The organism is Shewanella sp. SM29 (genome assembly GCF_025654245.1).
In the GTDB taxonomy this organism is placed as follows: domain Bacteria; phylum Pseudomonadota; class Gammaproteobacteria; order Enterobacterales; family Shewanellaceae; genus Shewanella; species Shewanella oncorhynchi.
On record NZ_JAKKRN010000001.1, the window covers coordinates 1 to 57,671 of the forward strand.

Consider the following 57,671-nt stretch of genomic DNA (forward strand, 5'->3'; position numbering starts at 1 on the left):
ATTCCAAGGCGCCGCTATAAGAATACACCTCAAGAAAGAGTCGATTGGTGCTTATATCGGTATCGACATTTAGTGGAGAATGCTTTTGGAAGAATTAAGCACTATCGAGCAATATCAACAAGATATGACAAGCTAGCAAGAAATTACGCCAGTATGGTGTCACTGGCGTTTATGTTAATGTGGCTGCCGATATATTGCTGAACAACATTTGTACAGCAAAGATCAACAGACCCTAATAAGCTATATCTGGTGGATGATATTTATTTAAGTGATGACGCGCCATTACATTTATTAACAAGAACAAACTAAGTGATTGGTAAAATAACCATTTTTACTTAGCCTGAATAAAGCGCACTTAAATTAGGCTTATATCGGTCAATTTAATCAAGGGCATCTGCATTACCCTATATCCCAATTTTAAACTTTACCTTTTTGCTGGTAATTGTCTTCAAGGTCTTGAGTTAACTATTAGGATAAAAGGATAAGCAGTGCCTGATGTTCGATATTAATGTTTACCTTTCTGTAATCGCATAACTTCCATCTGTGTTATAGCGGATGGTAAACCCCTTTTTCTCACCATCGTGGTAATACTTCAGGGACAGTAATCGCTCCTTGTTATCGATCTCATATGTCCAGCCACGTTGCTCATTGTCGCTGTAATTGGACAGTGAATAACCGCCATCCTTCTTGTAGCGGATGCTGATTTGACTGTCTTGCCCCTGTTCATTATTTTGCAACTTTTGGACATGCCCCTCTTCATCGAATTCATATTCTTTGATGAGGTTGCCATGATGGTAGTCAGAAAATTTGTATAATTTTCCTTTACTATCATAATAATATTGTTCCCCATGCTTAATCGATGGCGTATTTCTAAAGGGGGGATTCAGTATGTCCTTACAGTCATTGCTATAGGGATTTTCTCGCATTATGCATTCGTCTTGGGAGGGCTTGACGGGCAGGGTTTCGTCATATTCATAATGACTTAACTCCATAAGCCGGTGATTATGGTTAGGATCAAAAATCGCCTGCATGCCATGGTACTCACCTTTGCGATAGTGCCTAATGCCACTGGCAACATCCTGTGCTGAGTACCAAATACTCTGACCATCGAGCAGGCCCTGCTTATAATGCTTATTGGCAAAGAGCACATTTTCATCGCTGATTAGTTTTTCTTCACCTTCGCGTAATCCATTGAGATAAGTCACTTCGATCCGTGATTTCTTGTCAGTTTTAAATACCCAAGGGCCAGTGCGCTTGCCATCAAGGTAAGCCCCGTTACCCACATAGTTGCGGTATTCGCCAAGCGAGACTTTATCTACCCAAGGGCCTTGTTTAATGCCGTTTTGATAGTGACCTTTATTGCCATTGCTCTCAAGCCATTCACCGTCTTTGACGCCGTTGCGATAAATGCCTTTTTCAGACAATCGCTTATCTCCTGTGTCTGCGCCATATTCGGGCTCATAGATTTCATAGGGGCCATCAAGCACTCCTTGATTGTAATGGGCAAAACCGTAGTTATCTGCCTCATCGAACATGGACTGTGCAATCCATTTACCTTGCTTTTTACCGTCAAGATATTCACCTTCCCAATAGCTTGCTTGGCCGTCAGCCTCCATCCATTTACCGACTTTTTTGCCTTGTTTGTACTGACCATTCAACATGATATTGGCATTACGGTTATCGTAGGCGATATAGGGGCCATCGAGCACACCTTGGGCATAATGACTTTCAAGCGCAAGTCCAGCCCAAGAACCACCGAGATTCATATAATCATAAGCTGGGCCCGTTTTTGGGATCTCACCCTCACTACTGTTTAGCCAGTCCACATCATCGGCTTCAAAGACAACACTCACCAACACAAAACTGCCCTGTTGTTCGCGATAATCATTGCGATAAAAGTGGGTCACTAAACTGTATTGATGCTCGCGGCCTTGGGCATCTTTATCTTTGCGGGTGAGGGGGTAACGTAATTTATATTCGTCCGCGGTTTTCACATCGGCGGGTAAACCTTTAGCATTGCGATAGCCGATTAAGGTTGGTTTGAGCTTGGTTGATCCATCGATAATCGCTTTAATGGCAGGATCTTTAATCGCCTCAACATCATAGGTCATGCGATATTGCTGCGGCGGAATTTGGTTTAACACTTTGCGGGTGTCGCTGACGGTAAATGACGATAACGTCGGGGCGACTTCATCCAGCACAACTTGAAGGCGTGGCAGCTTAGTGAGTTTTGAATCCTCAAAACCATAACCCCGTAAATGCTGGCCATCAGCATCTTTAAGCATGACCACGACTTCTTTGTCGCCACCCTTATCAAAGTCATAGTAAAAAACGGCCACAATTTCAGCCGCACCATAATCATCAAGATGTACGCCGGGCGCATCGCCGTCGGACATTTCGCTCCACACTTGATTGTCTTTTTGGTGAAAATTAAGCCATTGGCCATTCGGTAAATCGACAGTGGGATGGACTGTTTTGACCGCAGCGTTTGCCGCAGGAATAACCGTTAAAGAGGATAACAACACCATGCCCGCTGCAGTGAATAAACTGCGAATCGAAAGTTCCATTTAACTACACCTTTTACACCGATAACTTGCGCCTCATGCGCACCAGTAAACGGGCCGAATTTTATGCGATGACAAGCACTTCAGGAAGTAGCTGATACAAAAAAGGCCGCAATAGCAGCCTGTTAAAAACCAATATTTAACAATCAGCGATGGTATGTAGCATATATTTCGTGGGTGTCTTTTAGGGTAATCATTGAGATTTCTTTGAAAACGGGTTTTAAAAGAAAATGAGCTAAAAATATTACAATAACAGCTGCTTAAATTTAATAGAGCACTGAAGCAGTGCTTCAATTTTGCTTTGTTTCGCTTGTTCTGAATCTACATTCCCAGTGGTGTAAAACGTTATTTCTGGATCGAGTATCGGGCTACACGTTTGGTGTTCGATTTTTAATAATGAGTGCGTTCGATTAGCAATGGCTAATCCAGAATCAATGACGGTAAAGTGGTGGGGAAGGGCATTTTTGATTTCTGCATTGATAAGTGGAAAGTGAGTACAAGCCAGCACTAATACATCGGTATTAAACGCATCGGGTTTGCTAAAAATACGCTGAATTTCCTGGGTTACAATGTCGGGATCAAACCCATTGCCGAGAAGTTTTTGCTCTGAGGCGAGAACCAGCACTTCAGAGTCTTCTACTAAAACCTTACATTCTGTGGCGAAATTAGTGATCAGCATCTTCACATAAGCTGAGTTCACTGTGGTGTGAGTGCCAAGTACCACCACTACCTTTGATTTTGATAACGAAGCGGCAGGTTTTATCGCAGGGACAACGCCGACAATAGGTATATTGAGTTCAGCACGAAGTAAGTCTAGCGCAATGGTACTCGCTGTATTGCAGGCGATAACGATGATATCGGGTTGAGTCAGTGAGCTTGCTTTGGATATAACGTCTAAAATTCGCTTTTTAAGTATATCGTGCGGCTTTTTTCCGTACGGGAAAAAGCCAGCGTCAGAGACGTAACTCAGCCGTATGTTGGGGATTCTCTTTTTTATTTCGGCCGCGACAGTCAGTCCACCTGAACCTGAATCAAAAACTAATATTGAGCTATCCATTGCACCTACCTTCACATAATCAACACATTTAATTTTGCCATAGACACAGGAGCGTTAGTCGAATTGGCATACAGCTTCAAGAGGCGCATTTTGCTCTTTCAGCCTATTTTGAACAATGAGGATATGTTTGGTTAAGACTTTTTCGTAAACAAAAAATCTTTTGGTGAGTTAATGCTATCTACCGCAGCGTGAGATCATGAATACTCAGTTTTGTCCGCAGTTTAGTTTGGATGCCAACTTAATCCTTTGTGTGTTTGTAAATATTGCTGGAGCTTTAATTCCCATATCCATTAAGCACTATCATTCCAGTGACACGCAGCAAGCCCGTCCCTGGATGCTCGAACGTGGCATCTGCTATATAGGACATACTAATCTCGCGATCACATGTATGTGAATAAGCGACCATGCCACGGACTGTCACTTCCATGATGGTGCTTAATTTGGGTTAATCCCTTTGTATGTCAGATGGTTGATTCTTAAAAAATTCATGGCTGTCCGCTTTTTTTACTGCCATGCGTGGTAATACGCAGTTCAAGGCCGATCTGAGTTGGGCAATAGAATTTATTACCACCAAATGTTATCGCAGCAAGCAGTCAAAAACAAAGCACGACAATAGCTTAGAGGTGATATGGGCACATTTAGATGCTTAAGGTACAGGCTATGAACAATGGATGTCTTGATAATATTGATAATAAAGCAGAAAAGAGTTATGGGAGTCCTGACTTTCGCTTATATGCTCAATGCATAGCCGAGCAAGTCGAGTCTAGTGACCAAAAGAAATCGAGCTTGGATGAAAACCGCATTTCTTGAAAAGATATTAATGGCTGGGCTTGCCAAGGCGGACAAAATATGAACATTTACGCGATTACCCTGGGAACCAGACGAGATAAGTCTGGTTCAGTGAATTGCAGATTTAAATTTTATTTATTTTTTACCATGATTAATTGACCATCTTTATAAATCTCTTCAGATGCTAATTGCCCATCGTCACAATAGCTTTTAAGGACTCCTTCTAATAAGTCATTTTTATAAGTCCCTTCCTCCATCAATTGACCACTTTCATAATATCGCTTATATGGACCTTCTTTTAGATTATTTTCAATAATTGCATCACAATTGACCTTTCCATTTTCATAATAATGTATAGAGTGGCCATTTTCCAAACCACTTTTATACGTCATCTCCCACCACAACTGACCACTTTCATAATAATATCTAGAAAGGCCTTCCTGCTTACCATCCTTACAGAAAACCACTCCCCACAATTGACCATTTTCATAATATGATTCACAAATTCCTTCTGGAAGTCCATTTTTCTTAGTTCCTTTTCTCAATATCCTCCCACTTTCATAATATCTATTATAAGGACCATCTTCTAATCCATTATTATAATTCCCTACAAGCCTTACAGCGCCATTTTTATAAAATATCTTGTAAGGGCCTTCTTCTAATCCATTTCTATAACTTCCTTCCTTCTCCACTCCGCCATTTTCATAATATTTTTTGTAAGGGCCTTCTTCCAACCCATTTTTATAAGATCCTTCGAACAATAGCAAACCATCTTCATCATATGTTTTAAAAGAACCGTCTTCTAGACCATTTCTATAAGTTATTTCCCTATATCCGTCACAATCATCACTTTTATAATACCTTTTACTTTTCCCAGTAAAAGGTATTTGTGTATCTATTTCATAATAGATCCCATTTATATTTTGCAATTGATTAAAATCTATTTCCTTCATCGATAACTCCTTTTTTATCTATAATTCTCAATGCTCTCACACCTACCATCGGTGTTTTTCAAGGTAGTAGGCACTCCTTGCTCAAATATTATGCTTCAAGCTGAGCTTGCACTAAGGCTTCGGGTGTCGCTATTTTTGCGGTTAAATTGCTCAAAGATGATTCCTTACTGAAATGAATTATCTCGAAATGCATTGCTGTGTAGGGAGGGAAAGAGCGCTTGTCGTCGCGCTACTATCATCGCACTACTATCATCGCCATGACTGCTTTCTTTCCCTCTAATATTTTCTCAGTTAAGTACACTATTCCAATATCTTAAGCTGTGTTTTTCCCCATTGGGTGGCATAGGGCATGGCTTCTTGCGGGCTGAGGATAAACTCATTTTCACAGCCATCGCCGCGGGGCGTTTCCCAGAATTTGATGCCCTTTGGCTCAAGGGTGAGCTGGTAATATCCCGAGCCGTCTGATGTGGGGCATTCTGCGTCCGGTGCTTTGCCAGTAAACAATTTGTCTCTTAATGCTGGGGGTAAAGGATGACTCATACCCACGAGCATACTTCGTGGTTGCGTATCGGCGAGAAACCACTGCCACGGGTGGAAAGGTTTGCCGTCGGTAAGGGAGAAACTCACAAATTCTTGGCTGATACCATTGGCGCCATAACCTGCAGCCCAGCGATATAGGCGCACACTGAGCCAATGCTGATTAATAAAAATCGGTTCGGCAAAGGTTTCGTCAGTTACAAAACTGCCCATTTGTGCCAGCATTCTGCGGCGAGTGTCAAAGGTTTGTGCTAGTTGGACTTCATCGGTGAGCTTATGTTCAAGCCATTGATTAATTGCCAATATACCCGTTTGTGGGCCTTTAAATTCGATACCTACATCTGTGCCAAAAGTCAGCGGGCGATACTCAATATTTTCGTAGCTTTGCCATTTACCTCGGCTGAGTTTTGGCGTGGTTTCTAGCGGTAGATTGTAAGCATCGGCACCACAATCCTCGACCTTATCTGGGCTGATTTCTCGCTCAAGTTGCACTGGTAACGATTTACTCGCGGTATCTTTAAACCAATGGCCGCTCAGTTTTTGTGGCGTGACACTATCAAACTGCCAATTTCCTGTATTGCCTTCTTCTTTCCACAGTTCATCTTGCTGCTCGAGTCTTATCGGCGTTAAGTAGCGTTGATAGTAATAACTGCCGGTTCCATATTGATTAAAACAAATTCTGACCTTGCTTTTACCTAACTGTCCCTGCCAGATCCCTGTGAGTTCATTGGCCGCAAAGGTCGGCAAAGAGATCGTGGCGGTCAGCAACAGGCTTGAAGATAAAACGGAGAATAACATCCTTGTGGGCATACTGATTTTCTCTTAAAAGGTGATAAGTAAGGGCCGTATTCTAAGCGCAGGATACTGACCGATTGTTGATTAAAAATCAAAATCTGATAAAAAAGTCGCCCGTAGGCGACTTGATGTTAAAGACTTAAGGCTTACTCAACTTGCCAATCAATGGCTTCTCCAGCACGAATAGGCACTACGTTAGTATCGCCAAGCGGGTAAGTGGCGGGGACATCCCATGACTTTTTGACCAGCGTGATGGTATCGGTATTACGTGGTAGATGGTAAAAGTCTGGGCCGTTAAAGCTTGCGAACGCTTCGAGTTTATCCAGCGCATTGACCGACTCGAAGGCTTCGGCATACAGCTCTATGGCAGCATGAGCCGTGTACGAACCCGCGCAGCCACAGGCCGCTTCTTTCTTATCCTTGGCGTGTGGCGCTGAATCTGTACCGAGGAAAAACTTCTTGCTGCCGCTTGCCGCTGCACCTAACAACGCCTGCTGGTGGGTGTTGCGTTTTAAAATTGGCAGGCAGTAAAAATGCGGACGAATACCGCCAGCCAGCATGTGGTTACGGTTATACAGCAAATGGTGGGCCGTGATAGTCGCGGCCACATTGTCTGAGGCTTGAGTGACAAAATCGACTGCATCTTTGGTGGTGATATGCTCAAGCACGATTTTAAGCGCTGGGAAATCGGCGACAATTTTACTGAGGATATTTTCAATAAAGACACGCTCGCGGTCGAAAATATCAATAGCTGAATCTGTGACTTCACCGTGGACTAAAAACAGCATACCGACTTCTTGCATGGCTTGGAGTACGGGATAGATGTTTTTAACATCGGTTACGCCGGAATCTGAGTTAGTCGTCGCGCCCGCTGGGTAGAGTTTAGCGGCAACAATTTTACCCGAAGCTTTAGCCTTGCGGATTTCATCTGGGCTGGTTTTGTCGGTTAAATACAACACCATCAAAGGTTCGAATTGTGAGCCCGCGGGCACCTGCGCTTTAATGCGATCGTAATAGGCCAGTGCGGTTTCAGTATCGATAGCGGGGGGCACTAAGTTTGGCATGACGATGGCGCGGCCCATATAGCGGCTGATATCGCGCACTGTATCTTTAAGCTGGGCGCCGTCTCTTAAATGAATATGCCAGTCGTCTGGGCGAGTGATTGTTATTGTAGTCATAGGGTTTGGTCTTTTGATCGTTTTTGCTGCGAGGGTGGCAGGATCTTATGTGGCAAGGATTTTACTGTAAAGGGAAACTCGGTAGTTTCGGCCAATAAATCTGTTAGGACATGTAATTGAAACGCTTAGCAGCATGGCTCGCGCTATATCGCTGTTTTTAGCATCGGACACTTTTGATTAATCTGCTGCGGACACTTTTCGATTTAAACCCCAGTGTCCGCGGACACTTCTATCAATAATTTTAATTTAAAGTTTTGAATAATAATGTGTTTAACTATTTGGCATAGGCTTTGCTATCTCTGTGGTATAGATTTCCAATAGTGTCCGTTGATTGCGTTCCGGCACTGATGATTCCAACAGGGAAGCGAGTAAAGCCATGATTAAAGATACTAGCGGCCAAGATACAGTACTTGTGCCATCTACCTCTAAACGTCTTAAGTTACCGCTGATCATTGGCGGTTGCGCCTTATTAGTCAGCGCCTTAGTTTGGGCGAGCTTGGGCACTGATAGCGTGAGCAAATCCTTAAGCCGCAGCGACATCACTACCGCAAAACTCTTCGTTGGAACGTTAACCCGCGATGTGGCGACCACAGGTAAAATCGTGGCGGCCAATGCGCCTATTTTGTATAGCACAGAGGAAGGTACTGTGACTCTGCTCAGCAATCCTGGCGATACTGTTAATAAGGGCGATGTGGTCGCCAAACTCGATAGTCCAAGACTCACTAATCAGCTAGCGCAAGCCAAGTCCGTATTAGCGGGCATGGAGAGTGCATTAGAGCGCGCTAAGTTGGATGCACGACGCGATCAATTACAAGCTTATCAAACCTTAGATATCGCAACGGTCGATCTTGAAGCGGCGGATAGGGAAAGCCGACGCGGAGAGGAGCTGATTCAAAGTCAGCTTATTGGCCAGATTGATTATGAAAAGGGCAAAGATGATTTACACAAAGCCAAGCTGAAGTTTAAGCATGCCGAGCAAGAAGTGGCGTTAACGAAAGATACGTTAACCTTTGAAATTAAAAACAAAGCCCTAGAAGTTGAGCGTCAAACTCTCGCGGTGCGTGAATTAGAACGTCAAGTCGATGCCTTGAATATTATTGCACCTGTTAACGGCATTATCGGTAACTGGATTACCGAGCAGAAAACCCGTCTTAGCGCTAACCAACCGATTTTAACTGTTGTGGATTTAAGCGCCTATGAGGCTGAGTTAGCCGTGCCTGAATCCTATGCGGATGATCTGGGTTTAGGCATGGAAGTCGAGTTGAGTTTTGGCAGTATTAAGTTAATGGGCAAGTTATCGTCAATTTCCCCAGAAGTGCGTAACCGTGAAGTGACCGCAAGAGTGCAATTTGACCAAAGCGACAGCCTAACACTGCGCCAGAATCAACGCATCTCGGCCCGAGTGTTATTAGAGCACAGACCTAATGTTCTTATGGTAAAACGCGGCGCCTTTATGACCAGCGGTGGGGGTAATGTGGCTTATCAAATCGAGGGCGATTTAGCCAGTCGTCGTGAGGTTAAGCTCGGCAGTACTAGCCTGAGCCAAGTCGAAGTGCTTGATGGTGGCAAAGCCGGAGATGAGTGGGTTATTTCAAGTGTTGATCCCTTTAATCACGCCGAACAGGTCAGAATTCATTGATGACCGATATTCGTAAATTATTAAACAACCAATCTGATGAATTTAACAGCGCAGTGATCAAGGTGAATGACGAAACCTGCTGCGACATGGATAAGAATAGGAGCCGGATATGCGTGATAAACAATTTGATATCAGCGTGTTGATGTCATCCTAAATGTTTGGAGTACTAGCCTTATTATTACTGGTGGTTGCGGTGGAACTAAGTATCGGTGAGGCCAATAGCTGGTTTTTCCTCGGACTCAATTTGTTGGAATGGAGCAATCCTTTGGATGAGTTTCGCCAAGTGGGTGAGGTTTCTACCGAAACTGCCAACCTTATGCTGGGCGCTTTTATGTGGTTTTTAGAGTGTGTCGTTGAGCCATTCTTTGGCTGATAAAGGTGTGCTGATTACGGTCGTACATGAGTCGATGCCTAAGGTGTAGACGCAGAGTCTGGGCGCAAAATAGATTTGATTATTTAAAGGAAATTAACATGTTATCAATGAAGAATGTGAGCAAGGTTTTTAAAACGGATTTAGTAGAAACCCACGCCCTGCGCGATTTTAACCTCGAGGTGAACGAAGGCGAATTTGTCGCAGTCACAGGTCCTTCTGGCTCGGGTAAAACCACCTTTTTAAATATTGCAGGTTTACTCGAAGGTTTTACCCACGGCGACTATTTTCTCGATGGGATTAACGTGTCTAACTTGAGCGATAACAAGAGCGCCACTATCCGAAATGAAAAAATTGGCTTTATTTTCCAAGGTTTTAACTTAATTCCCGATCTTAACTTAGCAGAGAATATCGAAGTGCCGCTGCGCTATCGTGGTTTTAATGCCAAGGAGCGTCAACGTCGTGTACAAGAGGCATTAGAACAAGTGGGCTTAGCTTCACGGCTTAAACATTTACCTACTCAGTTGTCGGGTGGACAACAACAAAGGGTGGCGATTGCTCGTGCTTTGGCGGGGGAGCCACGTTTCCTACTCGCCGACGAACCTACGGGAAACCTCGACAGCCTAATGGCACGTCAAGTGATGGAATTACTCGAAAATATCAATCAAGCGGGCACGACCATTATCATGGTGACGCACGATCCTGAACTCGCTCGACGCGCCCAACGCAACATTCAAATTGTCGATGGTCAAGTGTGTGACTTTACTATGTATCATCAAGGTCATCGACATGTCAGTGACATCACTGCTGCGACTGATATCGACAAACTTGTCGCCAACGCCGACCGTTAAGGATATGCATTATGTTCTTTTATTATGTTGATTTAGCTTGGCGCAGCATTAAGAAAACCCCAGTGCTGTCGCTGTTGATGGTGTTGGCGATTTCGATTGGTATTGGTATCACGATTACTACGTTAAACGTATACAAGATGATGTCATTTAATCCTGCGGGTGAACGCTCTGATGAGTTAAATGCGGTACAGCTTTGGAGCCAAGGTCCTGATTCTTGGGATGAGTTAAACTCGTTAGTGACTTACCAAGACGCGATGAATCTGCGCAACAATTCCTTACCTAAACGCCAAGCTGCGATGTTTCGCACTGGGATGGCAGTGCAAACGGAGGATGCCAATTTTGCGCCTATTTTAGAAAGAATTCGGGTGACGGACAGTGACTTTTTTAAGCTGTTTGACGTGCCATTTTTGTACGGTAATGCGTGGGATAAATCCGTCGACACTGAACCTGCTTATCAAGTGGTGATTAACGATAAACTCAATCAAAAGTTGTTTGCGGGTCAAAACAGTGTTGGCAAAGTTATCTATCTTAATCGTAAACCTTATCAAGTGGTTGGGGTGATTGATGCTTGGGATCCTAAGCCTAAATATTATGATCCCACTAACGGTGCCTTTAACGACACGGAACAAATTTTTGTACCGTTTTCGCTGACACCTATCGAAGAGTTTGATGTATGGGGTAACACGTCGGGTTGGAAGTTTGAGACGATGAATAGTTACAGTGATCGCCTTAACTCTGAAAAAGTGTGGCTGCTGTATTGGGTTGAGTTACCAAATAAAGACGCAGTAGCCAGTTACCGTTCTTGGCTCAGCAATTATGTAGCGGAGCAAAAAGCCCTGGGCCGTTTTACGGATAATAAATCTGCCGCTGACTCAGTCAAAGTATCCGATGTGGCAACTTGGCTTGAATACAATCATGTGGTGCCCGAAGACAATAAAATCTTGGTTGGCTTGAGTGCGCTGTTTTTAAGTGTTTGTTTAGTCAATATATTAGGTTTAATGCTGACAAAGTTCCTCAAGCGCGCACCCGAAGTGGGAGTGCGCCGTGCAATCGGCGCTAGCCGTGGCCAAATCTTCGCTCAATATATGGTGGAAGTGGGCATGATTGGCTTATTCGGTGGTTTGCTGGGACTCGCTTGGGCCTACGCTTCGCTTTATGGGTTATCGGCCCAGTTTGAGGTCGCGAAGGGGTTAACCCATTTATCGGCGAGTATGTGGATTATCACCCCAAGTATTGCGGTAGGCACAGCCTTGTTGGCTGGTTTGTATCCCGCATGGGTGGTGTGTCGCACTAAACCTAGCGTTTATCTAAAAAGCCAGTAAGGGACTCATTATGTTGCATATTAAACCTATTCTCAGCAGTTTATTGCGCAGTAAAAGCGGTCCAGTCTTACTGCTTATTCAGATTATCTTGTCTGTGGCAATTGTGGCGAATGCGAGCTTTATTATTCAAGAGCGTTTAGCCCTGATGCAGCGTGATTCAGGGATTAAAGAGTCAGAAGTCTTGACCTTTAGCTTGTTCAACTTCGATCCATTGATTGATAAAACCGCGCAAAACAAAATTGATCAGCAAATTTTGCGGGGGCTACCCAATGTGATTGATGCGACCTCAACCAATATGTTGCCGTTAAGCGGTGGCGGCTGGTCGAGCACGTTAAATCTGGGCCCCGACCCCGATAGCGCTAAATCGACACCGCAATTTGCCATGTATTTAGGGACAGATCACACCATTGAGACCTTAGGCATTAAGCTGATTGAGGGACGTAACTTTTACCCCCATGAACTTAAGGATAACCTCGATAGCCCTAGCCGATTAGCGATCATCTCCAGTGTGTTAGCCAAAGCCATTTGGCCTGATGAATCCGCACTTGGCAAAGTGTTGTATGAAGGTAAGGATGCGCAGATCACTGTGATTGGCGTAGTCGAAAAACTACAAGGCGCGTGGATTGACAGTTCTAGCCTTGAAAATAGTGTGATTCAAAATGTGGATTATGGCAGCAGTTCTTACATGGTACGGGCCAAACCTGAGTTTCACGCCGAGCTTAAAGACGCGATAAAAAAAGCGCTGCTGGCCGAGAATCCAAACCGAGTGCTCGATGGCTTTAAGTCAATCGAGGCCTTAAAAGATAGCTCATACCGAGATCATAAATTGATGATTACTGTGTTAACTATGATGGTGGTGTTGTTATTGCTTATCACCTCGCTCGGTTTAACGGGCATGGTGATGTTTAATATCCAGCGCCGCACTAAGCAGATAGGTACCCGCCGTGCATTGGGGGCTAAAAAGCGCGATATTATCAGTTACTTCCTCGTGGAGAACTATTTGATTTGCTTAGCGGGAGGCGTGCTGGGCGGCTTGTTAGCGATACAGTTAGGCCAACAGTTGATGAAAATCTATAGCTTGCCTATGTTGGACTTAAGCTACCCACTAATTACTGTGGCAGGTTTGTTTATTGTCACCACGTTAGCGGTTTACTTGCCAGCGCGTAAGGCGGCAAATATTTCGCCAGCAACCGCAACTCGCAGCGTATAGCGGAATATTTGATGTTACTCAAGGTACGATAAAAGCTCGACAAAAGTGCGATAACAATAGGATGTTATTGCACTTTTTGTTACTTTACGGTTAACAGTTTTACTTAGGACAACACTCACACTTATGGATACTATCCTTATCGTCGATGACAATCATGCCATCTGCCAAGCCCTAGGTTTGATGCTAGAACTCAATGATTATCGGGTGCTGACTTGCCATAGCCCAGAGGACGCCCTTGGGTTATTGGCGACTCAAGATGTGGATTTAGTGATCCAAGATATGAACTTTACCCGAGATACCACCTCGGGTGAGGAAGGTCGGCAGCTGTTTTACGCCCTGCGCGAACGCCAAGGGGATTTGCCGATTATTTTGATGACGGCGTGGACGCAACTCGAAACGGCAGTTGAATTAGTCAAAGCGGGCGCTGCCGATTATATGGGCAAACCTTGGGATGACGCTAAGCTACTCAATAGCATCACTAATCTGATTGCGCTTTATAAACTCTCCCGTGCTAACCACCGCTTGGAGCGGGTGAATCATCAACGCCAAGTGGCGATCGCCGATGCGGATCTCTGCGGTATTGTCTTTGGTAGCGGTGCTATGCAGCGTTGCATTGATTTAGCCTTGCAACTGGCGCGCTCCGATGTGTCGGTCTTGATCACTGGCCCCAATGACGCGGGTAAAGACAAGCTTGCCGATATTCTCCACGCCAATTCACCCTTAAAAAACAAACCTTTTATTAAGGTTAATGTCGGCGCCTTGCCGATGGATTTATTAGAGGCCGAGCTGTTTGGTGCCGAGGCGGGCGCTTTTACTGGCGCGACTAAAGCGCGTATTGGCCGTTTCGAAGCGGCAGACGGCGGCACGCTGTTTTTAGATGAAATTGGTAATTTGCCGTTATCTGGGCAAGTGAAATTATTGCGGGTGCTACAAACTGGCGAATTTGAACGCTTAGGAAGCCATAAAACCCAGAAAGTAAAAGTGCGGGTGATCAGTGCGACCAATGCGGATCTGGCCCAAGATATCGCTGAAGGGCGATTCCGTGAGGATTTGTTTTACCGCTTAAATGTTATCGAACTGGCGTTGCCACCGCTGAATCAACGCACCGATGACATTTTACCTTTAGTGCAGCATTTTATTGGCAGCGATTTTAGCTTGAGTAAACCCGCGTTGCAGGCGTTATTACAGCACCGCTGGCCAGGAAATGTGCGCGAACTTGAAAATGCCTGTAAGCGAGCCGTATTATTGGCGCAAAGCCATGTGCTGACTGAGGCTGACTTTGGTTTGGCGACTGTTGCGAGTGTTATAAAATCTGCTTCCAGTGTTTCGGCTGTATCTGAGTCGCGGCTATCTGGCTTGAGACACTCTGATCCACTACCTGTTTATTCGCCCGCTTCCATCCCCGTAAATACCGCATTTTATCATGAATCTGTTCGTGCCCAAGTGTCAGATACCAATGAGGCGATAGACGTGAGCCGAGAAGATATCGAAGCGGCGTTAAAACAGCATCATGGCGTAATTGCTCGGGTGGCAAAAGCGCTTGGACTCAGTCGCCAAGCGCTGTATCGGCGGATGGACAAGTTTGGTTTAGATAAGTCATAGGCTAAGTGCAGATGCTAGGGTAAAGGCTATCGATTAAGGAATCTGAGTGTTAATTCGAACTAAACTTATCATTTTTTCAATGGCTTGCTGCGCCTTTGGCGTCTTGCTGAGTTTTGCTTTGGTGAAGTATATCTCACCCGATGCTTCGTCTGTTGCCACGTCTAACACGATTGAAATCCCTGATGTGAATGTGCAACTCGATTTTGCGGAGCTTGAGAAAACGGTCGCCTCCATCGAACTCGCCCTTAACAATAGTGAGCAATTGCAGGAGGCTGCGGCGATGCAAGCGCACCAGAGGGCCGAGCAGATTAAGGCCGAGCTGCAAAAGCTTGAACAACTTAAACAAGAGCAGTTACAAATAAAACTCTTCAAGTTAGAACAACTTAAAGAAGGGCTGTTTAATTCTATTCCTCATGTGGTTGAGCCTTTACGTGTAGAACCGCTATCTATTTTACCGCCCAAAGCACCTGTATCTCCTACGATATCCGCTGAGATAGCTAAGGGAGAGCGTGTCTCGAGTTTGACCTTAGGTGAAGGTTTGATCGTGTTGCTTCTCGCTTGTGCTGTCTGTGGTTTAGGTATTGCTTGGTTGACTCGACATCTCAGCCGCAGTTTAGATTCCCTTGAAGTCGGCTTGCTAAATTTTAGTGATAATGACTTTAGTGTGAGTATTCCTGAACATGGCGAAGGTCAGCTCAAAACCTTAGCGCAGTTATTTAACCATAGCGCTGCTAAATTGCGCCAAGAAAGGCAGTACATTTACCAGCGGGAGTTATTACTGGATAAGGTGATTCAAAGTTCTCCCAATGTGATGTTGTTACTGGACGATCATCAGCGGCTCATTTACGCCAATGATGCGGCGCGTCACCTATTCCATAAAAAGGGCAGAATGGAAGGCTTGAGCTTAGATGAATTGCTGGTGGATTTGCCCGAAGTATTGGCCTTAGCGCTTAAACATGAAAAGAACGGACTCTTCGCCATGGGTGAAGATGATGTGGAAACTTGGTATTTAAGTCGTGGTCATTTTTTATTGAATAACCAACAGCATAACTTGATTTTGCTCAAGCAGATGACCCGCGAGCTTAATCGTCAAGAGGTGGCAGTATGGAAAAAAGTCATCCGCATTATTAGTCATGAACTCAATAACTCAGTCGCGCCCATCGCCTCTATGGTGAACTCCGGCCGACTGCTCACTAAAGATATTGATAATCCGAAGTTAACTTTGATTTTCGATACGATCGAGAATCGCACCAGTCATCTAAGCCAGTTTATCTTTAACTATGCCCGTTTTGCTAAGTTGCCGCTCCCGCAACGGCGTCAGGTGAATTGGATGCAATTTACTGCCCAGTTAACTCAGCATTATCCCTTTAAACTTAGGCATGAGTTACCTGAGGTCGATGGCTATTTCGACCAAGGACAGATGGAGCAAGTGCTCCTCAATTTACTTAAAAACGCCCATGAATCTGGCTCAAACCCCGAGGATGTCACCCTGTCGATTCGGTATCAAACCTTAGTGGATGGTGGAGGTTTTAGTATTGTGATTGAGGATCGCGGCGCAGGTATGTCTGGTGAAGTATTAGAGCAGGCGCTACTGCCGTTTTACTCAACAAAACAATCGGGTACAGGCTTAGGTTTACCTTTGTGCCGTGAAATTATCGAAGCCCACGATGGCAGTATTAGCATGCATAATCGCAGTGACGGTGGCCTGTTGGTTCGACTATGGTTACCACAATAATGCTAGCGTTTTGAATAAACACCGTAATGCGACTCTTAAGTCGCATTTTTATTGCTTATCTTATCCGCTTGTTTAATGCATAACTCCTATCCTCAACAGCCTCTTGGCGTATTAGCCAAATGGGCTATTTTTGCATTTTTACCTTAGCTCTTCGGGCTAATTTGCCCCCCAGCGTAATGACGGGAGATCTTTAACCCTGTTAACCTGTTTTATCGAAAATTTGCGTTAAAACTCACCTTGTTCTAACAGAGGTTAGCGCGGTTTTTAAGGTTCGATTAAAAAGGTTAAGGAGGGATAAGTGAAACAGTTAAAACAGCGTCTGCTTACTTACGTTTTATGTCCATTCCTGCTGCTGGCTTCCCCTATCACTATTGCCGATAACGACATTGAAATTAGTGGCTTAGTAATAGATAGAACCTTGACTCGGTTTGGTAAGGACTTTGGCTTTTACTACTCAAGCTATTGGCGCGAACTGCCCTTTACCCAAGGCTTTAACGTCACTCTATATGAGACAGTGTTTCCACAGGCTGGAACCGTTTTAACCTTAGAGGTAAACGGGACTCGGATTTACACCACCCATTTTGGTCGTCGTGCAAATCCGATTAAAGAGAGCGCAGAGCAGGCGATTTTGCTTACGATTGATTATTTAGCGCAAGTCAGAGCCAATGCAATAACAGGTGATTTTTCAGGAACATCGGACGACTTTTAGGATAATAATAATGACATACAGGACGTTACTTGCTCTTGTCACGCTATGTGTGGCAAGCAGTGGCCAAGCCACTGAATTGATTTATACGCCAGTGAATCCCAGTTTTGGCGGCAATCCACAAAATGGGGCTTTTCTATTAAATAAAGCCCAAGCCCAGAATGACAATAAATCTACCTCGACCGAGAAGGACTTTGTCACCCGTTTTAAAGAATCCCTAGAGCGTAATATCATTAACTCAATCACCCGCGGTGTTGCTGATGGTGAAATTACCGATGGTGTTTACGATACAGGTGATTTTCGGATTGAAGTGGCTTCAACGGGAAATGGCGTGATGCTAACTATTACTAATACTGAAACCGGTGAAGTCACTGTGATTGAAATGCCGACATTCGGAGGAGTCAACTAATGGCCCGTCTAGTGTTAGTGAGTTTATTACTGCTAAGTGTGTCGGCCTGTAGCCTGATCTCCAAACCCGATTTAAATATCACGGCTGCCGAGGTTAACCCCTTGAGTGAGGTGATGCGTGGGTTGCAAACTCAACCAGGACCTAAGTTTCCTATCCCTGTGGCCGTGTATTCCTTTCGCGATCAAACTGGCCAATATAAGCCGCAGGCTAACGTGAGTTCGTTTTCGACCGCGGTGACTCAGGGCGCAACATCGATGTTGATGCAGACTTTGCTCGACTCTAAATGGTTTACACCCGTTGAGCGTGAAGGGCTACAAAATTTGCTTACCGAGCGTAAGATCAGCAACAAGCAGAGCGGTACTAAGGGCGATGAAGTGCCCGTATTATCCACCGCCAGATTGTTACTCGAAGGTGGGGTGATTAGTTATGAGACCAACACTAGCACTGGTGGTAGCGGTGTCGAATACTACGGCATTGGCGCTTCTGAAATGTACCGTGAAGATCTGGTGACCATTTATCTACGCGCCGTGGATGTACACACAGGTAAAGTCATGATGTCGGTCTCAACCAGCAAACGAGTCTTGTCCCAAGAAATGCGTGCGGGTTTGTTCCGTTACACGAGTTTAAATCGACTCGCTGAGGCTGAAGTCGGTTTTACTACCAATGAGCCAGTGCAGTTTTGCGTATTACAAGCCATTGAATTGGCGGTCGCTGAGCTGATTGATAAGGGCATCAAACAAGGCTACTGGAGCCCAACTCAAGTGGCGCAGCCAGCAGAAAAAGCCCAAGAGTTGAGTCAGGGCTAGGTGCCTGAAAGTCGGTATTAGATGCTAGAGCAAAGCAGGCTTCTGCTTTAGCACTTAGTCGCGATAGCGTAAAAGAAAACCGAGCCAGTTAAGCTGACTCGGTTTTTTATTGCAGTTATTGCAGCAGTCAGTTGATATTAGGCTATTTTAGTCCGCTTGCATGGCCTTCCAAAACAGTTCAAAACTGGCATCGCGGTATGTTTTATCTGTCCCCAAGTGCGGGTTATCGATAAAGAAACGCGTTGCTGCTAGATATTGGCCGTGGCAGTTTTCTAGCATCAATTCCACTGGATAATGGGCGATTAGCCCCATCATTTGTCCCTGCTTAATGAGTTCGCTAATAAAGCCTAAGATGCTATTCATCGCTTGATCGCGCACCTTAGCAGCAATCATGGGCGACATTGAATATTGCTGAAAAAACAGTTGTTTGACAGGGTTATCCAGCGACCAATCTATCGCACTTTGCCATAGTTGTAGGGCATTGTGTTTAAGATCGCTGCCCTTATGGGTGTTTAACAGTAAGGCATCGGCAAATTCTTGTTTTATGGTAAGAAACAAAGATTCCATCAAGGCTTCCTTAGAAGGAAAGTGATGGAACAAGGTGCCCGTTGCTACGCCTGCTTGTTTTGCAATCGAGGCGGTAGACGTGCCATGAAATCCTTGGCTGACAAAGAGCGCTAAGGCAGTATCGAGAATAGCTTGGCGTTTATCTGTCATGGTTTTAATGGATTGTGTTGTTGATGGTTTATTCAAGATTTATCCCCCAATGACTAGCGCAAAAATAGCTTCATTAAGATGCGCTGGATAAAAGTGCCGTAGGGCGGGTGAACAAATTTGCCTGTGTTGAATCGGCCACGGCTGAGTACCGTTTTAGCGTGGCTGAAGGTCAAAAAGCCTTCCTTGCCATGGTAATGCCCCATGCCCGACGGGCCTATTCCGCCAAAGGGCGCATCGTCGGCGGCGACATGAAACACGGTTTCATTGATACAAACACCGCCAGAATGGGTCTGCTGGAGGATCTTTTGCTGAGTTGGCTCATCGAAACTCATCACATAAAGCGCTAAGGGTCTGGCTCTGTGGTTGATGTACTGAATCGCTTCATCTAAGGAGTCGTAGCTAATAATCGGTAACAATGGACCAAAGATTTCCTCTTGCATCAATAGCATGTCTTCACTGGTGTGAGTTATCAACTGAGTTGCGAGTTTACGATGTTGGCTATCTATGGCTTCGTCAGTTGCTGAAATAACACGGGCACCTTTTGCTTTGGCGTCTTCGAGCACTGTCATCAAGCGGTCAAACTGACGTGTATTAATGATGCTGCCATAGTCCTTATTGTGGTTAATGGTGCCGTACATGGCCTTAAACTTAGCTTGGTAGGCGGCGATAAAGTCATCCACCTTGGTTTTAGGGCAAAGCACATAATCAGGGGCGACGCAGATTTGTCCGGCATTCAAACACTTACCGTAAATCATTCGTTCTACTGCTATCTCAAGCGGCATATCGGGGGCGATAATCACAGGGGATTTACCACCCAATTCGAGTGTTACTGGGGTGAGATTATTCGCTGCGGCGCGCATCACATGGCGGCCGACTGTGGTCGAGCCTGTAAAGAGTAAATGATCGAAGGGCAGGGCAGAAAATTGGGCAGCAATATCCGCCTCACCTTCAACAACCGCCACGTGGGATTCATCGAAGACTTGTGCCAATAACTGTTTGATCACTTGGTTAGTCGCTGGGGTAAATTCAGACATTTTGAGCATGGCATGATTACCCGCGGCAATAGCTGTCACTAGCGGGCCAATTGACAGCATTACGGGGAAATTCCACGGCACGATAATGCCGATCACCCCCAAAGGTTGATAATGCACTGTGACTTTGGCGGGGGCGAGTAAGATGCCCGCATGGCGAGCGCTGGGCTTGAGCCATTTTTTGAGGTTTTTCAAGCTGTAATTGATGTTGTTGATGACAGGCATAATGTCTGAGATCAGGCTGTCATCAATCGATCTATGGCCGTAGTCTTGGCTTAAGGCTTCGACTAAGGGTGTTTGAAATTGCAGTATGGCCGCCTTCAGTCGAGTTAATTGCTCCACTCGCGTAGCGTAATTAGGATTCGGCGCCGCTAAATAACTGCTGCGTTGGCGTTGGAGCAACTGAGTCAGTGGCGAAGTATTAAGGTGTTCGGTGGCCATATTCATAGTGGTTGCTCCAAGGGAAATGGTAGGCAGAGTCTTATTCGGTACTTTATTTAAGTAATCGTCTCGATTGAGTCTTTTATTAAATTAGTACCGACTGATTAGTCGGTTTATCCTAGCTTGCTTAGTGAGATGGTGCAAGGTATCTGGTGTATTTTTGAGCAAGATCACGGCTTGTTGTGGCGTTAGCTTTTACACTAAATCAAGGGTTGTTACATAAGGAGTATGTATGGCATTGTTAAAGCACGGAATTTCGATTGGTATTGAGCGTTATGGTGATGATGATTTTTTCGTTACCTTTAAAGCTATCGGTACCTTAACTCATCAAGACTACGAAATGATGGTGCCTGTGTTGGAGTCTGCATTAGCTGGGGTGAAAGATCCTGATATCTTCGCCTTGGTAGATGTCACCGAGTTGGAAGGCTTGGAACTACAGGCCGCTTGGGACGATCTCAAACTTGGGGTGAAGCATATTCGTCATTTCGAGAAAATAGCCATCGTCGGTAAGACGACTTTGCAGGAAGTGTTGGCTAAATTGGCAAACTGGTTTACGCCTGCTGAGGTAAGGTTTTTTGTTGATAATGGCGATGCTGTTGCTTGGCTAAGAGACTAAGGTTGTGAGATGAAGTTTGTGGTCTGCCAATGCGCTAAATCGGGCGTTATAGCAGCACAGTAAAGATTCACCCAGCAATCCATTCGCGCCATAGAAGGAGTACAAATTATGCGTACAGGTCAAATACTCTGGCCCACAGATTTTTCGGAAACTGCGGCCCATGCACTGAGTTATGCCATTGAAATGGCTAATCTATACCATGTAGGGCTAAAAATCTTACATGTGGTTGAACAGCCGATCGGTGATGAAAACTTTATGATTCTATCTATTACCCCTGAAGAGCTTGCTAAAAGCATGGAGGAAGCGGCGGCAACTAAAATGCGAGCACTATTGGATGGATTGAATACTGAGCTTCCTATCACTACCTTGATCCGCCGTGGCGATCCTGTCTATCAAATTTTAGAAGAGGCCAACAGTAAAGACATTGGCATGGTAGTAATTGCTAGCCATGGCCGAACTGGGATTTCGCATTTTTTACACACCAATGTCTCAGAAGCGGTGGCGAATGGTGCAACTTGTCCTGTGCTTGTGGTTAAGTAACTGGCTTTGACTCTATAAATCCAAAGGGCGCTTATAGCGTCCTTTCTTTTTGATTGATAAAGAATAATTAATTGAAATGGGTACGCAAGAAGCATAGCAAACTGCTATAAAATAGTGGTATTTTGGCCTTAATAATTAGCTTAATTAAAAACTCAAATGATGGATAAGCTTATGCGTACTCAAGAAGTGTTATGCCCTACGGATTTTTCATCCACTGCGGCCCATGCGTTAAAATATGCGGTTGAAATGGCAAATGTTTATCACGTCGATATTCGGTTGTTGCATGTGACTAGCCCTGCCCGTGGCGCCCATTGTTATGGTATTGCGGTCGATATTCCCGCTACATTGGAAAATGAACTCAAAGCTTTCGTTGATGCAAAAATGCAAAGTTTGCAGCAGGAAATGCAGCAGAACCTTACCGAAGGGCTCAATATTAAGTTAGTCGTGCGCCATGGTGATGCTATTGATGAGATTTTAGCGGAAGCCGTTGATGTAGGCATGGTGGTTATCGCTAGTCATGGGAGCAGCGGTTTAGCTGACTTTTTAAAACCCCACGTTACACAGGATATTGTTAAGTACGCTAAGTGCCCTGTGTTGGTGGTGAAATAACACTATGGGATAAGTTTAGTAGGAATCATTTTTGATCATTTTAGGTTCTGTTAACTTAGTCGACGCCTCGGCTTCATTGTCAAATGACATCAGGCGTCGATACTTTTCCTGCAGAGCCACTAAGCTACCATCTTGGGTAATTTGTTTGAGTCCCGCATTAAAATCATCCCGAATTTGTTCACTGAGAAACGCGAACTTGTATTCTGTAGGTGGGAATATTTGGTGGCAAATCGCCTGTTGTTTTAAGTCTTTCTCAGTGAGTTTGCCCTCAAGATAGGCCTGCTTTAAGTAGTATTTGAAAATATTTTTATCCATCACAACGACATCGGCTCTGCGCTTCATCAGCATATAAACCTGCTGCACTTGCCTCGCTTGTTCTTGGTAGCCGCTATTGGTCTTAACCATGTTGGCAAACTCTTCCCCCAGTAACGATGATGCACGTTGAAAGGCGACGACTTGTTTGTTGTTTAAGTCTTCTATGCTATTGATGTTAAATTGATTACTCTCGAGGCTAATGGCGCAGTTTTGGTAGGTTATCGCAACGTTGGAATAAAAAACGTTGTTAATCATTCCTTCTTTGATGTTGATGATGCCATCGAGTTTACCCTCCCTGAGTTCATGGAAAGTGCGCGCCAGTGGTAAGTAGTGGATAGAAGCAGTATGGCCTTTAACGGCGAGGGCTTGGTTAAGTAATTCGAGTTCGATCCCGCTATTGGTTGCTTGGATGACATAGGGCGGGATAGACAGGCTGACGCCTATCTTAATTTCAGCCGCTTGGCCGAGCTGAGCGCCGCATAGGATGAGTAACCCCATCAATTTATAGCGGTTACGACGAGCCACTGAGCTATTTGGCTTATTTAGTTTATGCGCCATAAGTTACCAACACCTCCGCGGTATACACTTGCAACTGTGTTTGATACTCGCCAAGTCATTCCATGACTTTCTTGAGTAAGTGTAGTGTGTCTGTGAACTCAGCACGGCTTTATTTATCAAATACACATTAACGCTTTAACCTATTACAGGCTCAAAAGGATGAGCCCGGTTCAGTCAGAAAAGCAATTTCTTCCGCCGTAGACTCCCTGCCTAAGATAATATTTCTATGTGGATAGCGGCCAAACCTGTCGATAATCGCTTTATGGCGCAGTTCAAACGCGAGGTTTGTTATCGCAGCTTCGCGATTAAACAGTTTTACTGCTACTTGGTGAATGGCTGCCGATTCGCTGTGCATATAGGGCATAAATAGAAAAGGGACTTGTTTGGATTTTAGTGCTGTGTCGACCCGTTGGGCAACGGCCTCTTGGGCGAGCACTAGGGCTATCGCATCGGCTTCGAATGCGGCAGGCGTATTGCGGTAAATATTACGGGAGAATTGATCGAGCACTATGATCTCAGCTAATCGACCTTGAGGCGTGATTCGCCAATGTGAAAGCTCTCCCCGTTTAGCTTGAAGTAGTACACCTTCGAAGCGCTGTTTGATCTGGGTATCAAATTCAACATCTTTAATCCACCAAAGCTTTGGGTCAATGTCTTCAAACCAAAATGTCAGTATTTGGTCTGCTGTGATTGTCTGGCTCATTTTAGCCTTTCTTCATAGGTGTTGAGTGATATTAGAAATAACAGTTGTTGGGGGAGGATGACAAGTCGTTTTGTTTGATTTAAGTGCAGATTTGTTATCTGATGATCTTGTCGCGAACCGTAAGTATTTAGTATTGGCTATTGCCTTATTGACTGAATATAAAGTAGTTTTGATGATAATTACTTTTGTTTCCAGACAGGTCATCCTATGTCACTTTCAATGCCAGCATCCGAACAGGTTTCAAAGCAAAATAAGGCGTTTCTGCGTAAGTTATATTTGGCGCATTTAATGGATGATGACCGCCATAATCTATTATCACTCAATAAGTTAACCGGAATGCCTCGCCGAACTTTACAGGACGCTATCGCAGCTTTTGAGGATATAGGTATTCGAGTCGAGTTTGTGCAGGAAGGCAGCCGTAACAATTCAGGTTATTACCGCATAGTCACCTGGGGGCCGATCAGCAGCGCTTGGGTCGATACCCATCTAAGCGAAATCGCTGAGCTGATAGGATTTTACGATAAGTCAATTTAAACGCTGTTTGTTACCAAGGATGAATTTGAGAACTCTTCAACTGTTAGGTTTTATTCTTGCCATTGCAGGCGTCATTTTAGGATATATAACGCTAGCATCTATTGACTGTCAAACATCTGAAGCTTCTGCTGGGGCTGCGGGTTTAGGCATGATTTTTATGGTATTACCAACCTTTGGCTGTTCTGCGTTAATGTTGGTACCTTCTTCTTTAACATTATGCAAATCAGAAGTAAGGCTACGTACATATTTTAAAGGGAGTTTTTGGTTGAGTCTGTGGAAATTGAATTTAGTTATTTCTGCTGTATATATCCTTGTTACTCTTTATGTGGGCTGTTTATGGCTACAAATCAGCATTGGTCGCTAACGAGTTAATCATCTTGTTCATAATATGTTCATTTTTTATGCTTAACCTTCAACGCGAGTCTCACCCGAGGATATTGCATTCGTTTGCATAGATATTTGAGCATTTTCTCTTCATTACTCCTTTGCCAATTTTCTGGCCTGACCAGCCTAAACTCCCTATAATCGGCTGCAAATGTCATCACGTTACATAGTGTTCACATCTAAATACCCTACATACTTAAAATAAAAAGGAACCTTGTTCCATGTTAGAAAAACTGTTCAAACTGAAACAAAATCAAACGAGCCTCAAGCAGGAAGCGGTCGCAGGTTTGACAACATTTATGACGATGGCCTACATCATTTTTGTGAACCCAATGATGTTAGCCGATGCAGGCATGGACCATGGTGCTGTATTTGTGGCGACCTGTTTGGCGGCGGCTGTCGGCTGTTTGGTTATGGGGTTGATGGCGAATTATCCCATTGCGCTTGCTCCAGGTATGGGACTTAATGCCTTTTTTACCTACACAGTCGTGGGTGAAATGGGTTACAGCTGGGAGACTGCGTTAGGCGCGGTATTCCTGTCGGGAATTTGCTTTTTAATCTTGTCCTTAGTGCGTATTCGAGAATGGATTGTAAATAGTATTCCCATGTCGTTACGTATCGGTATTGCTGCAGGTATTGGTTTGTTTCTTGCCCTGATTGGCCTTAAGAGCGCCGGTATTGTGGTGGCAAGTCCTGCTACGCTAGTGACGCTGGGCGATATCACGGCATTTCCGGCGGTTATGGCTGTGCTGGGCTTTTTCCTCATTATTGCTATGGTGCAGCGGGGAATGAAGTCGGCGGTGATTGCCAGCATTCTGATTATCACTGGCCTAGGACTAGTGTTTGGTGATGTGCAGTATCAGGGCATTGTATCAATGCCACCTTCAATCGCACCTACATTTATGAAGATGGATTTATCCCAAGTATTTGAAGTAACTATGTTATCAGTCGTTTTTGCCTTCTTATTTGTGGATCTCTTCGATACCTCTGGCACCTTAGTGGCGGTTGCACAGCGCGGTGGTTTTCTCGATGATAAAGGCCGTTTACCACGTCTGAATCGTGCCTTAACCGCTGACAGTTTAGCAACGATTGCGGGGGCGGCTTTTGGCACTTCCACCACGACAAGTTATATCGAAAGTACTGCGGGTGTGAGCGCAGGTGGCCGTACTGGTTTAACGGCCGTTGTGGTGGGATTACTCTTCATTGCTGCGTTATTTTTATCGCCATTGGCGGGGATGATCCCGGCTTATGCGACTGCGGGCACACTGTTTTATGTAGCGATTTTGATGATGTCGGGACTGGTGCATGTCGAATGGGAAGATTTGACTGAAGCCGCGCCTGTGGTGGTTGTGTGTATATTAATGCCGCTAACGTTTTCTATCGCGACGGGCATTGCCTTTGGGATCATCTCATATGCAGCAATCAAATTACTCACAGGTCGCTTTAGCGATCTTAATGTGGGCATTTTAGTATTAGCCGCATTGTTTGTAGCTAAGTTTGTCTATGGTTGATGCTGTCGATTAATTCACCTGTACAGTAAAAACTCGCAGCGTAGATTGTTTACATTTTTTTGAGGGCCATCTAATCGATGGCCCTTTTTAATGCGCGATTCTAAGCAAAAACGAAAATTTATCTCGAGTTAATAACTCCTTGCTACCAATTACTCAGCGGATTAGGTATAAGGATTGTTCGGTTATTTTGTTACAAATGAATAATGAACTTAAGTGAGATTGCGTATCGCCGCGTGGTAGTGAAGTTAGGGACGAGTGTGCTTACCTCTGGCAGTAAACAGCTAGATAAAGCCCACATGGTTGAGCTTGCTCGTCAAATGGCCGCACTGATGAAGTCAGGGGTCGAAGTCGTATTATGCACCTCAGGGGCAATTGCCGCTGGGCGTGAACATCTCCAATACCCGACGCTGCCCGACACTATGGCCAATAAGCAATTGTTAGCCGCTGTCGGACAAAGTCAGTTGATCCTCGCTTGGGCACAACTCTTTAGTATTTATGGGCTGCATGTGGGCCAATTGCTGCTGACCCGTGCCGATTTGCAGGATAGGGAGCGTTACCTTAACGCCCGCGACACGCTCAATGCCTTGTTGGCGAATAATATTGTGCCGATCATCAATGAAAACGATGCCGTTGCCACCAATGAGATCAAAGTGGGCGATAACGACAATTTATCGGCGCGCGCAGCACTCTTATGCGATGCTGACTTATTGATTTTATTGACGGATCAAAAGGGCTTATTCGATGCCGATCCGCGCACTAACCCGAACGCTAAGTTGATTTCACAGGTGGTGAAGATTGACGATAGTTTGCGTATGTTGGCGGGCGGTTCTGTATCGGGTTTAGGTACGGGTGGTATGTCGACTAAATTGGAAGCGGCGGATATTGCTCGCCGTGCAGGCATTGAAGTGGTTATCGCCTCTGGCCATCACCCTGATGTGATCAAAAAGGTGGTCGCCAAAGAGTCCGTCGGTACTCACTTTAGTGCCATCGAAAACCCGCTCGAAAGCCGCAAACAGTGGATTCTAGCGGGACCTGCGACTCAAGGTTCTTTAGTGCTTGATGCGGGCGCGGTCAAAGCCGTGACTGACAAGGGCCGCAGTCTATTGTCTAAAGGTATCGTAGGCGTTAAAGGTCAGTTTGAACGTGGTGCGACGCTACAATTAGTTGATCAACAAGGTAAAGTGATTGCTAAAGGGATGACACGATACTGTGGCCAAGCCCTGAGTTTGATTGCAGGTAAGCATTCCGACGAGATCGAGTCTGTACTCGGTTACGATTATGGTGACGCAATAGTGCACCGCAACGACATGGTTGTCTTATAAGCGAGGTCTGTTTTGAGTCAAATGAATCAAGATCAGTATTTACAGCAACTTGGCCAAAATGCCAAACAGGCCAGTTATGCTTTAGCCAACTTAACGGCGAGCCAAAAGGCTGACTTACTCGAAGCTATTGCCGATGCGCTGACGGCAAACTCCGCCGCCATTTTAGCCGCTAATGCTAAAGACGTTGCCGCCGCTAAGAACGATGGATTAACTGAGGCGATGATCGACAGACTGTTGCTCGATGATGCGCGTTTAGCGGGCATTATCGGTGATATCAGCGATGTGATCCGCCTTGCTGATCCCGTGGGCGAAGAGTTTGGCAGCAAGTTATTAGATAACGGTTTAAGGCTGACTCGCCGCCGCGTACCGCTGGGCGTGATTGGGGTTATCTACGAGGCGCGCCCGAATGTGACTGTCGATATCGCGGTACTCGCCCTTAAAACGGGTAATGCGGTGATCCTCCGTGGCGGTAAAGAAACCCTTGAATCGAATAAGCTTATCAGCGAAGTGATCCGCGGCGCGATTGTCGCCCAAGGTTTGCCCATAGATGCGGTGCAATTTATTGATTCTTCAGACAGAGCCCTAGTGACAGGTTTACTTAAGCTCGATCAATATGTCGACATGATAGTGCCGCGCGGCGGTCAAGCATTGCAGCGCTTATGTGCTGAGCAAGCGACCATTCCGGTGATCTTAGGTGGCATAGGTATTTGCCACTTGTATGTCGATAAAAATGCCGACCTTGAGCGTGCCTTAGGCGTAATCGCTAATGCCAAAGTGCAGCGTCCAACTGTGTGCAATGCTCTTGATACCTTGCTGGTGGATGAGCGCGTGGCTAGCAGCTTTGTACCGCAAATTGCCGAATATCTGCATCGTCTAGGCGTGCGTTTTTCAGTTTGTGACACAAGTTTTAGTCTGCTGGATGGTTTAGGGTTCGATGTGACGCTTGCTAAGTCTGAGGATTTTGGTATTGAATGGCTGTCATTAACCTTAGGTATTAAAGTCGTGAGCGATATCGATGCCGCCGTTAGTCATATTCGCCAGTATTCTAGCGGCCATTCGGAAGCCATTTTGACCGATGATATTCATGCAGCGGCGCACTTTATGAATGAAGTGAACTCAGCCGCCGTGTATGTGAATGCCAGTACTCGTTTTACCGATGGCGGTCAGTTTGGTCTTGGCGCTGAAGTGGCTGTGAGCACCCAAAAACTGCACGCCCGCGGTCCAATGGGGCTTGAGGCATTAACCACATATAAGTGGTTAGCTTGGGGTGATTACACTAGTCGTGTTTAGCGGTAAATACCGATAAACCCAAAGCCGTTAACCTACTACGTTGACGGCTTTTTTGTTTGCGGTATCCAACTGAATAGCGACATTAATGTGTTTGGCTAACAAGTTTAGCTGCTTATGGTGAGCGGGGTATAAGTAACAAGTAACCAGATACAGAAAAATATCGTCGACATAACGACAGTGAATTTACGAAAGGCCTTGATGTATTCCAAGGTATAAATAAAGTACTTTTCTTGTACTCTGCGAGTGAGTAAAACCGAAGGCAGCATAAAACTGCAATAGAGCATGACTACCATAGTGGTAAAACTGTTTCCCCAGAAATGCTCATAAATAAATAAGGCGATGCAGAGTAGCATGGCGCACCAACTGATAGGGCTGATGCTATTTTCTGGATCCCATTGGGTTGATTTTTCCATCTGACTATCCTTAGTCGATTTGTACCTCAGTACAATTTATAGACGGATATCTCGGCTTTATCAAACGCTTTCCACTTTAGACTCAGTACGCTGGCAGTTTGTTGCCGTTTGAGCCTTGTTTACCATTTATCCAACATGAGCGCGTACAACTTAAAGTGGAGTGAATTGCTTACTTAACGTTGAATGACTTGTGCTTAATGTGGTCGAGATAGCTTAAAGTGTTTTGATATCGGCAAATTCGCCTTTGCAAAGCAGGGCTAAGTCTGTGGCCGCTAAGCTTATCTCTAAACCGCGTCTGCCCGCGCTGACATAAATCCTGTCGAAGCCTTGGGCGCTGGCATCAATCAAGGTTGGTAATTGTTTCTTTTGCGCTAAGGGACTAATACCGCCGACTAGATAGCCTGAGGATTTTTGTGCTAGGTCGGCATCGGCCATTTGTAGTTTCTTTTGTCTTAAGCATTTAGCTACGGCTTTTAGATTAAGCTGATGATCGACGGGCACGAGCGCGACGGCAATCGGCGCATGAGCTTTGTCGATGGCAACTAAAAGGGTTTTAAATACTTGCGCGGGTTCAAGCCCTAAGGTATTAGCGGCTTCTTCGCCGTAGGCGGCGCAGTGTGGATCGTGGCTGTACTCTAAGATATCAAACGCGATCTTGGCTTTTTTCGCCAATCGGACGGCCGGGGTCATTTTATACTCCTTCACAAAATGGGGGATATTAGCGCTTAATCTTGGCTTAAAATGTTAGCCAGCTCTTTTAATTGGCTCATTGCCGTGAGCTAACATTATTTAAGGCTGTTACTCAACGATTATTCCGCTAGCTTTGTGCTTATCTTGTTTTTGCGCTCGATATAACGGGGCAGAAGTTGCTGTAACATCATCCCCGATAAAATAAAGGCTAGGCCGAGATAGGTTGCCATCGCAATCGTTTCTTGCAAAATCCACGCGATAAAACCAATCGACATCACAGGGGATAAAAACACCATAGTGCTGATGTTCGCAGTGCGAGTGGCGGTTTTCAGCGCCATTAACCAGAGCACGAAGGTAATGCCCATCTCAAATAAGCCCACATACACACCTGCAAATATCGCCTTAAGACTAAAACTGGGCAGGGTATCTGTCAGCACTAAGGTGACGGCAATAAAAGGTAAGCCGATAAGAAAACTCAATAATAAACTCACCACGGGATCGCCTTGATCTTTGGTGTTGACGATCCAATATAGGCACCAGAGTAAGGTGCTGGTGAGGGCAAGGCCGATCCCGAGCGGGCTATCAAAACTAAAGCCGCTGATATCGCCGCCGGTGGCAATGATAAACACCCCAGTGTAGGCAATCAGCGCCGCAACAATGTCGCTCTTACGCAAATGTTGCTTTAACAAAGGCGCAGCCAGTAACGGCAGCAATACCGCCCAAGTGTAATTGAGTGACAAGGCTTGCTGCGCTGGCAGTAAGGAATACGCCTTAAACAGCACCACATAGTAAAGGAAGGGATTGATGAGCCCTGTGATTAGATAAAATGCAGGGCGGCGCAAAAACTGTTGCGTGAGTAAGGAAAGCTTCTTTTGCCAAGCCAGGATACCGCCAAGGGCAATAATCGACGTGAGCACGGCAACAAACACCAGTTGCAGTGGCGTGTAGTAACTCAAGGCAATCTTAAAGGCCGTGGCCACTGTAGACCAGAGGAAGACCGCCGCCATGCCATACACGTACGCTAAATTCGAAGACTTCACTCTGCTACCTTACATGGATAAACATCCGCCAAATGTGGGCAGATTGAATAACAGCTTGGGTTGATAAGCAAGACTATTTTATGTGCTTGGATATTTTATCCCGCGGCAGATGCGAGAAAGATAAATCAGAAAATTTTTTTGTTCGCCCTTGTAATTAAATTCCCTGTCCCAATATAGGTATCAAGGCAGAGAAGGTGGCCAACGATGGACTTGATATTTCAACCATCTAGCCCCATATCAAAACCAACTAAACAAATTTAGATTGAATGAAATTTTTCGGAGGACCTCATGGGTAAAATTATTGGTATCGACTTAGGCACAACAAACTCTTGTGTAGCTGTCCTCGATGGTGGCAAAGCACGTGTGTTAGAAAACGCTGAAGGCGATCGCACAACCCCGTCAATCATCGCTTATACAGATGATGAGACCATTGTCGGTTCGCCAGCAAAACGTCAAGCTGTGACTAACCCGACTAACACATTCTTCGCGATTAAGCGTTTGATCGGTCGTCGCTTTAAAGATGACGAAGTCCAACGTGACGTGAACATCATGCCATTCAAAATCATTGCAGCCGACAACGGTGACGCATGGGTTGAATCGCGTGGCAACAAGATGGCTCCACCACAAGTTTCTGCAGAAATCTTGAAAAAGATGAAGAAAACCGCAGAAGACTTTTTAGGTGAAGAAGTAACAGAAGCGGTTATTACTGTTCCTGCTTACTTTAACGATTCACAACGTCAAGCGACTAAAGATGCGGGTCGTATCGCAGGTCTTGATGTTAAACGTATTATCAACGAACCAACGGCAGCAGCATTAGCCTACGGTATTGATAAGAAACAAGGCGACAACATTGTTGCGGTATACGATTTAGGTGGTGGTACATTCGATATCTCTATCATCGAAATCGACAGCAACGATGGCGACCAAACATTTGAAGTGTTGGCAACCAACGGTGACACCCACTTAGGTGGTGAAGACTTTGACAACCGTTTGATCAACTACTTAGCTGACGAATTCAAGAAAGAGCAAGGCTTAGATCTGCGTAAAGATCCATTAGCAATGCAACGTCTGAAAGAAGCAGCTGAAAAAGCGAAAATTGAACTTTCAAGCACCAACCACACTGAAGTGAACCTGCCATACATCACGGCAGACGCAACAGGTCCTAAGCATTTAGTGATTAAAATCACTCGTGCTAAATTGGAATCACTGGTTGAAGACTTGATTCTCCGTACATTAGAGCCACTGAAAGTTGCCCTGGCTGATGCAGATTTATCTGTAACAGACATCAACGAAGTGATTCTAGTGGGTGGTCAAACACGTATGCCTAAGGTTCAAGAAGCAGTGACAAACTTCTTCGGCAAAGAACCTCGTAAAGACGTGAACCCAGACGAAGCGGTAGCCGTAGGTGCTGCAATTCAAGCTGGCGTACTGTCAGGTGACGTGAAAGACGTATTACTGTTAGACGTAACACCACTGTCTCTTGGTATCGAAACCATGGGCAGCGTGATGACTAAGTTGATTGAGAAGAACACCACTATTCCTACTAAGGCGCAGCAAGTGTTCTCAACAGCCGATGACAACCAAAGTGCAGTGACCATTCACGTACTGCAAGGTGAGCGTAAGCAAGCGAGCGCGAACAAGTCATTAGGTCAGTTCAACTTAGACGGTATTGAGCCAGCACAACGTGGCCAGCCACAAATTGAAGTGATGTTCGACATCGATGCCGACGGTATTCTGCATGTGTCTGCTACAGACAAGAAAACCGGCAAGAAACAAAACATCACCATCAAAGCATCTTCTGGCTTAAGCGAAGAAGAAGTGGCGCAAATGGTACGTGATGCCGAAGCTCACGCAGATGAAGACAAGAAGTTTGAAGAGTTAGTGCAATCACGCAACCAAGCTGACGGCTTAGTTCACGCAACTAAGAAACAAGTTGAAGAAGCGGGCGATGCACTGCCAAGCGAAGATAAAGAGAAAATCCAAGCTGCGATGGATGCTGTTGACACTGCTATCAAAGGCAATGACAAAGAAGCCATTGAAAAGGCAACTCAAGAACTGATCGAAGCATCTGCTAAGCTGATGGAAATCGCTCAAGCTAAGTCTCAAGCTCAAGGCGGCGACAATGCCGACGCGGGCAAACAGGCTAACGCTACTGCCGATGACGTTGTCGATGCTGAATTCGAAGAAGTGAAAGACGACAAGAAATAATGACTTGTTTTCAATCAAATAGATTGATTTCAAAGCGTTAATTTCTAGGCGGGCGTTACGGGGCAACCCTAACGCCCGTTTGTTCAACACCAGCTGAGAAGCATGAGATTATGTCAAAGCGAGATTATTACGAAGTATTAGGTGTCAGTCGTGACACTAGCGAACGTGAAATTAAAAAGGCCTACAAACGTCTGGCCATGAAATTTCACCCAGATCGCAACCCAGGCGACAAAACCGCAGAAGCTAACTTTAAAGAAATTAAAGAAGCCTACGAGATCCTAACCGACGCCGATAAAAAAGCGGCCTACGACCAATTTGGTCATGCGGGTGTGGATCCTAATCGCGGTGGCGGTGGTTACGGTGGTGGTCAAGGCGATTTCGGCGATATTTTCGGTGATGTCTTTGGCGATATTTTCGGCGGTGGACGTCGTGGCGGTCAACGCCAAGCGGCCCGCGGCTCAGATTTACGTTACAACCTAGAGTTATCACTGGAAGAAGCCGTAAAAGGCTTAACCAAAGAACTGCGGATTCCAACACTGGCGACTTGCGATCTGTGTGAAGGCAGCGGCGCTAAAAAAGGCACCTCTGCAACCACCTGTGGCACCTGTCATGGTCAAGGCCAAGTGCAAATGCGCCAAGGTTTCTTTGCGGTGCAACAGCCTTGTCCAACCTGTCATGGCCGCGGCAAGATCATCAAAGATCCTTGCACTAAGTGTCATGGCGATGGCCGTGTTGAAAAGAGCAAAACCTTATCGGTTAAGATCCCAGCCGGCGTTGATACGGGCGACCGTATTCGTTTAGCGGGTGAAGGCGAAGCGGGTGAGTTTGGCGCGCCAGCAGGGGATTTATACGTTCAGGTCAGTGTGCGTGAGCATGCGATTTTCGTCCGTGATGGCAACAACCTTTACTGCGAAGTGCCGATATCCTTCAGTAAAGCGGCCCTAGGCGGTGAGATTGAAGTACCAACACTGGATGGTAAAGTCAGCCTGAAGATCCCTGCCGAAACGCAAACGGGTCGTATGTTCCGTTTACGTGGCAAAGGCGTTAAGTCGGTTCGCAGCCATGCGGTAGGCGACTTGCTCTGCAAAGTGGTTATGGAAACCCCAGTTAACTTAAACGATCGTCAAAAAGAACTGTTACGCGAATTTGAAGCCACCTTAACCGGTGAGTCAAAGAAGCACAGCCCAAAGGCTGAGGGCTTTTTCGATGGCGTGAAAAAGTTCTTTCAAGATCTGAATAGCTAACTTGGTCTAGTGGCGCAGCGGCTAGCTGCGCACTAGATGAATAAAGCCTCGCAGTGTTTAGCACTTGCGGGGCTTTTTTATGGTTGTTTTATGCTAAAACCACTTAAAAGGCTAGATGTTAGTTTGATCGTTCTGCTTTGCTATTTGGCTTTATAGCCGAGATTGTTTGTGACTTAAACCTAGCTTTAGGTTTCTCTTTTTTAAAGAAAATCAAAGTCGTGGGGCTTCACCCCACACCCGACCAAGGAGGACTGCTCGTCCTATCCTCCTTGGATGCTCCATGACGCCCCCAACGGAGTTGAAAGCCCCTTGTGCTCATTGGCAAATTTGCTGACGCTTCCGATGGGGCGTCCCTTCCCCTCGAAAGCTAGCTTGCCATCCATGGCAAGACTCACGCAATTTGTCTATTCGCCCTGCGGCAACTCCGAGGGGATGGTGTATTCCTTTGATTCTGGTGTTATCGGTAAATTGTTCAGGTATAAAAGTTATTCATGTCCGGTCTTTACGTTCGCCCAGCGGCAATTCCGAGGGGATAGTGTATTACGTATTCATTGATGCTATTGATAAGCAAATAAATAATAAAATCAAGCTCACATAACCTTTCATTTATCTAAAAGTATATAAAATGAGATTTAAGAACAACTATCTAGTTTTAAATTATTGTTTACAAAGAGGAAAAACAGTGGGAAATTGAGTGTATTCAATATTGTTCATTTGTGTATCTAAACACTGTAAATGTAAAGTAATTAGAATTATTTATATATGGAGTATCGATGAAAGTATTTATAAGTTGGTCTGGTGAAATGAGTCATAAAGTCGCCAAGTCGCTAAGAGACTGGCTACCATCTGTAATACAGAGTATTACACCTTACGTTTCTTCAGAAGATATTGACAAAGGAGCACGTTGGTCCAGTGACATTGCATCAGAACTCGATGAATCATCTTTTGGCTTATTATGCGTAACGCCGGACAATATAAACGCACCGTGGTTAAATTTTGAAGCTGGAGCACTTGGTAAAAGTGTAGATAAGAGTAGGGTTTGTCCTTTTTTGTTTAGGATTAAACGCTCTGATATAAAAGGACCTGTACTCCAGTTTCAATCAACTATTCATGATAAAGAAGATATTTATAAGTTATTAAAATCTATCAATGATGCTTGTGGAGATCAGGGGATAGAGGAAACTAGACTTGAAAAAACATTTGCAGTTTGGTGGCCTAAATTAGATGAAGAACTTTCTCAAATTCCAAATCCGCAAGAAGCTCAAGAGGTTACTTCGAATCAACCTGAAGAAATGTATGGGTATGTTTCTAGAGTTCTAGAAGAGGTCTTAGAAGTTAGCCGAACAAATCAAAGGTTACTTCGTGATCCTACCACCCTCTTACCAGTGGACTATTTCGAGCATGTTTTGGATAGGCTAAATAGGGATAGTAGGTTGCGTAAAAGATCAATGGAGGAACGTATTATAGAAGAACGTATTCATCCGGCTGCATTAGAAGAATTGGTTGTTAGATATCGAGAATTCCTAAAGTTTTTTGGTAAAACTAGACATAAATTTGGCGAAAATCCTGAAATGATGGAAGAGTTGCTCTTTTTACTTCGACGCATGGATGATCCTCTTCGATATTTATGCAACAACATAGGTATGAGGCTACCAAAAGAGATGCTTGATGAGTTTGATAGACTATAAATCAGATTTATCTTACTTTGCGGTATTTAACCATTGATACCTTCAAATACCTATCGTCATAGACTCTTGTTTATAAAGATAGGTATTTGAGCGTGAGCCATCAATGATGATCAATGGCTCTTTTGAGAGGTTACTCTTCTGTATCAGTAAATGCGGCTTCGGCTTTCTCTAACTCTTGCTCGGTTTTCAGCTGAAACGCTTGTTGCTTTTTAAGTTTGGCTTCTTCTTCAAGTGCGGCTTCTCTTTGTTTAAATTCGTGTCTCTCTGGTTTAGTCAGAAACTTAAACGCGAGCTTGTTGCCTAGCACGTAGGCGACCACGTCTTCGCCTTTTGTGCGGCGTTCATCGACGCGTTGTGAAAAACGGGCGTTATCGCGGGCTTTACGTTCTTCGGCATTTAACTTACTCATAATCTGTTCTCCTCATTTAGTTAATCACGGTAGTGTTCCACTACGTTCAGTTAAACAAATGAGTTGTGTTGCACATTCATAAAGCTGATTGGGCGGGATTCTACCATAAGCAATCACGAAAGCTGTGGGATTAAAATCTACCATTCCATCACCTGCGTTAACTTTGCGCACATAAGAAAGATGCGGCTGGAGTCTCTTTTAAGATACACCACAAACATCGAAGCGACAGGAATTCACCTATTCCTGCGAACTGGCCGTTATATATGGACCTTGCCGGCAACGGAGATCCAAGAGGAGATTGCTGTTGATCCCCTCTTGGTCGACTCTTGATTTAACATCAGGGGGGGAAGCCCCACGACTTTGATTTTGATTTGATATTCGGTTTAGAAATTCAAACGAAGTTTAAAACTAGACTTTCTTCGTTGCGTAACGCAAATGCCGTAACTGTATCGTTGCAAACCGTACCGTTGTAAAGAGTACCGTTGCAAACTGAACCAAGGCTTGCGTAAATACCTAAACAACATTGGTATTCACTGCCAACTCTCAGTAAACTTTCGCTCCCATGTTTTGATCCGGTGCTGTGATGACCTTTCCCGAGCTTTCTTCCCCTGAGTCGTTAACTTTTGCTGAGCTTGGCTTAAATTCGGCGTTACTTAAGGCCTTGCCTGCAACACTGGCGCATCCGACTCGGGTGCAGCAATTGGCGATTCCGGCCATTCTTGCGAGACGGGATTTGTTAGCCTTAGCACAAACCGGTAGCGGGAAAACCTTAGCTTTTGGTTTACCACTTCTACAACAACTTTTGTTGCAACAGCAAACACAGTTACAGGGTGCTAAGTCTGTGCAGGCCCTAAATGCGCAGGCCTTAGTGCTGGTGCCTACGCGGGAATTAGCGCTGCAAGTGACTGAAGCGTTGCAAGCGGTGGCGAGTCAGTTATCGGCTTCGTTGAACATTCAGCTTCTGTGTGGCGGCGTCCCCTTGGAAGACCAATTAGCCGAACTTGCAGCCAAGCCGCGGGTATTAGTGGCAACCCCTGGGCGTTTACTGGATTTATGCAAACAGTCCCACATCAGCCTCGATTCGATAAAACATCTTGTGCTGGATGAAGCTGACCGCCTGTTAGAAATGGGGTTTTGGCCTGATGTGCAAAAGCTGATGGCGTTTATGCCTAAGCTTAAGCAAACCTTGTTGTTTTCTGCCACCTTGCCCGAGGCTTTGGATGCATTGGCGGGCAAGCTACTGGCGAATGAGCCGCTCCGGGTCGAAGCCCACAAGGTGAATTCAGTGGCTGGTGAAATCGAAGAGCAGCTCTATTTAGTCAACAAGGGCAGCAAAGCACAAGCATTGATTGCGCTGTTAAAACAATATCAATGGCCGCAGGTGTTGGTGTTTATCAGCGCCCGCGATGATGCCGATGCCGTCGCTAAACGACTCGCCAAAGCGGGGATGAAAGTCGCTGCGCTGCACGGTGAAAAAGAGCAAACCGTTCGCAGCCAAACCTTGGCCGACTTTAAAGCCAATCGGATCCAAGTATTAGTGGCGACAGATTTGATGGCGCGCGGTATTCATGTTGATGCCTTGCCTGTCGTCATCAATTTGGATTTGCCCATGAGTGCGCCTGTGTACGTGCACCGCATTGGCCGCACCGCCCGCGCTGGCGAAAAAGGGCTGGCGATTTCCCTCGTGTGCCACGGTGAAATGGCAACTTTAACGGCAATTCGCAGCTTAACCGCGCGGGAGTTACCGCTGGCATTATTGGCTGACTTTCCGGTAACGGATAAGCCGAGTGAAAAAATCACTGATGGCGCCACTGAGATCAAAGTTGAGCGTAAGCGACCACCACGGGATAAACAGGCGAATCGCCGTAGCATCAATAAGCACAGCGCCAAAGAGTTTAAAGGTAAGCGCTGAGCTTGAAGCTATTCATAGCGTTCAAGTTTGGCGTGCCATAATCACTAAACAGATAACAGAATAAAGCGCATTGGCCGCTGTTATCACTTTCGCTCTGGGTGTAACTTAGTGACTTATTTACATTAAGGAGCTAAGTCATGGGATCGACATTGGCGTTAAGCAAAGCACTTCATAAAGTGGTGAATAACGGTTTAACGACCGAGCACTTTGTACTTAGGCCATTCCAGCGAGCGGATCTTGAGGCTTTTACCGCCTATCGAGCCGACCCTAAGGTCGCCAAATATCAAAGCTGGACGGATTACAGCTATAGCGATGCACTCACGTTGTTCGAGAAGATGGATTATGCACAATTTGGTGCGGTTGGTACTTGGTTTCAGCTTGCAATTGTCACTGTCGCATCGGGAACTACACCAACCCAATTAGTTGGCGATCTGGCGCTGCAATTTATTGATGAGCAGCAGGTGGAAATTGGCTTTACGATTGCGCCTGAGCATCAAGGTAAACATATTGCTTTTGAGGCCGTCAGCGCATTGCTGGATTACCTCTTTATTGAATTGCATAAGCATAGAGTTATTGCCATCACCGATGCACAAAATCTTGCCTGCTGTCGCTTACTCGAAAAACTCCGCTTTAGGCGCGAAGCCCATTATGTGAAAAACATCTTCTTTAAAGGTGCGTGGGGCGATGAGTTCGTCTATGCCTTGTTAAAGGAGGAGTATTAATTCCTTTTAGGTGCAAAGTATCGCTAACGCGCGCCGCCAGTGTTTCTCTATTTGGCTTATCTTGTCTATCTCAGTAAAATCTTTCCATTAGTTGAGCCCGTGTTGGCTCAAAGATCTTCACGCCCGTCATGGGATTTAAGGAGTGCCACATGAAATCAATGCGTTTAGGCTTAGTGGGTATGGCGGTCGCGCTCGGATTATCGGCCTGTGCGACCACGCAATCGCCAACGGGGCGAGGGCAGACCTTGCTCTTTTCAGCGGCGCAGATGCAGCAGATGGGCGATGCTTCTTTTGAAGAGATGAAAAAGCAGCAAAAGGTGAGTAGCGATAAAAAGCTGACGCAATACGTGAATTGTGTCGCTAATCGGGTGACTGCAGTGCTGCCGGATCAAACCCAGCGCTGGGATGTCGTCTTGTTTGACTCTGAACAAGTTAACGCCTTTGCACTGCCGGGTGGGCATATTGGGGTTTATAGCGGCTTACTTAAGGTTGCCAATGGTCCTGATCAGCTTGCGACTGTGCTTGGTCACGAAGTGGCGCACGTGTTGGCGCAACATGGTAACGAGCAGGTTTCTCGCGGACAGTTAACGGGCGTCGGTATGCAGATAGCCGATGCGGCGTTGGGGGCGAGTGGCGTGTCGAATCGCGACTTATATATGTCGGCCTTGGGGTTAGGCGCTCAGGTTGGGGTGATTCTGCCCTTTGGCCGCGCTCAAGAGAGCGAAGCCGATGTGATGGGCTTAGAGCTGATGGCGAGAGCCGGTTTCGATCCGGCGCAAAGTGTGACGTTATGGCAGAACATGTCGAAGGTGGGCGGTAGTCAAGGGCCGGAATTATTATCGACTCATCCATCAAACAGTAACCGTATCGCTCAGTTGCAACAACTGCAAGGGCAGATGCAGCCACTCTATGCCAGTGCTAAAACCCAAGTGAAGAATCAATGTGTGGCGCCGAAATAAGCTGCACGCTGCATAGCGAAGTGCCACTTAGCTGAGTGTTAGCGGTTGTTTTCTGGCTGGTATGCGTCCTTAGCCTATTTACGCTTTTGGATAAATACGCAATAAGTGTGTAAAAAAGCCGCCTTAGTTAAATAAGCAGTCAGTTTATCAGCATAGGTCGCGGAACTATGGTAAACTGGCGCGCAAAATTCCACTGATAAATTGAGAGTCGTTAATTATGTCTGATAAATTCAGTACTGTTGAACAGCAAGCAAGCTACGGTGTAGGCCGTCAAATGGGTGAGCAACTGGCCGCCAATTCTTTTGATGGTGTGGATATTCCAGCCGTTCAAGCGGGTTTAGCCGATGCGTTTGCCGGTTTAGAAAGTGCTGTGTCTATGCAAGATCTGCAAGTTGCTTTCACTGAAATCAGCGGTCGTATTCAAGCTGCTCAAGAGCAAGCTGCTGCAGCTGCGTCTGCTGAAGGCGATGCGTTCTTAGCTGAAAATGCTAAGCGTGATGGCGTGACTGTGACTGACTCTGGTCTGCAGTTTGAAGTATTAGTCCAAGGTGACGGTGCTACTCCAACTTACGAAGATACAGTGCGTACTCACTACCATGGTTCTTTCATCAATGGTGATGTGTTCGATAGCTCTGTGGTTCGTGGTCAACCAGCTGAGTTCCCAGTATCTGGCGTTATCGCTGGCTGGACTGAAGCACTGCAACTGATGCCAGTAGGCACTAAGTTGAAATTATTTGTTCCACATCACCTAGCTTACGGTGAGCGTGGCGCGGGGGCATCGATTCCTCCTTATTCAACTTTGGTATTCGAAGTTGAATTATTAGATATCATCTAATATTGATAAAACGCCTAAGCCTGTCTTAGGCGTTTTCTTATGGAAGACAAAGAAAGATTGAGGAGATTGAAATGAGTGGACAAGTGAGAGTGGCAATCGTCGGTGCCGGTGGTCGTATGGGACGCACTCTTATTGAAGCGGCTTACAATCACGACCATATATTGCTGGGTGCCGCTATTGAGCGCGCTGGCTCTAGTTTAGTGGGCGTGGATGCGGGTGAGCTAGCTGGTGTGGGTAAATTAAAGGTCATGATCATGGATTCGCTCGATTACGCGACCGATGATTTTGATGTCTTGATTGATTTCACTGCGCCAGACGCCAGTATTGTCCATTTAGATTGGTGTGTGCGCCATAAGAAAGCCATGGTGATTGGCACAACCGGTTTCAATCATGCTCAAAAAGAACAGATCAATGCCTTTGCCGAGCAAACGCCGGTCGTGATGGCGCCGAACATGTCTGTGGGTGTCAACCTGATGTGGAAATTACTCGAACTGGCTGCCGAAGTCATGGGTGATTACACAGATATCGAAATTATCGAAGGTCACCACAGACACAAAAAAGATGCGCCGTCGGGTACAGCCCTGAAAATGGGTGAAGTGATTGCTAAGACCTTAGGTCGCGATCTTGAGAAATGTGCCGTGTATGGCCGCGAGGGGATCACAGGTGAACGTGACCGTGAAACTATCGGTTTTGCGACTATTCGTGCCGGTGACTTAGTCGGTGAACATACGGCCATGTTTGCCGATATCGGTGAGCGTTTAGAGATCACCCATAAAGCTTCGAGTCGTATGACCTTTGCTAACGGCGCTATGCGTGCCGCCCACTGGCTCGTGGAGCAAAAACCGGGCTTGTATGATATGCAGCAGGTTTTAGGTTTGCATTAATATTAAAAACGCCGATATGGCGTTTTTTTTTGCACCCAGATACCAATGGGTGGACGGTTTCACGTTTTTCCTGTAAACTCGTCGGAATTTGTCAAAATTTCGTAAATTAGCGGAAATTGGTATCTTAACATAACACAAAAAACATTATATTTCAGTGGCTTGGCTCTTTATGGAGGTCGCGTTGACAAAGTCTGCCTTACTCGTACTCGAAGATGGAACTGTATTCTCTGGCACAGCAATTGGTGCCGATGGTCTCTCTGTTGGTGAAGTTGTTTTTAACACTTCCATGACAGGTTACCAAGAAATTTTAACTGATCCATCCTACTCACGCCAGATTGTAACATTAACCTACCCACACATAGGCAACACTGGTACCAATGATGAAGATGTTGAATCCGATGGGGTTCACGCTTGTGGTCTTATCATTCGTGATCTTCCGCTCATCGCAAGTAGTTTCCGCAATCAACAAAGCTTAAGTGATTATCTCAAAGCGAACAATGTCGTTGGCATAGCAGATATCGATACCCGCAAGTTAACTCGTATTCTCCGTGAAAAAGGTGCACAAGCCGGTTGTATTATGGCAGGTGCAGATTTAGACGAAGCAAAAGCGCTCGCCGCTGCCAAAGCCTTCCCCGGTTTAAAAGGCATGGATCTCGCTAAAGAAGTCACAACTAAAGCGGCCTATCCATGGCGCAAAGGTAGCTGGCGTTTAGTGGGCGGTTTACCTGCAGATACGCCAGTAAATGAGCTTAAATACAAAGTAGTAGCCTACGACTACGGCGTTAAGCAAAACATTCTGCGTATGTTAGTGGACCGCGGTTGCGACGTCACTGTTGTGCCAGCTAAAACCTCTGCCGCCGACGTGCTGGCGATGAATCCCGATGGTGTGTTCCTTTCGAACGGCCCTGGCGATCCAGAACCATGCGATTACGCAATTGAAGCGATTCAACAGATCCTGAAAACCGACACACCGATTTTCGGTATCTGTTTAGGTCATCAGTTGTTGGCTCTGGCCTCAGGTGCAAAAACCTTAAAGATGAAGTTTGGTCACCATGGTGCAAACCACCCAGTGAGCAACATCGAGAAAGGTAACGTGATGATCACCAGCCAAAACCACGGTTTTGCTGCCGATGAAACCACGCTACCCGCCAACATTAAGGTGACGCATAAGTCGCTGTTTGATGGTTCACTGCAAGGTATCCATCTTACGGACAAACCTGCGTTCAGCTTCCAAGGTCACCCTGAAGCGAGCCCTGGCCCGAACGATGCCGCACCTCTGTTCGATCACTTTATCGAGCTAATCGAACACTATCGTCTTGTAACGAAACGTCAGAACGCTAAGTAATACGCAAGCTAGGAGAAGAGAGAAGCAATGCCAAAACGTACAGATATAAAGAGTATTCTTATCCTAGGCGCCGGCCCAATCGTGATTGGCCAGGCATGTGAATTTGACTATTCTGGCGCACAGGCGTGTAAAGCGCTGCGTGAAGAAGGCTACCGTGTCATTCTGGTGAACTCTAACCCTGCCACCATTATGACTGACCCAGAAATGGCCGATGCTACTTATATCGAGCCGATTCACTGGGAAGTGGTCCGTAACATTATTGCTAAAGAACGCCCAGACGCGATTCTGCCAACCATGGGCGGCCAAACCGCACTGAACTGCGCATTAGAACTTGAAGCTAAAGGCGTACTGAAAGAATTTAACGTCGAGATGATTGGCGCGACCGCCGATGCCATCGATAAAGCAGAAGACCGTAGCCGCTTTGATAAAGCGATGAAAAGTATCGGTCTTGACTGTCCACGTGCGGGCATTGCCCACAACATGGAAGAAGCTTACGGCGTACTCGATCAAGTGGGTTTCCCTTGTATTATCCGTCCATCCTTTACTATGGGTGGCTCGGGCGGCGGTATCGCCTACAACAAGGAAGAGTTCGAAGAGATCTGTTCACAGGGCTTAGAGTTATCGCCAACGAGTGAACTGCTGATCGACGAATCACTGATCGGTTGGAAAGAATACGAGATGGAAGTGGTCCGTGACCGCAACGATAACTGCATTATCGTCTGCGCCATCGAAAACTTCGATCCTATGGGCGTGCACACTGGCGACTCTATTACCGTTGCGCCAGCGCAAACTCTGACTGACAAAGAATACCAAATCATGCGTAACGCCTCTATGGCCGTACTGCGTGAAATTGGTGTAGAGACCGGCGGTTCGAACGTACAGTTTGGTATCAACCCGAAAGATGGCCGTATGGTTATCATCGAGATGAACCCACGTGTATCGCGCTCTTCAGCATTGGCATCAAAGGCAACGGGTTTCCCGATTGCGAAAATCGCCGCTAAGTTAGCGGTCGGTTTTACCCTTGATGAGCTGATGAACGACATCACTGGCGGTCGTACGCCAGCTTCATTCGAGCCAGCTATCGATTACGTTGTGACTAAAGTGCCACGCTTTAACTTTGAAAAGTTTGCTGGCGCCAATGATCGCTTAACCACACAGATGAAGTCTGTGGGTGAAGTGATGGCGATTGGCCGTACTTTCCAAGAGTCACTGCAAAAAGCTTTACGTGGTTTAGAGGTTAGCCGTAACGGTTTAGACCCTATCACTGATATGGCAAAACCTGAGGCAATGCAACGTATTCGCCATGAGCTGAAAGAGCCAGGTTGCGACCGTATTTGGTACATAGCCGATGCGATGCGTGCGGGGCTGAGCTTAGATGAAATCTTTAAGCTGACCAATATCGACCCTTGGTTCCTCGTACAAATCGAAGAGCTTATCAAGCTTGAAGGTGTGGTTGCTGAAGTTGGGCTGGCTGGTCTGGATCATGACTTACTGCGCAAACTGAAACGTAAAGGCTTTGCTGATGCGCGTCTGGCCGATGTATTAGGCGTGAACGAAGCCGAAGTGCGTAAGCTGCGTGACAAGTTTGACCTGCACCCTGTCTATAAGCGTGTGGATACCTGTGCGGCTGAGTTTGCAACAGACACAGCTTACATGTACTCAACGTACGAAGAAGAATGTGAAGCTAACCCATCGACCCGTGACAAAATCATGGTGTTAGGTGGCGGGCCAAACCGTATTGGTCAAGGTATCGAGTTCGATTATTGCTGTGTACACGCGGCGTTAGCGCTACGTGAAGACGGTTATGAAACCATCATGGTGAACTGTAACCCTGAAACCGTTTCAACCGACTACGACACTTCAGACCGTCTGTACTTCGAACCAGTCACACTGGAAGACGTATTAGAAATCGTCCGCATCGAGAAGCCAAAAGGCGTTATCGTGCAGTACGGTGGTCAAACACCATTGAAATTGGCCCGAGCCTTAGAAGCCGCTGGCGTACCTGTCATTGGTACTAGCCCAGATGCAATTGACCGCGCCGAAGACCGTGAGCGTTTCCAACAAGCGATTCAACGCTTAGAGATGAAGCAGCCTGAAAACGATACCGTGACTACGGTTGAAGGTGCTGTGATTGCCGCTGAGCGTATCGGTTATCCGCTAGTTGTGCGTCCATCCTATGTACTGGGCGGCCGCGCGATGGAAATCGTCTACGACAAGCAAGATTTGCTACGTTACTTCAACGAAGCCGTGAGCGTATCGAACGCGTCGCCAGTATTGCTCGATCGTTTCTTAGATGATGCGATTGAAGTGGATATCGACGCAGTATGTGACGGTGAAATTGTGGTGATTGGCGCGATTATGGAGCATATCGAACAAGCGGGTGTTCACTCAGGTGACTCAGGTTGTTCGCTGCCGCCATACACGCTAAGCCAAGAAATCCAAGATCGCATGCGCGTTCAAGTCGGCAAGTTGGCGATGGAACTCGGTGTTGTTGGCCTGATGAACGTACAGTTCGCCGTGAAAGATAACGAAATCTATATGATTGAAGTTAACCCACGTGCAGCCCGTACTGTGCCATTTGTGTCCAAAGCAACGGGTGTGCCTTTAGCTAAGATTGCCGCGCGTGTGATGGCGGGTCAAAGCTTAACGTCGCAAAACTTCACTAAAGAAGTGATCCCACCTTTCTACTCAGTGAAAGAAGTGGTGTTGCCATTTAACAAGTTCCCAGGTGTTGACCCACTGTTAGGCCCAGAAATGCGCTCTACCGGTGAAGTCATGGGCGTGGGCGATACGTTCGCCGAAGCCTATGCCAAGGCGCAGTTAGGGGCCACTTCTGAAGTGCCTAAGTCGGGTCGTGCATTATTGTCTGTGCGTAACAGCGATAAGAAACGCGTTGCCGATTTAGCGGCTAAGTTAATCGAGCTCGGTTACCAAATCGATGCCACTCACGGTACTGCGATTATCCTTGGCGAAGCGGGTATCAACCCACGTCTAGTGAACAAGGTGCACGAAGGTCGTCCACACATTCTCGATCGCATCAAGAATGGTGAATACACTTATATCGTGAACACTACCGAAGGTCGCCAAGCGATTGAAGATTCTCGTCAATTGCGCCGCGGTGCACTGCGTTACAAAGTTAACTACACGACGACCATGAACGCTGCATTCGCCACGTGTATGGCCCATGCCGCTGATGATCGTACTAACGTGACGTCAGTACAAGAACTGCATTTACGCGTACTGGCTAAATAAGCCACAGCGTTAATGCCGTGAATTAGAGGGCCGCATAACTTAGGTTATGCGGCCTTATTATTTAGGCCCGTGTCTGTTTTGCTCAATTCTTGAATTTGTTTTATTGAGTTATTTAGTCTGTTTTACTGAGTTTTTGAGTTTGCTTTATTGAGTTGTGCAGTTTGTTTTTAGTATGACTTCACTCATTTTATTGCCCATTTAGGTAGCCTGAAAAATTATGTCTGCTCCTGCCGATAGCCCTGCCAAAGTCGATACTTTTATTGCGCCGCCTTGCCTCGGGCAAATACGCGTGCTTTATCAAGATAGCGACATTCTGCTGATTGATAAGCCGAGCGGATTATTGAGTCTGTCGGGGAAGAATCCGCTCAATCTCGATTCAGTGCATTATCGTTTAGTGCAGGATTTTCCGACGGCCACTTTGCTGCACAGGCTCGATTTTGGCACTTCCGGTATCATGCTGGTGGCGCTGAATAAAAGCGTGAATGGTTTGCTGACAAAACAGTTTCAGGCGCGCACGGTTGAAAAGCGTTATACCGCCTTGCTGCACGGGCATTTAGCCGCTGACAGCGGGGTGATTAATCTGCCGATCGCTAAAGATGTTGAGCATTTCCCACTACAAAAGATTTGCCACAGCACAGGTAAACCTGCGATCAGCGAATATCGGGTACTGGAACGGTTAACCGACCCTTTTGCCACGCGGGTCGAATTTACCCCTGTTTCTGGCCGAACCCATCAACTGCGGATCCACAGTCAGCAATTGGGTCACTCAATACTGGGGTGCGATCTCTACGGTGGCGTGGGTGAGTGCGTGACTGATAAGGCTGATGCAGATGAAGCTGATATCACTAATACGACGAGCAGCAGATTAATGCTGCATGCGACCCGCTTAGCGTTTAACCATCCTATCAAGGGTGAGCGTATCGACTGGGTTTGTGAGTGTCCTTTTTAAGCGCTTTTAAAAGAGCAATAGAGTTTAACTCTCAGCATTCAGCACTTAGCACGTAGAATTTAGAGCAATGGGTTTAGTTGCTAAACCCGATACGTTCGGTCTGCATTGGCGGCGTATCGTTGGGGAGCCAAGTATGGTAAATCGTTGCGAAGGTGCCATCTGCTTTTATCGCTTCTAGGCTGTTTTTCCACTGTTCGATCACATCATTGGGTGTGCCTTGTGAAAAGGCAATATAAAGATGATTAGCACTAATCGTGAAGAGCGACTCTACGTCATCAATGCTCGCGCCCGCATCCGACAGAATACTCGGCGCGGTGAGATTGGCATTACACCAAAGATCGACACGTTGCTTCATCAATTGTTTGGCACTCAATAAGGGCTCGGATGAGGCCGCAACATTCGTAAATCCCAGTTCGAGCAATAGGCGTTCTTCCACCGAGGCACGATAGACACCAATTGCCTTAGCTGTCTTTGCATCATCTATAGTGGTTATTTTTATACCGCTATTTTTTAAGGCATAAAAATTAGTCGTGCCGATAGCAACAGGCCCAATCATAGTAAACATTTGCTCCCTTTCTGCTGTGCGCGTCATAGTAAACAGCACAGTATTAGGTTGCTCGGTCAGCATTTTCCAGCCGCGAGCCCAAGGTACGACCTTGATTGGATCTGGGTTGTTTATGCGCTTTTGAATTTCTTGTACTACCTGTACAGCTAAACCATCGGGTTTGCCATCGACAGAAAAGCTGATTGGTGACCATTCTTCGGTATAGATGTTGAGCGGCTGCGCGCGAAGAGAAACTGCGCTGCTAAGGGTGAGTGATAACAATAAACTTGTGACTAATTTCATTAATAACCCTAAAAATTAGAATGTTATAATTGAGTCTCACTGCTTGCTCTTGAAACGATTAAAGATGAAGGCTGTGTTTAAATCAAGTATAGCTAGGGGTTCATTTTCTAAGATTAAATTTACTATACCGTTTTGAACGATAAAAAAAGAGCGCTTGTATGGCGCTCTTAGGTAGGCTTATTTATGGGCGATAGCTTATCTTTCTGTGCCTATATATCACGCTCGATATACATCACGCATAAGGTTATCAATGCAATGCACAACACGCATACTGGCGTCTTCCATTGAGTGCAGTTGTTTGACCATCTCAGGCAAATTACCTTTTTGTCTCGCATTGAGCGCCGCTTTTCCTGCCTCGTGTACCGCTTTATGTGGTGCATCTAATGCTTTGAAGTTACTTAAATGCTGATAATTCTCGGCACCAAATCCTTTGAAATACCATTGCCCTAGGCGGCACTCAGTGTGTGAGTTCACATTGTGGTTATGCTGTGGTTTTTCAATTAATTGATAAACACTACTTTTCCAGACTGCGTGGTCGAGCTTAGTGGTATTCAAGAATGACGCTGTGGCTGCGTTATGGATAACGTGCTGCATTTGTTTTGAGCGTTGCAGGACATCTTCAACGACTTGGCCAATTTGGGTTGAGGAGGTGGCTACATCAACGGCACTACTTTGATTATTATGAACAATTTCTTTAATCTCAGCCGCTTGCGCGACGATTTGTTTTACGAGTTTTTCAATATGGCTACTGGCTTCATGGGCTTTGCTTGCAAGCTGGCGCACTTCATCGGCCACCACGGCAAACCCCCGTCCCGCTTCGCCTGCACGGGCGGCTTCAATGGCGGCGTTCAATGCCAGCAAGTTTGTTTGTTCTGAAATTCCTTGAATAGCCGCGACAAATTGATTGATTGAAGAGGTCGTAGCATCGAGTTCTGTGACAGCTTTCATGCTGTTCGATGCTTGATCATTAATATAAGTTGCTCTAGTGCCTAAATTGGCAATGGCCACACGGGTTTGATCAAAAACGTGATTGAGTTCAGACAGTGATTCTTTTTCCGCAGAGAGTAATTCGGCACTGCTGGCTAAGCCTTCGCGCACGGCATTAAGCATATCTCCGCCTAGGTTTTGGCAGGCGATCACTTCAGTGTAGTGGTCTGCATTTTGGCGCGACTGTTGCTGCATAGTCTCATTTTCACGGATCATGCCACGCAGTTCATCTATTTCATTTTGGTGTTGGCGTTCTAGTTGGATGAGTCGCTCTTTTAGCGCCTGGTTTTCAGCTTTGAGCTGGGAATTAAACCACATATAAAACCTCTCAAGTCGCTAGGACTATCACTATTGCTTATCGACTTACTGTGACTGGGCTCAGCGGTAAATACTGCAATGTTAATAAAAAGTAAAACGATTCAGGTATGGAAATATTAACTGATCTTTAAGCTTTATTCTTAATTTTTTTAAGGTTATTGAAGCTTTTATGCTTTGTCATAAATGGGTTAGTACTATCGAATGATAAGTGAACCACGCTAAGGTTAACTTAGCTTGGTTCACTTTGAGGTCTTAGGTCTTAGGCCTATGGCATAGGTAAGTCGAGCACCACTGTGGCTATGCTGAAATACACGAGTACACCTATGATATCGGCGATGGAGGTGATGAGTGGCGCACTAGCGGCCGCAGGGTCCATCTTTAACTTGCTCAGTAAGAAAGGCAGAGACATACCAATCAAGCTGCCAATAATCACCACAATTTGCATTGTGAGTGCCACAACCAGCGCGATTTCAGGTCCGCCGCGCCAAAATCCTAGCAAGGACACTGCCGCTGCCATGCTGGCTCCTAATAATCCGGCGACAAATAACTCGCGCCCTAGCATAGATAACCAATCCTTGAGAACCACTTCCCCTGTGGCTAAGCCACGTACCATTAAGGTCGCCGATTGTGATCCCGCATTACCGCCGCTATCGATCAGTAGCGGCAGGAAGAAGACTAAAGAGACATAACTGGCAATCGTGTCTTCGAAGAAGGCGATACCGGCCCCTGAGAAGATATTACCAAAGACCAAAATCACCAGCCAAACCACGCGCTTGCGGTAGAGTAAGCCTATGCTGGCGGTCTTAAGGTTATGGTCAATATTGCCGATGGCCGCAGTTTTTGTGAACTCAAGATCCGCCTGTGAGCTGGCGATATCCATAGCATCATCATAGGTGACGATACCGACGAGCTGGCCTTTGCCATTGACTACTGGCAGCGCCATTAAGTCGTAATGGGCGATCATCTGCACCGCTTCTTCGCGAAAGGCATTGGCATCGAGCGCGACGGGGTCGGGTTTCATAAAGTCGACCACTCGCTCGTGCGGTTGCGCCAGCAATAACTGCCTTAAAGATACAGTTCCTATTAAGCGGCCTAACATATCCACCACATAGGTTTGATAAATCGTTTCTTTATCAGCCGCTTCAGTACGCAGAGTATCGATGGCTTCTGCCGCAGTATGGCGGCTATTGAGCAAGGTGTAATCCGAAGTCATGACCGCGCCGACTTTAGCTTTATCATAGGCGGCGAGGGTGCGCATATCTTCCCATTTGGCCAATGCTAGCGCAGGTAAAATTGCCGCTTGCTGGGCTTCATCGAGCAGATTATAGAGGTCGGCACGTTCATCTGCTGCCATGTGAACCAGCAGCGCAGATAGCGTAGTTTTATCTAATTGCTGTACTAAGCTCGCCTGCAATTCATCGGTCAGATAGCGAAACAAATTGGCGCAAACCTTAGGTGAGGCCAGTTGCAATAATAGGACTTGTTGAGCTTGATTAAAGACGTTAAATACGGCTGCAATATCGGCAGGGTGGCGTTTTTCGGCTAATTCAGCCATGGCGCTGGCACTGCGTTGCTCGATAATCATTTGCAGGTTATGGATGATTTTTTTAGTGTTGTTTGTGCTGTTATTCATGTTCATAGTTCATTCTCTCAACGATCTAGTGACCAAAGTAAAAGGTGATGTCTGCGCCAAGTTGCAGCGCGTTGCCACGAAGGGCATTGCCTAAGCTCAATTCCAGCTGTAGCTGTTGTTGCGGTGTGTGTTGATAAGCGAACTGATAGGTAGTCTCGCTCAATTCTTTTTGATAAATCTCAGCTATCACGCGATGGTGACTACTGAGTTCATACGCCGCCGCGATACCCACAAGCAATTGGGTTGATTGATTAAACTCATGGGTAAAACCTACATTGGCATAGAGACTGACATCAGAATCGCCTAAGGTTTTGCCAAAAATGCCGAAGACTTCGGTGGCTAATTCGTTACTGGCATCGAGGTTTTTCTGCAAGTTAATCACCAGTGCGCTGTGCCAATCATCCTGTTGCTGCTCTGGATCTGAGTGGGAGTTTACGTTGAGTGGTAGCTTAATGCCGACCTCTGCTTGCTCCTCACGAATATCGTCATTGGCATTGGACGCTAATCCTAAATGCCATTCCCATTGATTGCGGCTGCAAGTCGTGGCCGCGTTTAATTGTGGGCGAGCATGATCCGACCTAGGTTGTTGCCAGCCCATTTCTAATTCACAGCGCTCCGCGAGGGCCGGATCATCTACTTCGAGATGGGATGCCGCCGCACTCATGCTGTAGTACAAGCTGATACTTGCACAGGATAAAGATCGCAAAATTGATGTGTTGTTTATGTAAGCCATATTTAGGCTCCTCAGATGTAAACCCATAGGTGTAAATCCATAGGGAAAACGAAGTCCACTGAGGCAAAAAACTTGCTTTGAGATGCAATAAATACACATAACTGAATCCCAGCAAAATGCTGGAATTGCTAAAGCGCAGCCATAGGCTCAGGCTTATTGTCTGTGATTGATATTTTGGGGGAGGCTGAGTGAAGAATGGTTCACACTACTACCCTGCTTAGCAGGTAGCAGCAAATATTGCGGGCTAGTGCTAGGCGTTAAATCCTGTCTTTTGGACAGGGCATCTACTGTCGCTTATGTGTGTGCCCACAGTGGGTCTCCGCAATGATTAAAGTCGCCACATTCTAAGGGACTGAAATGTAAAGTCAACCGCACATGTTGTTACATATGTTTTTGTTTGAATTTACACTTTGAGGAAAAGTTAATTTTATGATCATTCTTGGGCTTGCGTGATTTTGTTGGGAGTGCTGATGGTTTTGTGCACTAATCATTGTTGTGTAATTGTTTGTTTTTTGGCTGGTAGCGGTTGATTTTTGTTGTCGGATTTAACTGTGATATTGAATTGTGGTTTTTAACGGTATGACTTATCTCAGTAAGCTGTGTTTGAGTCGCCAGAGATGAGTTAACACTTTATCCATAATGGGGATTTGGTATTAGTGCACTTCGGGTATACCCTTGTCGTGCCTGCGGTGAGTCATTGTGCTCACTCAGATTAAGTCAGATTAAGTCAGATTAAGAGAGTTTGCTGTATTCAGATTTGGGGGGATTAAGCTGTGGCACACAATATCGATGAGTTGGAATCAATGGCTGCACCTATCGATCATAAGTGCACCGCGAATATCAAGATCGCCAGTATCAATCTGTTTAACTTTATTGAGCCGCCTTTGGCTTACTATGATTTTGAAAATATCTATAGCCATGGGCAATGGCAGAAAAAGTGTCAGTGGTTGAGTGAGTTTCTCGTACATCGCCAGCTCGATATTGTGGGATTTCAAGAAGTGTTTAGCCCTGAACCGCTCAAACGAATCGCCAGCGAGCAAGGTCTAGGGTATTTTGCGGTCGTTGATGAGCCAACTCTTATCAGTGATTACATTTATCGTAGCCCTGTGGTCGCGCTTGCCTCCCGTTATCCCATAGTGGAAATTAGCAGTGTCGAACCTGATGCGCGTTTAGTGGCTGCCATGGGATTATCGAGTGAATTTGCCTTTAGCCGTAAGGTGCTGCGCGCAACCGTTGAAGTGCCACACATCGGCAAGTGTGACTATTATGTGGTGCACTTTAAGTCAAAACGTGCCGGATTAGCGCTCGAGCCTAAGCTATTTGAACATCAGTCCCTTGAACATCAACCTCTCGAACATCAGCCACTTGGGTTAGATAACTTGGCTCCCGCAGCGAGCATGAAACTGCATTCAGAAACCCAACTACTCACAGAGCAAGCCTTAGGCCGCTGGGCATCCACCATGCAGCGCGGCGCGGAAGCTGCGTTATTATTCAATGGCATATTGGTACGCAGGCAAGAGTCTAAACATCCCGTTATCGTGATGGGGGACTTTAATGACAGTCTGACAATGGGCGCCTTAGATGCGTTAACGATACAGGGTGAGAGCATTCACAGTAATGACATTAAAGCCGCTGGCCTTGGGCATTTATCTGATGCGGCGTTAGCGGCGGTGTTTGCTCAGTATCAACTTAAGGATGCCTATGAGTTATTTATTGAAGCGAACTTGAGGGACAGTTTGACTGGCAATACCGCTTACCATAGGGAACACAGAGCGGCGACCCATTACTATGGCCCTAAAGGTTCAGTGCTGGATTATATTTTGCTTTCGAGTGAGTTTGATGCGAGCCATGGCCGCAGTTTAGCGCAAGTCGTAGATTATCAGACCTGCGATAGACACTTAGTCAGACCTGAATATGAACGCGACGCCTACAGTACTGACCATGCGCCCGTCATTGTTGAGTTAGCGCTACGTAGCTAAGTTCTCGTGTTTACTGATTAATTCGTCTTATTTCAAATCATGTCAGTTGTCTTTATCGTGCAGGCATCTTTTCGCTACGGTTTTGTTAGCGTTGTGTCATTAACCATTCCTACATCATTTCGCATGAATATCATTCAGAATTAACCGTTAAAATAAGGTATGATCGGCCACCCGTGGATGATGGTAAATAAGCGCTTCGGCGTGTTCGGTACTCGCACTTAGGTGGCATTGGGTATATCATCCGTTTCCCATTTTTAGACAGCAGCCCTTTTTTAGTGGCGGCCCTATTTTTAAAGGCAACTATGGCTATCAGAATCAAACTTAAACCCGGCCGCGAGAAGTCACTCGAGCGTCGCCATCCTTGGGTATTTTCCAATGCTATTCATAACATTAAGGGAAAACCTGAAGCGGGTGAGACAGTCGATGTGGTCGCGCATGATGGTCATTGGTTAGGTCGTGGTGCTTGGTCGCCTGAGTCGCAAATTCAAGTGCGGATTTGGACTTTCGATCGCGAAGAGGAAATTGATCGCGCGTTTTTTGCTAGACGTTTACAGCGGGCGCAAATCGGCCGTAACGATTTAATCCGCGAGCAAGGCTTAACGGGTTACCGTTTAGTGGCTGCTGAGTCCGATGGTTTACCTGGGATCACCATCGACAGATATGCCAATGTGTTGGTGTGCCAGTTACTGAGCACAGGTGCTGATTTATGGCGCGATACCTTAGTCGAGCTATTGGCTGAGCAATATCCAGATTGTGCTATCTATGAGCGTTCCGATGTGGATTCCCGTAAGAAAGAAGGCCTGCTGCCTGTTACGGGTTTACTGCACGGCACTCTGCCAGAAATGCCAGTGATTATCGAAGAAAACGGCATCAAGATCGCCGTCGATGTGATTAAAGGCCATAAGACAGGTTTCTATCTCGATCAACGTGATAACCGCGCCATTGCCGCCCGTTTTGTCAAAGATAAATCGGTATTGAACTGTTTTTGCTACACAGGGACTTTTGGTCTGTACGCTGCGAAAGCAGGTGCTGCCAGTATTGAAAACGTCGATGTGTCTTCTCTAGCCTTGGCGACAGCGCGCCTCAATATGCAAGTGAACGGTTTGAGTGATGACAATGTGCATTACAACGAAGCCGATGTGTTCAAGTTGTTGCGCCAGTACCGTGATGAAGGCAAAACCTTTGATGTGATTGTGCTCGACCCGCCTAAGTTTGCCGATAACAAGGCACAGTTAAACGGGGCTTGCCGTGGTTATAAAGACATCAACATGATTGCATTGCAGTTATTGAATCCGGGCGGCGTGTTATTGACCTTCTCTTGCTCAGGATTAATGCCTGCGGATCTGTTCCAAAAAATCGTGGCCGATGCCGCGCTCGATGCGAAACGTGAAATCCAGTTTATTGAACGCTTAAGCCAAGCGAGCGATCACCCTATCGGTAGCGCCTTCCCAGAAGGATTCTACTTAAAAGGTCTAGTTGCCAGAGCTTGGTAAGCCAAGCGTTTGATATAAGCTGTCTGCGATGGGCTGCTGAGTCAGATAACATTGAACCCTAAAAAGAACCATAAAAAATGCCAGCCCTTTGAATAAAGTGGCTGGCATTTTTACAGTGTATTTTGACAGTGTTTTTTACATCTGCAGCCGTGTGACTGGGATGTGAGTGTTAACGCTTAACTTATTTGGCGGTAAAGGTTTTTACGCCATCAGGGGTGCCAACGAGTAACACATCCGCACCGCGTTTGGCAAACAGACCGTTAGTCACTACACCGACTATCTCATTGATCTGACTTTCTAATTCTTTTGGATTAAGGATCTTAAGATTGTACACATCGAGGATCACGTTGCCGTTATCGGTCACAACGCCTTCACGGTACACAGGATCGCCGCCAAGTTTAACGAGTTGACGCGCCACATAAGAGCGTGCCATCGGAATGACTTCTACGGGTAGTGGAAATTCGCCTAGTATGTCGACTTGCTTAGTGTTGTCCACGATACAGATAAACTTCTCAGCCACTGCCGCGACAATTTTCTCGCGAGTTAATGCCGCGCCGCCGCCTTTGATCATATCCATACGGTCGTTGATTTCATCGGCTCCGTCCACATAGACAGATAAACGATCGACGCTGTTTAAGTCATAAACGGGAATACCCAGCGCTTTCATTTTCTGAGTTGATGCCTCAGAGCTAGAGACTGCGCCTTCGATATCGGCTTTCATGGTCGCCAGTGCATCGATAAAGTGATTCACAGTCGAACCCGTACCAACACCAACAATGCTGTCTTTTTCAACGTACTTAAGTGCGGCCCAACCGGCAGCTTTTTTCATTTCATCTTGAGTCATGTTGACATCCTGTAACGGCAAATGAGTAAAAAATTCTGGGCTTAGTATACTCTTTTCCGATAAATAATGTGGCGCAATTCCACCGTGGGTGTGATCTAGATTGCTGGCATTTTCACATTAGCAAGCAGTCCCAATAACGTAAGTAACTTAAGCAGTTAAGTTGGAAAGCATTTCGCTATACGCAACTAATCTAACTAAGCTACTATGGCAAAAGTAGAATGATTTATTGAGGATTTAGCATGGCAGGCGCGAGTTTATTAACCTTACTCGACGATATCGCATCGATTTTGGATGACGTAGCGGTAATGAGTAAAGTGGCGGCAAAGAAAACCGCGGGTGTACTGGGGGATGATTTAGCCCTCAATGCCCAGCAAGTGACGGGCGTAAGCGCCGATCGTGAATTACCCGTAGTGTGGGCGGTGGCCAAGGGATCATTCCGTAATAAGTTGATTTTAGTGCCAGCAGCAATGCTTATCAGTGCTTTTATTCCCTGGGCTGTCACCCCTTTATTAATGTTTGGTGGACTGTTTTTATGCTACGAAGGGTTTGAAAAACTGCATCACAGCTATAGCCATAGAAAAGGCCTGCAACAACACGAAACCCAAGTAGAGAATGAGTTACCTGAGATTAAAGATTTCGCCGCCTACGAGGCCGAAAAAGTCAAAGGGGCGATTCGTACCGACTTTGTGTTATCGGCGGAAATTATTGCCATTACCCTTGGTATCGTGGCGGACAAATCGCTATCGACACAGTTTTTTACGTTAGCTGTCATTGGGATAGTCATGACCATAGGCGTGTATGGCTTAGTGGCGGCGATTGTGAAAATGGATGATGCGGGTTTGTACTTGAGTCAACGTGAAGGTGCCTCTGTATTAACTCAAATGAACCGTAAATTAGGTTTTGGTTTATTGAGTGCAGCTCCCGTATTAATGAAAAGTTTAACGATTATTGGCACGGCAGCCATGTTTATGGTGGGCGGTGGGATTTTAACTCATGGCCTACACCTAGTCGGCGAGCAAATCCACCATGCTGAACAAGCGGTTGCTGCCATTGGTGTTGTTGGGCCTGTGTTTGCTGTGCTGACGCCAAGTATTCTTAATGGCTTATTTGGTGTCGTTGCTGGCGCTGTTGCACTTATTGCGATGACAGGAATACAGAAATTGCGTAGTTAACTAGCTGCGCGCATCAACCAT

The 57,671-nt window shown here is 45.9% G+C and carries 51 protein-coding genes; 33 read left to right on the top strand and 18 right to left on the bottom strand.

All coding sequences use genetic code 11. The features are described 5' to 3' along the window. Positions 1-201 (top strand): transposase (locus tag L5L77_RS00005; protein WP_263221731.1); only part of this gene is annotated, 201 nt, incomplete at its 5' end. Positions 202-512: 311 nt separating this feature from the next. Here L5L77_RS00005 and L5L77_RS00010 read toward each other — a convergent pair. The 5 genes from L5L77_RS00010 to pyrC all read right to left on the bottom strand — a co-directional run bounded on the left by L5L77_RS00010 (position 513) and on the right by pyrC (position 7,873). Next, positions 513-2,567 (bottom strand): toxin-antitoxin system YwqK family antitoxin, encoded by a 2,055-nt coding sequence (locus tag L5L77_RS00010; protein ID WP_263221734.1) that lies wholly within the window; start codon positions 2,565-2,567, stop codon positions 513-515. A 241-nt stretch (positions 2,568-2,808) separates the two neighbouring features. Next, a complete protein-coding gene (gene murI, locus L5L77_RS00015; protein WP_263148796.1) occupies positions 2,809-3,621 on the bottom strand; it encodes a glutamate racemase in 813 nt (270 codons plus the stop codon). Positions 3,622-4,541: 920 nt separating this feature from the next. After that, entirely contained in the window at positions 4,542-5,363 is an 822-nt protein-coding gene (locus L5L77_RS00020; protein ID WP_263148797.1) for a toxin-antitoxin system YwqK family antitoxin, read from the bottom strand. Positions 5,364-5,663: 300 nt separating this feature from the next. Continuing rightward, positions 5,664-6,710 (bottom strand): hypothetical protein, encoded by a 1,047-nt coding sequence (locus L5L77_RS00025; RefSeq protein WP_263186666.1) that lies wholly within the window; start codon positions 6,708-6,710, stop codon positions 5,664-5,666. Positions 6,711-6,841: 131 nt separating this feature from the next. Beyond that, complete coding sequence (gene pyrC, locus L5L77_RS00030; protein WP_219251151.1) at positions 6,842-7,873, bottom strand: dihydroorotase; 1,032 nt, start codon at positions 7,871-7,873, stop codon at positions 6,842-6,844. Positions 7,874-8,249: 376 nt separating this feature from the next. Between pyrC and L5L77_RS00035 the strand changes: the two genes are divergently transcribed. From L5L77_RS00035 to L5L77_RS00080, 10 genes are all read left to right on the top strand, one after another. After that, positions 8,250-9,512 carry an efflux RND transporter periplasmic adaptor subunit gene (locus L5L77_RS00035; protein WP_263191158.1) on the top strand — a complete coding sequence of 421 codons (1,263 nt, stop codon included), beginning with the start codon at positions 8,250-8,252 and terminating at the stop codon, positions 9,510-9,512. Between the two features lie 154 nt (positions 9,513-9,666). Then, complete coding sequence (locus L5L77_RS00040) at positions 9,667-9,885, top strand: hypothetical protein (RefSeq protein ID WP_263221736.1); 219 nt, start codon at positions 9,667-9,669, stop codon at positions 9,883-9,885. 98 nt (positions 9,886-9,983) lie between these two features. Beyond that, positions 9,984-10,733 (top strand): ABC transporter ATP-binding protein, encoded by a 750-nt coding sequence (locus L5L77_RS00045; protein WP_028761691.1) that lies wholly within the window; start codon positions 9,984-9,986, stop codon positions 10,731-10,733. Positions 10,734-10,744: 11 nt separating this feature from the next. Next, complete coding sequence (locus tag L5L77_RS00050) at positions 10,745-12,055, top strand: ABC transporter permease (RefSeq protein WP_263221738.1); 1,311 nt, start codon at positions 10,745-10,747, stop codon at positions 12,053-12,055. Positions 12,056-12,065: 10 nt separating this feature from the next. Further along, positions 12,066-13,265, top strand: a complete 1,200-nt coding sequence (locus tag L5L77_RS00055; protein WP_028761693.1) for an FtsX-like permease family protein — start codon at positions 12,066-12,068, stop codon at positions 13,263-13,265. A 123-nt stretch (positions 13,266-13,388) separates the two neighbouring features. After that, entirely contained in the window at positions 13,389-14,867 is a 1,479-nt protein-coding gene (locus L5L77_RS00060; protein ID WP_263221741.1) for a sigma-54-dependent transcriptional regulator, read from the top strand. Between the two features lie 46 nt (positions 14,868-14,913). Further along, the gene (locus L5L77_RS00065) at positions 14,914-16,602 is read left to right on the top strand and encodes a sensor histidine kinase (protein WP_263221742.1); all 1,689 of its coding nucleotides are present in this window, start codon (positions 14,914-14,916) and stop codon (positions 16,600-16,602) included. Positions 16,603-16,900: 298 nt separating this feature from the next. Further along, positions 16,901-17,311, top strand: coding sequence for a curli production assembly/transport protein CsgE (locus L5L77_RS00070; RefSeq protein WP_131523186.1), 411 nt, complete (start codon positions 16,901-16,903; stop codon positions 17,309-17,311). Between the two features lie 10 nt (positions 17,312-17,321). Next, positions 17,322-17,717, top strand: coding sequence for a curli assembly protein CsgF (locus L5L77_RS00075; protein WP_106649655.1), 396 nt, complete (start codon positions 17,322-17,324; stop codon positions 17,715-17,717). Then, positions 17,717-18,523, top strand: a complete 807-nt coding sequence (locus tag L5L77_RS00080; RefSeq protein ID WP_105251644.1) for a CsgG/HfaB family protein — start codon at positions 17,717-17,719, stop codon at positions 18,521-18,523. Before L5L77_RS00075 ends, L5L77_RS00080 begins: the two co-directional genes overlap by 1 nt. 147 nt (positions 18,524-18,670) lie before the next feature. On the opposite strand, the gene L5L77_RS00085 is transcribed toward L5L77_RS00080, so the two are convergent. Both L5L77_RS00085 and L5L77_RS00090 read right to left on the bottom strand, forming a co-directional pair. After that, positions 18,671-19,276, bottom strand: coding sequence for a TetR/AcrR family transcriptional regulator (locus tag L5L77_RS00085; RefSeq protein WP_263186662.1), 606 nt, complete (start codon positions 19,274-19,276; stop codon positions 18,671-18,673). A gap of 17 nt (positions 19,277-19,293) precedes the next feature. Then, positions 19,294-20,718, bottom strand: a complete 1,425-nt coding sequence (locus L5L77_RS00090) for a coniferyl aldehyde dehydrogenase (protein ID WP_263186661.1) — start codon at positions 20,716-20,718, stop codon at positions 19,294-19,296. A 226-nt stretch (positions 20,719-20,944) separates the two neighbouring features. Here L5L77_RS00090 and L5L77_RS00095 point away from each other — a divergent pair, with 226 nt between their 5' ends. The 3 genes from L5L77_RS00095 (at position 20,945) to L5L77_RS00105 (ending at position 22,477) form a co-directional block, all read left to right on the top strand. Further along, a complete protein-coding gene (locus L5L77_RS00095; RefSeq protein WP_028761699.1) occupies positions 20,945-21,328 on the top strand; it encodes an STAS/SEC14 domain-containing protein in 384 nt (127 codons plus the stop codon). Between the two features lie 108 nt (positions 21,329-21,436). Next, complete coding sequence (locus L5L77_RS00100) at positions 21,437-21,868, top strand: universal stress protein (RefSeq protein ID WP_263139983.1); 432 nt, start codon at positions 21,437-21,439, stop codon at positions 21,866-21,868. Between the two features lie 171 nt (positions 21,869-22,039). Further along, entirely contained in the window at positions 22,040-22,477 is a 438-nt protein-coding gene (locus L5L77_RS00105) for a universal stress protein (RefSeq protein ID WP_219251157.1), read from the top strand. A gap of 15 nt (positions 22,478-22,492) precedes the next feature. Here L5L77_RS00105 and L5L77_RS00110 read toward each other — a convergent pair whose 3' ends face one another. Together L5L77_RS00110 and L5L77_RS00115 are read right to left on the bottom strand one after the other, a co-directional pair. Then, a complete protein-coding gene (locus L5L77_RS00110) occupies positions 22,493-23,350 on the bottom strand; it encodes a substrate-binding periplasmic protein (protein WP_263139984.1) in 858 nt (285 codons plus the stop codon). 151 nt (positions 23,351-23,501) lie between these two features. Next, complete coding sequence (locus L5L77_RS00115) at positions 23,502-24,053, bottom strand: DUF924 family protein (protein ID WP_113941177.1); 552 nt, start codon at positions 24,051-24,053, stop codon at positions 23,502-23,504. A 207-nt stretch (positions 24,054-24,260) separates the two neighbouring features. On the opposite strand from L5L77_RS00115, the gene L5L77_RS00120 reads away from it, so the two are divergent. From L5L77_RS00120 to L5L77_RS00140, 5 genes are all read left to right on the top strand, one after another. Continuing rightward, on the top strand, positions 24,261-24,587 hold the full coding sequence (locus L5L77_RS00120; protein WP_219255339.1) for a winged helix-turn-helix domain-containing protein: 327 nt from the start codon (positions 24,261-24,263) through the stop codon (positions 24,585-24,587). 25 nt (positions 24,588-24,612) lie between these two features. Then, the gene (locus L5L77_RS00125; protein WP_263161677.1) at positions 24,613-24,951 is read left to right on the top strand and encodes a carbon starvation protein CstA; all 339 of its coding nucleotides are present in this window, start codon (positions 24,613-24,615) and stop codon (positions 24,949-24,951) included. A gap of 241 nt (positions 24,952-25,192) precedes the next feature. Next, a complete protein-coding gene (locus L5L77_RS00130; protein WP_131523194.1) occupies positions 25,193-26,482 on the top strand; it encodes an NCS2 family permease in 1,290 nt (429 codons plus the stop codon). Positions 26,483-26,685: 203 nt separating this feature from the next. Then, the gene (proB, locus tag L5L77_RS00135; RefSeq protein WP_105251651.1) at positions 26,686-27,804 is read left to right on the top strand and encodes a glutamate 5-kinase; all 1,119 of its coding nucleotides are present in this window, start codon (positions 26,686-26,688) and stop codon (positions 27,802-27,804) included. A gap of 12 nt (positions 27,805-27,816) precedes the next feature. Next, entirely contained in the window at positions 27,817-29,094 is a 1,278-nt protein-coding gene (locus L5L77_RS00140; protein ID WP_168822721.1) for a glutamate-5-semialdehyde dehydrogenase, read from the top strand. A gap of 104 nt (positions 29,095-29,198) precedes the next feature. Here the strand turns inward: L5L77_RS00140 and L5L77_RS00145 are convergent, their stop codons facing one another. The 3 genes from L5L77_RS00145 to L5L77_RS00155 all read right to left on the bottom strand — a co-directional run bounded on the left by L5L77_RS00145 (position 29,199) and on the right by L5L77_RS00155 (position 31,237). Further along, positions 29,199-29,507, bottom strand: a complete 309-nt coding sequence (locus tag L5L77_RS00145; protein ID WP_263221744.1) for a hypothetical protein — start codon at positions 29,505-29,507, stop codon at positions 29,199-29,201. Positions 29,508-29,720: 213 nt separating this feature from the next. Then, a complete protein-coding gene (ybaK, locus tag L5L77_RS00150; RefSeq protein WP_028759489.1) occupies positions 29,721-30,197 on the bottom strand; it encodes a Cys-tRNA(Pro) deacylase in 477 nt (158 codons plus the stop codon). A 119-nt stretch (positions 30,198-30,316) separates the two neighbouring features. Then, entirely contained in the window at positions 30,317-31,237 is a 921-nt protein-coding gene (locus L5L77_RS00155; RefSeq protein ID WP_263221746.1) for a DMT family transporter, read from the bottom strand. Positions 31,238-31,525: 288 nt separating this feature from the next. On the opposite strand from L5L77_RS00155, the gene dnaK reads away from it, so the two are divergent. From dnaK to L5L77_RS00170, 3 genes are all read left to right on the top strand, one after another. Beyond that, entirely contained in the window at positions 31,526-33,445 is a 1,920-nt protein-coding gene (dnaK, locus tag L5L77_RS00160; RefSeq protein WP_011847566.1) for a molecular chaperone DnaK, read from the top strand. A 110-nt stretch (positions 33,446-33,555) separates the two neighbouring features. Continuing rightward, the gene (gene dnaJ, locus L5L77_RS00165) at positions 33,556-34,689 is read left to right on the top strand and encodes a molecular chaperone DnaJ (protein WP_006082793.1); all 1,134 of its coding nucleotides are present in this window, start codon (positions 33,556-33,558) and stop codon (positions 34,687-34,689) included. 773 nt (positions 34,690-35,462) lie between these two features. After that, complete coding sequence (locus tag L5L77_RS00170; protein WP_263221752.1) at positions 35,463-36,377, top strand: toll/interleukin-1 receptor domain-containing protein; 915 nt, start codon at positions 35,463-35,465, stop codon at positions 36,375-36,377. Between the two features lie 130 nt (positions 36,378-36,507). On the opposite strand, the gene L5L77_RS00175 is transcribed toward L5L77_RS00170, so the two are convergent. Continuing rightward, a complete protein-coding gene (locus L5L77_RS00175) occupies positions 36,508-36,786 on the bottom strand; it encodes a DNA polymerase III subunit epsilon (RefSeq protein WP_173243176.1) in 279 nt (92 codons plus the stop codon). Between the two features lie 583 nt (positions 36,787-37,369). Here L5L77_RS00175 and L5L77_RS00180 point away from each other — a divergent pair. From L5L77_RS00180 to L5L77_RS00215, 8 genes are all read left to right on the top strand, one after another. Continuing rightward, positions 37,370-38,698, top strand: a complete 1,329-nt coding sequence (locus L5L77_RS00180) for a DEAD/DEAH box helicase (protein ID WP_263221753.1) — start codon at positions 37,370-37,372, stop codon at positions 38,696-38,698. 137 nt (positions 38,699-38,835) lie between these two features. Next, entirely contained in the window at positions 38,836-39,420 is a 585-nt protein-coding gene (locus L5L77_RS00185; protein ID WP_219251166.1) for a GNAT family N-acetyltransferase, read from the top strand. 149 nt (positions 39,421-39,569) lie between these two features. After that, a complete protein-coding gene (locus L5L77_RS00190) occupies positions 39,570-40,379 on the top strand; it encodes a M48 family metallopeptidase (RefSeq protein ID WP_263221756.1) in 810 nt (269 codons plus the stop codon). Positions 40,380-40,596: 217 nt separating this feature from the next. Then, complete coding sequence (locus L5L77_RS00195; RefSeq protein WP_006083907.1) at positions 40,597-41,214, top strand: FKBP-type peptidyl-prolyl cis-trans isomerase; 618 nt, start codon at positions 40,597-40,599, stop codon at positions 41,212-41,214. A 71-nt stretch (positions 41,215-41,285) separates the two neighbouring features. Then, the gene (gene dapB / locus L5L77_RS00200; RefSeq protein ID WP_006082785.1) at positions 41,286-42,098 is read left to right on the top strand and encodes a 4-hydroxy-tetrahydrodipicolinate reductase; all 813 of its coding nucleotides are present in this window, start codon (positions 41,286-41,288) and stop codon (positions 42,096-42,098) included. A 169-nt stretch (positions 42,099-42,267) separates the two neighbouring features. Then, positions 42,268-43,443: a glutamine-hydrolyzing carbamoyl-phosphate synthase small subunit gene (gene carA, locus L5L77_RS00205; protein ID WP_012090014.1), complete on the top strand. Its 1,176-nt coding sequence runs from the start codon at positions 42,268-42,270 to the stop codon at positions 43,441-43,443. A 27-nt stretch (positions 43,444-43,470) separates the two neighbouring features. Beyond that, complete coding sequence (gene carB, locus L5L77_RS00210; RefSeq protein ID WP_263221762.1) at positions 43,471-46,695, top strand: carbamoyl-phosphate synthase large subunit; 3,225 nt, start codon at positions 43,471-43,473, stop codon at positions 46,693-46,695. 217 nt (positions 46,696-46,912) lie between these two features. Further along, positions 46,913-47,644 carry an RluA family pseudouridine synthase gene (locus tag L5L77_RS00215; RefSeq protein ID WP_263221764.1) on the top strand — a complete coding sequence of 244 codons (732 nt, stop codon included), beginning with the start codon at positions 46,913-46,915 and terminating at the stop codon, positions 47,642-47,644. Positions 47,645-47,717: 73 nt separating this feature from the next. On the opposite strand, the gene L5L77_RS00220 is transcribed toward L5L77_RS00215, so the two are convergent. The 4 genes from L5L77_RS00220 to L5L77_RS00235 all read right to left on the bottom strand — a co-directional run bounded on the left by L5L77_RS00220 (position 47,718) and on the right by L5L77_RS00235 (position 52,162). After that, the gene (locus tag L5L77_RS00220; protein ID WP_263221765.1) at positions 47,718-48,491 is read right to left on the bottom strand and encodes a substrate-binding periplasmic protein; all 774 of its coding nucleotides are present in this window, start codon (positions 48,489-48,491) and stop codon (positions 47,718-47,720) included. Between the two features lie 216 nt (positions 48,492-48,707). After that, entirely contained in the window at positions 48,708-49,796 is a 1,089-nt protein-coding gene (locus L5L77_RS00225; RefSeq protein WP_028761511.1) for a methyl-accepting chemotaxis protein, read from the bottom strand. Positions 49,797-50,061: 265 nt separating this feature from the next. Further along, positions 50,062-51,435, bottom strand: a complete 1,374-nt coding sequence (mgtE, locus tag L5L77_RS00230) for a magnesium transporter (RefSeq protein WP_263221768.1) — start codon at positions 51,433-51,435, stop codon at positions 50,062-50,064. Between the two features lie 19 nt (positions 51,436-51,454). Next, the gene (locus tag L5L77_RS00235) at positions 51,455-52,162 is read right to left on the bottom strand and encodes a hypothetical protein (RefSeq protein ID WP_263221770.1); all 708 of its coding nucleotides are present in this window, start codon (positions 52,160-52,162) and stop codon (positions 51,455-51,457) included. A 773-nt stretch (positions 52,163-52,935) separates the two neighbouring features. Between L5L77_RS00235 and L5L77_RS00240 the strand changes: the two genes are divergently transcribed. Further along, positions 52,936-54,141: an endonuclease/exonuclease/phosphatase family protein gene (locus L5L77_RS00240; protein ID WP_263140024.1), complete on the top strand. Its 1,206-nt coding sequence runs from the start codon at positions 52,936-52,938 to the stop codon at positions 54,139-54,141. A gap of 302 nt (positions 54,142-54,443) precedes the next feature. After that, the gene (locus L5L77_RS00245; RefSeq protein ID WP_011788387.1) at positions 54,444-55,634 is read left to right on the top strand and encodes a class I SAM-dependent rRNA methyltransferase; all 1,191 of its coding nucleotides are present in this window, start codon (positions 54,444-54,446) and stop codon (positions 55,632-55,634) included. Between the two features lie 181 nt (positions 55,635-55,815). On the opposite strand, the gene rpiA is transcribed toward L5L77_RS00245, so the two are convergent. Beyond that, on the bottom strand, positions 55,816-56,478 hold the full coding sequence (gene rpiA, locus L5L77_RS00250; RefSeq protein ID WP_028761507.1) for a ribose-5-phosphate isomerase RpiA: 663 nt from the start codon (positions 56,476-56,478) through the stop codon (positions 55,816-55,818). A gap of 239 nt (positions 56,479-56,717) precedes the next feature. Here rpiA and L5L77_RS00255 point away from each other — a divergent pair, with 239 nt between their 5' ends. Continuing rightward, positions 56,718-57,650 (top strand): DUF808 domain-containing protein, encoded by a 933-nt coding sequence (locus tag L5L77_RS00255; RefSeq protein ID WP_263178943.1) that lies wholly within the window; start codon positions 56,718-56,720, stop codon positions 57,648-57,650. The last annotated feature ends 21 nt before the right edge of the window (positions 57,651-57,671 follow it).

Coding starts and splice junctions, on each gene's coding strand:
- L5L77_RS00010 (WP_263221734.1), bottom strand. CDS start 2,567: ATGGAACTTTCGATTCGCAGTTTATTCACTGCAGCGGGCATGGTGTTG.
- murI (WP_263148796.1), bottom strand. CDS start 3,621: ATGGATAGCTCAATATTAGTTTTTGATTCAGGTTCAGGTGGACTGACT.
- L5L77_RS00020 (WP_263148797.1), bottom strand. CDS start 5,363: ATGAAGGAAATAGATTTTAATCAATTGCAAAATATAAATGGGATCTAT.
- L5L77_RS00025 (WP_263186666.1), bottom strand. CDS start 6,710: ATGCCCACAAGGATGTTATTCTCCGTTTTATCTTCAAGCCTGTTGCTG.
- pyrC (WP_219251151.1), bottom strand. CDS start 7,873: ATGACTACAATAACAATCACTCGCCCAGACGACTGGCATATTCATTTA.
- L5L77_RS00035 (WP_263191158.1), top strand. CDS start 8,250: ATGATTAAAGATACTAGCGGCCAAGATACAGTACTTGTGCCATCTACC.
- L5L77_RS00040 (WP_263221736.1), top strand. CDS start 9,667: ATGTTTGGAGTACTAGCCTTATTATTACTGGTGGTTGCGGTGGAACTA.
- L5L77_RS00045 (WP_028761691.1), top strand. CDS start 9,984: ATGTTATCAATGAAGAATGTGAGCAAGGTTTTTAAAACGGATTTAGTA.
- L5L77_RS00050 (WP_263221738.1), top strand. CDS start 10,745: ATGTTCTTTTATTATGTTGATTTAGCTTGGCGCAGCATTAAGAAAACC.
- L5L77_RS00055 (WP_028761693.1), top strand. CDS start 12,066: ATGTTGCATATTAAACCTATTCTCAGCAGTTTATTGCGCAGTAAAAGC.
- L5L77_RS00060 (WP_263221741.1), top strand. CDS start 13,389: ATGGATACTATCCTTATCGTCGATGACAATCATGCCATCTGCCAAGCC.
- L5L77_RS00075 (WP_106649655.1), top strand. CDS start 17,322: ATGACATACAGGACGTTACTTGCTCTTGTCACGCTATGTGTGGCAAGC.
- L5L77_RS00080 (WP_105251644.1), top strand. CDS start 17,717: ATGGCCCGTCTAGTGTTAGTGAGTTTATTACTGCTAAGTGTGTCGGCC.
- L5L77_RS00090 (WP_263186661.1), bottom strand. CDS start 20,718: ATGAATATGGCCACCGAACACCTTAATACTTCGCCACTGACTCAGTTG.
- L5L77_RS00095 (WP_028761699.1), top strand. CDS start 20,945: ATGGCATTGTTAAAGCACGGAATTTCGATTGGTATTGAGCGTTATGGT.
- L5L77_RS00100 (WP_263139983.1), top strand. CDS start 21,437: ATGCGTACAGGTCAAATACTCTGGCCCACAGATTTTTCGGAAACTGCG.
- L5L77_RS00105 (WP_219251157.1), top strand. CDS start 22,040: ATGCGTACTCAAGAAGTGTTATGCCCTACGGATTTTTCATCCACTGCG.
- L5L77_RS00110 (WP_263139984.1), bottom strand. CDS start 23,350: ATGGCGCATAAACTAAATAAGCCAAATAGCTCAGTGGCTCGTCGTAAC.
- L5L77_RS00115 (WP_113941177.1), bottom strand. CDS start 24,053: ATGAGCCAGACAATCACAGCAGACCAAATACTGACATTTTGGTTTGAA.
- L5L77_RS00120 (WP_219255339.1), top strand. CDS start 24,261: ATGTCACTTTCAATGCCAGCATCCGAACAGGTTTCAAAGCAAAATAAG.
- L5L77_RS00130 (WP_131523194.1), top strand. CDS start 25,193: ATGTTAGAAAAACTGTTCAAACTGAAACAAAATCAAACGAGCCTCAAG.
- proB (WP_105251651.1), top strand. CDS start 26,686: ATGAACTTAAGTGAGATTGCGTATCGCCGCGTGGTAGTGAAGTTAGGG.
- L5L77_RS00145 (WP_263221744.1), bottom strand. CDS start 29,507: ATGGAAAAATCAACCCAATGGGATCCAGAAAATAGCATCAGCCCTATC.
- ybaK (WP_028759489.1), bottom strand. CDS start 30,197: ATGACCCCGGCCGTCCGATTGGCGAAAAAAGCCAAGATCGCGTTTGAT.
- dnaK (WP_011847566.1), top strand. CDS start 31,526: ATGGGTAAAATTATTGGTATCGACTTAGGCACAACAAACTCTTGTGTA.
- dnaJ (WP_006082793.1), top strand. CDS start 33,556: ATGTCAAAGCGAGATTATTACGAAGTATTAGGTGTCAGTCGTGACACT.
- L5L77_RS00170 (WP_263221752.1), top strand. CDS start 35,463: ATGAAAGTATTTATAAGTTGGTCTGGTGAAATGAGTCATAAAGTCGCC.
- L5L77_RS00175 (WP_173243176.1), bottom strand. CDS start 36,786: ATGAGTAAGTTAAATGCCGAAGAACGTAAAGCCCGCGATAACGCCCGT.
- L5L77_RS00180 (WP_263221753.1), top strand. CDS start 37,370: ATGACCTTTCCCGAGCTTTCTTCCCCTGAGTCGTTAACTTTTGCTGAG.
- L5L77_RS00185 (WP_219251166.1), top strand. CDS start 38,836: ATGGGATCGACATTGGCGTTAAGCAAAGCACTTCATAAAGTGGTGAAT.
- L5L77_RS00190 (WP_263221756.1), top strand. CDS start 39,570: ATGAAATCAATGCGTTTAGGCTTAGTGGGTATGGCGGTCGCGCTCGGA.
- L5L77_RS00195 (WP_006083907.1), top strand. CDS start 40,597: ATGTCTGATAAATTCAGTACTGTTGAACAGCAAGCAAGCTACGGTGTA.
- dapB (WP_006082785.1), top strand. CDS start 41,286: ATGAGTGGACAAGTGAGAGTGGCAATCGTCGGTGCCGGTGGTCGTATG.
- carA (WP_012090014.1), top strand. CDS start 42,268: ATGGAGGTCGCGTTGACAAAGTCTGCCTTACTCGTACTCGAAGATGGA.
- carB (WP_263221762.1), top strand. CDS start 43,471: ATGCCAAAACGTACAGATATAAAGAGTATTCTTATCCTAGGCGCCGGC.
- L5L77_RS00215 (WP_263221764.1), top strand. CDS start 46,913: ATGTCTGCTCCTGCCGATAGCCCTGCCAAAGTCGATACTTTTATTGCG.
- L5L77_RS00220 (WP_263221765.1), bottom strand. CDS start 48,491: ATGAAATTAGTCACAAGTTTATTGTTATCACTCACCCTTAGCAGCGCA.
- L5L77_RS00225 (WP_028761511.1), bottom strand. CDS start 49,796: ATGTGGTTTAATTCCCAGCTCAAAGCTGAAAACCAGGCGCTAAAAGAG.
- mgtE (WP_263221768.1), bottom strand. CDS start 51,435: ATGAACATGAATAACAGCACAAACAACACTAAAAAAATCATCCATAAC.
- L5L77_RS00235 (WP_263221770.1), bottom strand. CDS start 52,162: ATGGCTTACATAAACAACACATCAATTTTGCGATCTTTATCCTGTGCA.
- L5L77_RS00245 (WP_011788387.1), top strand. CDS start 54,444: ATGGCTATCAGAATCAAACTTAAACCCGGCCGCGAGAAGTCACTCGAG.
- rpiA (WP_028761507.1), bottom strand. CDS start 56,478: ATGACTCAAGATGAAATGAAAAAAGCTGCCGGTTGGGCCGCACTTAAG.
- L5L77_RS00255 (WP_263178943.1), top strand. CDS start 56,718: ATGGCAGGCGCGAGTTTATTAACCTTACTCGACGATATCGCATCGATT.